Source organism: Streptomyces sp. NPDC028289 (genome assembly GCF_055565975.1).
In genome coordinates this window covers 57,460-113,587 of record NZ_JBVHTI010000013.1, presented here as the reverse complement: position 1 = coordinate 113,587, position 56,128 = coordinate 57,460, and the positions used below count along the sequence as shown (strand labels likewise).

49 protein-coding genes and 4 pseudogenes (1 of these 53 cut by a window edge) are annotated in these 56,128 nt (G+C 72.7%); 27 read left to right on the top strand and 26 right to left on the bottom strand.

What is annotated here, in order from left to right; translation table 11 throughout:
- A protein-coding gene (locus tag ACZ4UV_RS47740) for an AI-2E family transporter (protein ID WP_390035149.1) crosses the window boundary here: on the top strand, window positions 1–877 show its 3' portion. 398 nt of this gene lie to the left of the window's left edge; 877 of the gene's 1,275 nt are visible here — the last part of the coding sequence; its start codon lies beyond the left edge, outside the window; the stop codon is at window positions 875–877.
- A gap of 12 nt (window positions 878–889) precedes the next feature.
- Here ACZ4UV_RS47740 and ACZ4UV_RS47735 read toward each other — a convergent pair whose 3' ends face one another.
- From ACZ4UV_RS47735 to ACZ4UV_RS47720, 4 genes are all read right to left on the bottom strand, one after another.
- Complete coding sequence (locus tag ACZ4UV_RS47735) at window positions 890–1,693, bottom strand: hypothetical protein (RefSeq protein ID WP_451017814.1); 804 nt, start codon at window positions 1,691–1,693, stop codon at window positions 890–892.
- A gap of 80 nt (window positions 1,694–1,773) precedes the next feature.
- Complete coding sequence (locus tag ACZ4UV_RS47730; RefSeq protein WP_451017813.1) at window positions 1,774–2,934, bottom strand: oxygenase MpaB family protein; 1,161 nt, start codon at window positions 2,932–2,934, stop codon at window positions 1,774–1,776.
- 48 nt (window positions 2,935–2,982) lie between these two features.
- Window positions 2,983–4,035 carry a polyprenyl synthetase family protein gene (locus ACZ4UV_RS47725; protein ID WP_451017812.1) on the bottom strand — a complete coding sequence of 351 codons (1,053 nt, stop codon included), beginning with the start codon at window positions 4,033–4,035 and terminating at the stop codon, window positions 2,983–2,985.
- Window positions 4,028–4,303, bottom strand: coding sequence for a polyprenyl synthetase (locus ACZ4UV_RS47720; RefSeq protein WP_351484932.1), 276 nt, complete (start codon window positions 4,301–4,303; stop codon window positions 4,028–4,030). The genes ACZ4UV_RS47725 and ACZ4UV_RS47720 overlap by 8 nt, the downstream gene beginning before the upstream one ends.
- A 478-nt stretch (window positions 4,304–4,781) precedes the next feature.
- Between ACZ4UV_RS47720 and recA the strand changes: the two genes are divergently transcribed.
- The 4 genes from recA to ACZ4UV_RS47700 all read left to right on the top strand — a co-directional run bounded on the left by recA (window position 4,782) and on the right by ACZ4UV_RS47700 (window position 10,532).
- Window positions 4,782–5,915: a recombinase RecA gene (gene recA / locus ACZ4UV_RS47715; RefSeq protein WP_451017810.1), complete on the top strand. Its 1,134-nt coding sequence runs from the start codon at window positions 4,782–4,784 to the stop codon at window positions 5,913–5,915.
- A gap of 4 nt (window positions 5,916–5,919) precedes the next feature.
- The gene (gene recX, locus ACZ4UV_RS47710; protein ID WP_451017809.1) at window positions 5,920–6,762 is read left to right on the top strand and encodes a recombination regulator RecX; all 843 of its coding nucleotides are present in this window, start codon (window positions 5,920–5,922) and stop codon (window positions 6,760–6,762) included.
- 97 nt (window positions 6,763–6,859) lie between these two features.
- On the top strand, window positions 6,860–9,391 hold the full coding sequence (locus ACZ4UV_RS47705; RefSeq protein WP_467847974.1) for an ABC transporter permease: 2,532 nt from the start codon (window positions 6,860–6,862) through the stop codon (window positions 9,389–9,391).
- A 181-nt stretch (window positions 9,392–9,572) separates the two neighbouring features.
- Window positions 9,573–10,532 (top strand): sugar ABC transporter substrate-binding protein, encoded by a 960-nt coding sequence (locus tag ACZ4UV_RS47700; RefSeq protein WP_467847971.1) that lies wholly within the window; start codon window positions 9,573–9,575, stop codon window positions 10,530–10,532.
- Here ACZ4UV_RS47700 and ACZ4UV_RS47695 read toward each other — a convergent pair.
- From ACZ4UV_RS47695 to ACZ4UV_RS47660, 8 genes are all read right to left on the bottom strand, one after another.
- Window positions 10,529–10,981: a rhodanese-like domain-containing protein gene (locus ACZ4UV_RS47695; RefSeq protein WP_451017824.1), complete on the bottom strand. Its 453-nt coding sequence runs from the start codon at window positions 10,979–10,981 to the stop codon at window positions 10,529–10,531. The genes ACZ4UV_RS47700 and ACZ4UV_RS47695 overlap by 4 nt on opposite strands.
- A complete protein-coding gene (locus ACZ4UV_RS47690) occupies window positions 10,972–11,520 on the bottom strand; it encodes a cupin domain-containing protein (protein WP_390035140.1) in 549 nt (182 codons plus the stop codon). The genes ACZ4UV_RS47695 and ACZ4UV_RS47690 overlap by 10 nt, the downstream gene beginning before the upstream one ends.
- A 72-nt stretch (window positions 11,521–11,592) precedes the next feature.
- Complete coding sequence (locus ACZ4UV_RS47685) at window positions 11,593–11,664, bottom strand: putative leader peptide (protein WP_311737274.1); 72 nt, start codon at window positions 11,662–11,664, stop codon at window positions 11,593–11,595.
- Between the two features lie 78 nt (window positions 11,665–11,742).
- Window positions 11,743–13,374: an FAD-dependent monooxygenase gene (locus ACZ4UV_RS47680; protein ID WP_467847967.1), complete on the bottom strand. Its 1,632-nt coding sequence runs from the start codon at window positions 13,372–13,374 to the stop codon at window positions 11,743–11,745.
- A gap of 236 nt (window positions 13,375–13,610) precedes the next feature.
- Window positions 13,611–14,513: an amino acid ABC transporter permease gene (locus ACZ4UV_RS47675; RefSeq protein WP_390035138.1), complete on the bottom strand. Its 903-nt coding sequence runs from the start codon at window positions 14,511–14,513 to the stop codon at window positions 13,611–13,613.
- Entirely contained in the window at window positions 14,510–15,175 is a 666-nt protein-coding gene (locus ACZ4UV_RS47670) for an amino acid ABC transporter permease (protein WP_293999038.1), read from the bottom strand. Before ACZ4UV_RS47670 ends, ACZ4UV_RS47675 begins: the two co-directional genes overlap by 4 nt.
- A gap of 118 nt (window positions 15,176–15,293) precedes the next feature.
- Window positions 15,294–16,130, bottom strand: a complete 837-nt coding sequence (locus ACZ4UV_RS47665) for a glutamate ABC transporter substrate-binding protein (protein ID WP_351484919.1) — start codon at window positions 16,128–16,130, stop codon at window positions 15,294–15,296.
- 60 nt (window positions 16,131–16,190) lie between these two features.
- Window positions 16,191–16,967, bottom strand: a complete 777-nt coding sequence (locus tag ACZ4UV_RS47660) for an amino acid ABC transporter ATP-binding protein (RefSeq protein ID WP_351484917.1) — start codon at window positions 16,965–16,967, stop codon at window positions 16,191–16,193.
- A 319-nt stretch (window positions 16,968–17,286) separates the two neighbouring features.
- Between ACZ4UV_RS47660 and ACZ4UV_RS47655 the strand changes: the two genes are divergently transcribed.
- Together ACZ4UV_RS47655 and ACZ4UV_RS47650 are read left to right on the top strand one after the other, a co-directional pair.
- A complete protein-coding gene (locus tag ACZ4UV_RS47655; RefSeq protein WP_390035136.1) occupies window positions 17,287–17,979 on the top strand; it encodes a response regulator transcription factor in 693 nt (230 codons plus the stop codon).
- A gap of 9 nt (window positions 17,980–17,988) precedes the next feature.
- Complete coding sequence (locus ACZ4UV_RS47650; RefSeq protein ID WP_351484916.1) at window positions 17,989–19,386, top strand: sensor histidine kinase; 1,398 nt, start codon at window positions 17,989–17,991, stop codon at window positions 19,384–19,386.
- A 107-nt stretch (window positions 19,387–19,493) separates the two neighbouring features.
- Here ACZ4UV_RS47650 and ACZ4UV_RS47645 read toward each other — a convergent pair whose 3' ends face one another.
- Window positions 19,494–20,492 carry a TAXI family TRAP transporter solute-binding subunit gene (locus tag ACZ4UV_RS47645; protein ID WP_451018033.1) on the bottom strand — a complete coding sequence of 333 codons (999 nt, stop codon included), beginning with the start codon at window positions 20,490–20,492 and terminating at the stop codon, window positions 19,494–19,496.
- A gap of 111 nt (window positions 20,493–20,603) precedes the next feature.
- On the opposite strand from ACZ4UV_RS47645, the gene ACZ4UV_RS47640 reads away from it, so the two are divergent.
- Entirely contained in the window at window positions 20,604–21,038 is a 435-nt protein-coding gene (locus ACZ4UV_RS47640; RefSeq protein WP_390035133.1) for a pyrophosphohydrolase domain-containing protein, read from the top strand.
- A gap of 7 nt (window positions 21,039–21,045) precedes the next feature.
- Here the strand turns inward: ACZ4UV_RS47640 and ACZ4UV_RS47635 are convergent, their stop codons facing one another.
- The 3 genes from ACZ4UV_RS47635 to ACZ4UV_RS47625 form a co-directional block, all read right to left on the bottom strand.
- Window positions 21,046–22,497: a hypothetical protein gene (locus ACZ4UV_RS47635; RefSeq protein WP_467847945.1), complete on the bottom strand. Its 1,452-nt coding sequence runs from the start codon at window positions 22,495–22,497 to the stop codon at window positions 21,046–21,048.
- A 217-nt stretch (window positions 22,498–22,714) separates the two neighbouring features.
- Window positions 22,715–23,062 (bottom strand): DUF6204 family protein, encoded by a 348-nt coding sequence (locus tag ACZ4UV_RS47630; protein WP_467847938.1) that lies wholly within the window; start codon window positions 23,060–23,062, stop codon window positions 22,715–22,717.
- Window positions 23,063–23,138: 76 nt separating this feature from the next.
- Window positions 23,139–23,690 (bottom strand): histidine phosphatase family protein, encoded by a 552-nt coding sequence (locus tag ACZ4UV_RS47625; RefSeq protein ID WP_451018030.1) that lies wholly within the window; start codon window positions 23,688–23,690, stop codon window positions 23,139–23,141.
- Between the two features lie 137 nt (window positions 23,691–23,827).
- Between ACZ4UV_RS47625 and ACZ4UV_RS47620 the strand changes: the two genes are divergently transcribed.
- Complete coding sequence (locus ACZ4UV_RS47620; RefSeq protein WP_451018029.1) at window positions 23,828–24,661, top strand: isocitrate lyase/PEP mutase family protein; 834 nt, start codon at window positions 23,828–23,830, stop codon at window positions 24,659–24,661.
- Window positions 24,662–24,805: 144 nt separating this feature from the next.
- Here the strand turns inward: ACZ4UV_RS47620 and ACZ4UV_RS47615 are convergent.
- Window positions 24,806–25,057, bottom strand: a pseudogene (locus tag ACZ4UV_RS47615) (FAD-dependent oxidoreductase); the annotation flags it as partial.
- 320 nt (window positions 25,058–25,377) lie between these two features.
- Between ACZ4UV_RS47615 and ACZ4UV_RS47610 the strand changes: the two are divergent.
- Window positions 25,378–26,130: an SDR family NAD(P)-dependent oxidoreductase gene (locus tag ACZ4UV_RS47610; RefSeq protein ID WP_451018028.1), complete on the top strand. Its 753-nt coding sequence runs from the start codon at window positions 25,378–25,380 to the stop codon at window positions 26,128–26,130.
- Window positions 26,131–26,148: 18 nt separating this feature from the next.
- Here the strand turns inward: ACZ4UV_RS47610 and ACZ4UV_RS47605 are convergent, their stop codons facing one another.
- Complete coding sequence (locus ACZ4UV_RS47605) at window positions 26,149–27,057, bottom strand: LysR family transcriptional regulator (protein ID WP_467847927.1); 909 nt, start codon at window positions 27,055–27,057, stop codon at window positions 26,149–26,151.
- A 206-nt stretch (window positions 27,058–27,263) separates the two neighbouring features.
- Here ACZ4UV_RS47605 and ACZ4UV_RS47600 point away from each other — a divergent pair, with 206 nt between their 5' ends.
- Window positions 27,264–28,781: an amidohydrolase gene (locus ACZ4UV_RS47600; RefSeq protein ID WP_451018026.1), complete on the top strand. Its 1,518-nt coding sequence runs from the start codon at window positions 27,264–27,266 to the stop codon at window positions 28,779–28,781.
- Window positions 28,782–28,882: 101 nt separating this feature from the next.
- On the opposite strand, the pseudogene ACZ4UV_RS47595 reads toward ACZ4UV_RS47600, so the two are convergent.
- A pseudogene (locus tag ACZ4UV_RS47595) lies at window positions 28,883–29,102 on the bottom strand (L-lysine 6-monooxygenase); the annotation flags it as partial.
- On the opposite strand from ACZ4UV_RS47595, the pseudogene ACZ4UV_RS47590 reads away from it, so the two are divergent.
- Window positions 29,095–29,811, top strand: a pseudogene (locus tag ACZ4UV_RS47590) (condensation domain-containing protein); the annotation flags it as partial. The pseudogenes ACZ4UV_RS47595 and ACZ4UV_RS47590 sit on opposite strands and share 8 nt — an antisense overlap.
- 47 nt (window positions 29,812–29,858) lie before the next feature.
- On the top strand, window positions 29,859–30,062 hold the full coding sequence (locus tag ACZ4UV_RS47585; RefSeq protein WP_451018025.1) for an MbtH family protein: 204 nt from the start codon (window positions 29,859–29,861) through the stop codon (window positions 30,060–30,062).
- Here ACZ4UV_RS47585 and ACZ4UV_RS47580 read toward each other — a convergent pair.
- From ACZ4UV_RS47580 to ACZ4UV_RS47565, 4 genes and pseudogenes are all read right to left on the bottom strand, one after another.
- Window positions 30,039–30,809, bottom strand: a pseudogene (locus ACZ4UV_RS47580) (ABC transporter transmembrane domain-containing protein); the annotation flags it as partial. The gene ACZ4UV_RS47585 and the pseudogene ACZ4UV_RS47580 overlap by 24 nt on opposite strands.
- Window positions 30,810–31,197: 388 nt before the next feature.
- Complete coding sequence (locus ACZ4UV_RS47575) at window positions 31,198–31,896, bottom strand: histidine phosphatase family protein (protein ID WP_451018024.1); 699 nt, start codon at window positions 31,894–31,896, stop codon at window positions 31,198–31,200.
- Between the two features lie 186 nt (window positions 31,897–32,082).
- A complete protein-coding gene (locus ACZ4UV_RS47570) occupies window positions 32,083–33,195 on the bottom strand; it encodes a sensor histidine kinase (protein ID WP_451018023.1) in 1,113 nt (370 codons plus the stop codon).
- Window positions 33,192–33,860: a response regulator gene (locus ACZ4UV_RS47565; protein WP_451018022.1), complete on the bottom strand. Its 669-nt coding sequence runs from the start codon at window positions 33,858–33,860 to the stop codon at window positions 33,192–33,194. The genes ACZ4UV_RS47570 and ACZ4UV_RS47565 overlap by 4 nt, the downstream gene beginning before the upstream one ends.
- Window positions 33,861–34,127: 267 nt before the next feature.
- On the opposite strand from ACZ4UV_RS47565, the gene ACZ4UV_RS47560 reads away from it, so the two are divergent.
- The 4 genes from ACZ4UV_RS47560 to ACZ4UV_RS47545 all read left to right on the top strand — a co-directional run bounded on the left by ACZ4UV_RS47560 (window position 34,128) and on the right by ACZ4UV_RS47545 (window position 37,838).
- Window positions 34,128–35,177 carry a serine hydrolase domain-containing protein gene (locus ACZ4UV_RS47560; protein ID WP_451018021.1) on the top strand — a complete coding sequence of 350 codons (1,050 nt, stop codon included), beginning with the start codon at window positions 34,128–34,130 and terminating at the stop codon, window positions 35,175–35,177.
- Window positions 35,178–35,238: 61 nt separating this feature from the next.
- Window positions 35,239–36,765 carry a tRNA (N6-isopentenyl adenosine(37)-C2)-methylthiotransferase MiaB gene (gene miaB, locus ACZ4UV_RS47555; RefSeq protein ID WP_351484880.1) on the top strand — a complete coding sequence of 509 codons (1,527 nt, stop codon included), beginning with the start codon at window positions 35,239–35,241 and terminating at the stop codon, window positions 36,763–36,765.
- A 46-nt stretch (window positions 36,766–36,811) separates the two neighbouring features.
- Complete coding sequence (locus ACZ4UV_RS47550) at window positions 36,812–37,102, top strand: hypothetical protein (RefSeq protein ID WP_351484878.1); 291 nt, start codon at window positions 36,812–36,814, stop codon at window positions 37,100–37,102.
- Window positions 37,103–37,112: 10 nt separating this feature from the next.
- Window positions 37,113–37,838, top strand: a complete 726-nt coding sequence (locus tag ACZ4UV_RS47545; protein ID WP_467847896.1) for a class III extradiol dioxygenase subunit B-like domain-containing protein — start codon at window positions 37,113–37,115, stop codon at window positions 37,836–37,838.
- Window positions 37,839–37,956: 118 nt separating this feature from the next.
- Here the strand turns inward: ACZ4UV_RS47545 and ACZ4UV_RS47540 are convergent, their stop codons facing one another.
- Both ACZ4UV_RS47540 and ACZ4UV_RS47535 read right to left on the bottom strand, forming a co-directional pair.
- Window positions 37,957–38,244, bottom strand: coding sequence for an antitoxin (locus tag ACZ4UV_RS47540; RefSeq protein WP_467847891.1), 288 nt, complete (start codon window positions 38,242–38,244; stop codon window positions 37,957–37,959).
- A 33-nt stretch (window positions 38,245–38,277) separates the two neighbouring features.
- Window positions 38,278–38,583, bottom strand: coding sequence for a hypothetical protein (locus ACZ4UV_RS47535; RefSeq protein WP_467847888.1), 306 nt, complete (start codon window positions 38,581–38,583; stop codon window positions 38,278–38,280).
- 183 nt (window positions 38,584–38,766) lie between these two features.
- Between ACZ4UV_RS47535 and miaA the strand changes: the two genes are divergently transcribed.
- The 6 genes from miaA to hflX all read left to right on the top strand — a co-directional run bounded on the left by miaA (window position 38,767) and on the right by hflX (window position 47,077).
- Window positions 38,767–39,705 carry a tRNA (adenosine(37)-N6)-dimethylallyltransferase MiaA gene (gene miaA / locus ACZ4UV_RS47530; RefSeq protein ID WP_351484870.1) on the top strand — a complete coding sequence of 313 codons (939 nt, stop codon included), beginning with the start codon at window positions 38,767–38,769 and terminating at the stop codon, window positions 39,703–39,705.
- A gap of 107 nt (window positions 39,706–39,812) precedes the next feature.
- The gene (locus tag ACZ4UV_RS47525) at window positions 39,813–40,328 is read left to right on the top strand and encodes a hypothetical protein (RefSeq protein WP_451018034.1); all 516 of its coding nucleotides are present in this window, start codon (window positions 39,813–39,815) and stop codon (window positions 40,326–40,328) included.
- A 141-nt stretch (window positions 40,329–40,469) separates the two neighbouring features.
- Window positions 40,470–41,333 (top strand): diaminopimelate epimerase, encoded by an 864-nt coding sequence (dapF, locus tag ACZ4UV_RS47520; protein ID WP_390035110.1) that lies wholly within the window; start codon window positions 40,470–40,472, stop codon window positions 41,331–41,333.
- 295 nt (window positions 41,334–41,628) lie between these two features.
- Window positions 41,629–43,770, top strand: a complete 2,142-nt coding sequence (locus ACZ4UV_RS47515) for a RelA/SpoT family protein (protein WP_451020667.1) — start codon at window positions 41,629–41,631, stop codon at window positions 43,768–43,770.
- 69 nt (window positions 43,771–43,839) lie between these two features.
- Window positions 43,840–45,345 carry a M1 family metallopeptidase gene (locus ACZ4UV_RS47510; RefSeq protein ID WP_451020668.1) on the top strand — a complete coding sequence of 502 codons (1,506 nt, stop codon included), beginning with the start codon at window positions 43,840–43,842 and terminating at the stop codon, window positions 45,343–45,345.
- A 238-nt stretch (window positions 45,346–45,583) separates the two neighbouring features.
- Entirely contained in the window at window positions 45,584–47,077 is a 1,494-nt protein-coding gene (gene hflX, locus ACZ4UV_RS47505) for a GTPase HflX (RefSeq protein ID WP_390035107.1), read from the top strand.
- A 147-nt stretch (window positions 47,078–47,224) separates the two neighbouring features.
- Here the strand turns inward: hflX and ACZ4UV_RS47500 are convergent, their stop codons facing one another.
- Entirely contained in the window at window positions 47,225–48,448 is a 1,224-nt protein-coding gene (locus ACZ4UV_RS47500) for a trypsin-like serine peptidase (protein WP_451020669.1), read from the bottom strand.
- Between the two features lie 338 nt (window positions 48,449–48,786).
- Here ACZ4UV_RS47500 and ACZ4UV_RS47495 point away from each other — a divergent pair, with 338 nt between their 5' ends.
- The 4 genes from ACZ4UV_RS47495 (at window position 48,787) to ACZ4UV_RS47480 (ending at window position 55,990) form a co-directional block, all read left to right on the top strand.
- Complete coding sequence (locus ACZ4UV_RS47495; protein WP_451020670.1) at window positions 48,787–50,319, top strand: diaminobutyrate--2-oxoglutarate transaminase family protein; 1,533 nt, start codon at window positions 48,787–48,789, stop codon at window positions 50,317–50,319.
- A 432-nt stretch (window positions 50,320–50,751) separates the two neighbouring features.
- Window positions 50,752–52,872, top strand: a complete 2,121-nt coding sequence (locus ACZ4UV_RS47490) for an IucA/IucC family protein (RefSeq protein WP_451020671.1) — start codon at window positions 50,752–50,754, stop codon at window positions 52,870–52,872.
- A gap of 132 nt (window positions 52,873–53,004) precedes the next feature.
- Window positions 53,005–53,811 (top strand): GNAT family N-acetyltransferase, encoded by an 807-nt coding sequence (locus ACZ4UV_RS47485; protein WP_467847872.1) that lies wholly within the window; start codon window positions 53,005–53,007, stop codon window positions 53,809–53,811.
- A 202-nt stretch (window positions 53,812–54,013) separates the two neighbouring features.
- Window positions 54,014–55,990 carry an ATP-dependent DNA helicase gene (locus ACZ4UV_RS47480; protein ID WP_451020673.1) on the top strand — a complete coding sequence of 659 codons (1,977 nt, stop codon included), beginning with the start codon at window positions 54,014–54,016 and terminating at the stop codon, window positions 55,988–55,990.
- Window positions 55,991–56,128: the final 138 nt, after the last annotated feature.

Sequence of the window (56,128 nt, the reverse complement as noted above, 5' to 3'; positions counted from 1 at the left end):
CGAGGACTTCCCCGACTACCTGGACTCGGTCATCAACTGGGTCAACCACACCTTCCACACCGAACTGAAGCGGGTGGACGTCCAGGAGGGCCTGCTGCACTCCGACTGGCTGCGCAAGTACGCGCAGAACAGTGCGGCCGGTGCGCTCGACGTGTCCGGGCAGGTGCTCGGCGGCCTCTTCCAGCTGCTGACGATCACGCTGTTCGCCTTCTACTTCGCCGCCGACGGCCCCCGGCTGCGCCGCACCCTGTGCTCCGTGCTGCCGCCCGCCCGCCAGGCCGAGGTGCTGCGGGCCTGGGAGATCGCCGTCGACAAGACCGGCGGCTATCTGTACTCGCGCGGTGTGATGGCGCTGATCTCCGGGATCGCGCACTACATCCTGCTGGAGGCCCTCGGCGTGCCGTACGCGCCCGTGCTGGGCGTGTGGGTGGGGCTGGTCTCGCAGTTCATCCCCACCATCGGCACCTATCTCGCGGGCGCGCTGCCCATGCTGATCGCGTTCACCGTCAACCCGCTGTACGCGGTGTGGGTGCTGGTGTTCGTCGTGATCTACCAGCAGTTCGAGAACTACATGCTCCAGCCCAAGCTGACCTCCAAGTCGGTCGACATCCACCCGGCGGTCGCCTTCGGCTCGGTCATCGCGGGCACCGCGCTCCTCGGCGCGGTCGGCGCACTGATCGCCATCCCGGCGGTCGCCACGCTCCAGGCGTTCCTGAGCGCCTACGTGAAGCGGTACGACGTCACGGACGACCCCCGGGTGCAAGGGCACCGCCGGCGGGGCACGGGCGGCCCCGGGCCGCTCACACGCGCGCGGCGCCTGGTGCGGCGCCTGATATGGCAGCGGCCGGCCGAGGGCTCCGGAGACACTCCGTCCTGACGGCCGCCGCGATCAGTAGGTGAGTACCGCCCACACCCCGGCGGCGGCGACGGCCGCCGCGTAGCAGCCCACCGCCGCGGCCACGACCCGCCACCGGGTCTGCTCGCTCCACGCGGTGCGGGACAGCAGCCGGGCCAGGGCCGGCAGGACCAGCACCGCGTGCAGGCTGACCCCGTGCAGCGGCTTGAGCGGGGCCGTCGAGTCGTACGCCGCCTCCTGGTGCCCGGTCCGGACGAGCACCACCCCGCGCGCGATCATCGCCGCTCCCGAGGCGAGCGCCACCAGCAGGACCGCGAACCCGGAGCGCACCGCGAGCGCCATGCCGACGGGACCGGCCGGTCGGCGCCGGAAGGACACCACCGCGAAGACGGTGAGCAGCACCACCAGGACCCCGCCGCCCACCGCGAGCATCATCGACACCGCGGTGTCGAAGGGCGTCTCCATGTCGAGGTGCGAGGGCACCCGGCGCCACGCCTGCAGGGTGATCCCGCCGACCTCCACCACACAGTCGGCGGCGAACACGAGCAGCAGGACGGTCCGCAGCCGCTCCCCGACCCTCAGGTAGGAGGTGACCCAGGTGACCGCCATCAGCGTCAGCCCGAAGGAGAGCCCGAACGTGACGGGCTTGCGCCAGGAGACCGGCCCGTACCAGGGGCCGCCGTCGACCGCGAACACCACCAGATGCGCCAGACCGGAGAGGACGAGCAGCACCCCGGTCGCGTGACAGAGCCGCTCGGCGGGGCGCACCCGGGTCAGGATCCCGGTCAGCGGGTTCGCCGGTGGCTTGCGGGGCGGACTCTTCAGGGAGGAGGACATGCGCCCAGCCTCCCGGGGCCCGTCCGCGCGGTCGTCGTCCGGCCGAAGGCACCCGCCGTACGCCTCGCGGAGTAGGGGGATCAGGAGACCGTGGCGGCCGGCGGGGTCCACCGGCGGGTGCGGGGGACGGTGCCCGGGACGCCGAAGTCCTTCTTGAGGTGTTCGGGGATGGCGTAGTGCATGACGCGGCCACGGGTGAGCGAGGACAGTTCGAGGACGGTGGTGAGGTGGCCGAGGCGGTCCAGGGCCCAGGCGCCGAGCGGGGAGCGGTCCTCGATGGTCTCCAGGACGCCGAGGAGGTGCGGTACGGCCTTGACGACGGTGTCCCACGGGGTGCGCGGCACCTCCAGCCAGTCGGCGCAGGTGTCGCCGACCAGGTGGCGGATCAGGGCGGAGACGATCGGGTCGAAGAAGGTGCCGGGGACGACCTCCTCGTACAGGTCGATGAGCTGCCGGGTCAGGACCGCGCCCTCCTCGGAGGGGCCCATGTGGCGGACCATGTACAGGTCGAGGAAGGCGCGTGCTTCCTCGAGGGTCTTCGGGACGGCCTCCTGGTCGACGCCGAGCATGGCGCCCACCACCCGCCACGCGTAGTAGTACGCCTCCGCGCCCTCCGTGGACAGGTGGATGCCCAGCCGGTGCAGGCTGTCGAGGACCAGCATGGAGAAGAACATCTGCCCGCCGATCATGTCCTCCTGGCAGATCGGCGTGCCGAGCGCCTCGGTGTCCCAGCGGTTCTCGCGCCTGAGGTGGTGCCGGATGGAGGCGTGCAGCAGGCGCACCTTCTGGGCGGCCGGGACGAAGCGGCTGCCGGCCTCGAAGGCGTCGGGCCGCATGAGGTAGACGGTGAACTGACCGGTCTCCGCCATGCGCTTGGACGGGTACTTCAGCCCGTGCGTGGCCGACAGCAGCTTCGCCACGCGCGGGACGACGTAACAGGCCGGCATGGCGGCGAAGGACAGCGCGGTCGAGATGTGCACGTTGTTGTCGATGAAGAACAGCCGGGCCTTCTCCATCTCGCCCCAGTCCACCCAGGACGGCGGCACCCGGGTGGCCTCCAGGTACTCCCGCGCGACGTCGGGCAGTCCGTCCGGCAGGGGAGCGCCGGCGGTGGAGACGTAGCGCATCAGCGTGTTGAACGTGCCCACCTCCCCGCGCTCGAAGAGTGCGGCGACCGTGACGTCGGCGAGTTCGTCACCGGCGTGCCGCAGGGTGTCCAGCGAGGCCTCGGTGTGGATCACGGCAGGGCTCCTTGTCGTCGCGGGTGCCGTCCGGGCCACCCGTGGGGGTCAGGACAGGCGGACCGCGGCCGAGTGGGCCAGCGAGGTCAGGGCGCCGGTGGCGGGGGCCGGCACGTTCAGTCCGTGGAGGGCGTCGAGCGCTTCCGCCACCCGGGCGCCGATCATGTGCTCGATCCGGTCGGGTGCCCCGAGCCGGCACATCACCTCGCGGACCGCGTCCAGGCCGTCCGCGTCGAGATCACGGCTGCCGAGCAGCGCGCCCAGCCGCTCCCGGTCGTCGGCACGGGCGAGGCGCCAGGTCTCCGCGAGCAGGGCGGTGGGCCGGTGGCCGCGTACGTCGTCGGCGTTGGCCTTGCCGGTGTGCTCCGGTGTCCCGAACAGGCCGAGCAGGTCGTCGCGGAGCTGGAAGGCCTCGCCCAGCGGCAGTCCGTACGCGGAGTACCCCGCGCGCAGCCGCTCGCCGGCCCCGGCCAGGGCGCCGCCGATCAACAGGGGCTGCTCGACGGTGTACTTGGCCGTCTTGTAGCGGATCACCTTCAGCGAGGCCGTGGTGTCCGGCCCGGATCCGGTGCGCAGGATCTCCAGGCACTCGCCCGCGATCAGCTCCCGGGCCAGTACCGACCACAGGGGGCGGGCCCGGGCGAGGTAGGCGGCGGGCAGCCCGCAGGTCGCGAACAGCTGCCCGGCCAGTGACATCAGCAGGTCGCCGACGAGCATCGCCAGCGACCGCGCGGTGTCGTCGGCGCGCGGCCGGTCCCGTACGGCCGCGCGCAGGGCGATGTGCGGGGTGGGGCGCCCGTGCCGCAGCGGGCTGTCGTCGATGAGGTCGTCGTGTACGACAGCGGCGGCGTGCACCAGTTCCATGGAGGCCGCCGCCCGCACCAGTGCGTCGCTGTCCGGCTGGCCCACCGCACGCCAGCCCCAGTAGCAGAACGCCGCCCGCAGCCGTTTGCCGTCCGTGACCGCCGCCTCCAGCTGCTCCGCCACCGGGGCCAGCAGCGGGTCGACCGCCGCGAACAGGTCGGCCTCCTCGGCGACGAACCGGCGCAGCACCTCGTCGACGCGGTTCTTGAAGGCGCCCGGATCCCAGCGGTCAGTCATCGCCTGCGGTCCGCCGGGCGAGGGCGTGCCGGGCGAGGATCTCCAGATGGGCCGGGGGCACGGTCGCGTACCGGTCCAGGACCAGGCGCCCCCGCGCGGTGAGGTCCTGCTCGGCCTCCGCCGCCAGCGCGCCGGCGTCCGAGCGGCGCAGCAGCCCCCGTAACGTCCCGAAGGCGGTGCCCACCGTGCTCACCGCCAGATCGGCCAGCCCCGCCGCCAGCAGCACGGCCTGCTCGTCCAGACCGAGTCGTCCCGTCTCACGTGTCATGCGCTCTCCCACCCACGGCACCAACGGGCGGCGCTCTCCCGGCCGCCTCTTCGAGCATCGCGGCACGACGGGTGCGGGCAGGTGGAAACTCACGATCGGGTGAACGTCCTGCCGGGTGGTGCGGATCGCCGTGCCGCGGTCCCGTCACCGGCTGCCGCCCCCGGCACGCAGCGCACTCCCGCTCGCGTGCCGCGTACGCCCGGAGCCATGGGCGAGCGGCGAGTGAGGGGTGGGTGAGCGCCCTGCGGGGAAGTGGCGGGAGTACCGAGTGGTGCGCTTGACACGAAAATCGAACATCCATTCTCATGGAGGCTCCGGCACGGCTCGCGGCGGGGATCCCAGCGGCAGTTCGACATGGTTTGGGCGGAGACATCCCCGAGTTGTCCACAGGTCGAACCGGCGTCGGGGCGCATTGTCAGTGGCAGGCGTTAGCGTCTTTGACGTGAAGCGATCGACTCAAGCAAACCGGGTGGAACCCATGGCAGGAACCGACCGCGAGAAGGCGCTCGACGCCGCGCTCGCACAGATTGAACGGCAATTCGGCAAGGGCGCGGTCATGCGCATGGGCGAGCGGGCCAAGGAGCCCATCGAGGTCATCTCGACCGGCTCGACCGCGCTCGACGTCGCCCTCGGTGTCGGTGGCCTGCCGCGCGGCCGTGTGGTGGAGATCTACGGACCGGAGTCCTCCGGTAAGACGACCCTGACCCTGCACGCCGTGGCCAACGCGCAGAAGGCCGGCGGCCAGGTCGCGTTCGTGGACGCGGAGCACGCCCTCGACCCCGAGTACGCGCAGAAGCTCGGCGTCGACATCGACAACCTGATCCTCTCCCAGCCCGACAACGGCGAGCAGGCCCTGGAGATCGTGGACATGCTGGTCCGCTCCGGCGCCCTCGACCTCATCGTCATCGACTCCGTCGCCGCGCTCGTCCCGCGCGCGGAGATCGAGGGCGAGATGGGCGACAGCCACGTCGGTCTCCAGGCCCGCCTGATGAGCCAGGCGCTGCGGAAGATCACCAGCGCGCTCAACCAGTCCAAGACCACCGCGATCTTCATCAACCAGCTCCGCGAGAAGATCGGCGTGATGTTCGGCTCCCCGGAGACCACGACCGGTGGCCGCGCGCTGAAGTTCTACGCCTCGGTGCGTATCGACATCCGCCGCATCGAGACCCTGAAGGACGGCACCGAGGCGGTCGGCAACCGCACCCGGGTCAAGGTCGTCAAGAACAAGGTCGCGCCGCCCTTCAAGCAGGCCGAGTTCGACATCCTCTACGGCCAGGGCATCAGCCGTGAGGGCGGTCTGATCGACATGGGCGTGGAGCACGGCTTCGTCCGCAAGGCCGGCGCCTGGTACACGTACGAGGGCGACCAGCTCGGCCAGGGCAAGGAGAACGCGCGCAACTTCCTCAAGGACAACCCCGACCTGGCCAACGAGATCGAGAAGAAGATCAAGGAGAAGCTGGGCGTCGGTGTCCGCCCGGAGACGCCCGCCGCCGAGCCGGGCGCGGACGCGGCGGTCACCACCGCGGCAGCCACGGACGACGCCGCGAAGACGGTGCCCGCCCCGGCCGCCGCCAAGGCCACCAAGCCCAAGGCCGCCACCGCCAAGAGCTGACGCCGTGACACGACGAACCGACTGGGCCGACCACGAGTACGCGTCCCCCGGTGCCCCACGGGGGAGGGGCACCGGGGGCGACCCGGGCTCCACCGGGGACGGCGACGAGGCCTACGGCACGGGCGGCGACAACTACGGGGGCGGCACACACGGGGGCGACGCCGCGTACGCCGACGGCTTGTACGGCGACGGCACGCACGGCGGCCCGGGCGGGCCCCGCGGGCACGGGTCACCCGGCCGTGGCCCGCGGAAGTCCGGGACGCGCCGTCGGCGTGGCTTCGGGGAGCCGTCCGGTGAGGACGGAGGTTCCTCCTCCTCGTCGAGGGCCGAGCAGGGGGAACCTCCTGCGGACCCGGCTGAGCGGGCGCGGGCGATCTGTCTGCGCCTGCTCACCGGGACCCCGCGCACCCGGAAACAGCTCGCGGACGCCCTGCGCCAGCGGGAGATCCCGGACGACGTCGCCGAGGAGGTGCTGTCGCGGTTCGAGGAGGTCGGGCTGATCAACGACAGCGCGTTCGCGGACGCCTGGGTGGAGTCCCGGCACCACGGCCGGGGGCTGGCCCGGCGCGCACTCGCCCAGGAACTGCGTACCAAGGGCGTCGACTCGGCGCTCGTCGACGAGGCCGTCGCCCAGCTCGACTCCGAGCAGGAGGAGGAGACGGCCCGCGAACTCGTCGCCCGCAAGCTCCGCTCCACCCGGGGCCTCGACCGCGACAAGCGGATCCGCCGCCTCGCCGGCATGCTCGCCCGCAAGGGGTACCCCGAGGGCATGGCCCTCCGGGTCGTCCGGCGGGCGCTGGAGGAAGAGGGCGAGGACACGGAGTTCCTGGAGGGCGGGGACTTCTGACGGGGCGACAGCAGCCACGGGAGTGGGGTTAACCCCCCGTCAGGACACCGGACCACCGCAGTGCCCCGGGCCCCGCGTGTCGACGACGGTGTACGTCATGACGCTGCTGCGCTACGCCCTCAAGACCATCCGTGCCCGCAAGGCCGGTTTTCTCGGCGCCTTCCTCGCCCTGCTCTGCGCGGCCGCCCTGATCACGGCCTGCGGCACCCTCCTCGACACCGGCCTGCGCGGCACGATCCGCACCGAGCGCTACGCGGCGACCCCGGTCGTGGTCTCCGCCGACCAGTACGTCCACCGGACCACCGTCAAGCACAAGCACGGCAAGACCAAGGTCAAGCACAAGGCGAAACCCATCGCCGAGCGCGCCTGGCTGCCGGCCGACTTGGAGGCCGGACTCGCCCGTACGCCCGGCGTCGCCCGGGTGGTGCCCGAACTCACCTTCCTCGCCCAGCCGCTGACCCCGGCCGGCACCGGCGGCCGTACCGCCTACGGGCACGCCTGGGAGTCCGCCGCGCTCACCCCGTACCGGCTGGTCACCGGTACCGCGCCGCAGACCGCCACCGACCTGGTGGTCGACCGCGATCTCGCCGCCCGTGCCCGGCTGCGGCCCGGCGACACCCTCGCCGTGCAGTCGACGCAGGCCCTGCGTACGTACCGGATCACCGGAATCGCCGCTCCGGCCACGGACGTACGCCACCAGACGGCTCTCTTCTTCTCCGCCGCCGAGGCCCGCAGGCTGGCCGCGCACCCAGGACAGGTCACCGCGTTCGGTGTGCTGCCCGCGCACGGCACCGACCCGCAGCAGCTGAAGCAGGCCGTGACGCGCACGCTGCGCGGTACCACCGCCCAGGTCTCCACCGGGGACGCCCGTGGCCCCGTCGAGTTCCTGGACGCGGCCGCCGCTCGGGTCCGGCTGGTCAGCATGGGCGGCGCCATGGGCGGGACCTCGCTGCTCGTGGCGGTCCTGGTGGTCGTCGGCACCTTCGCGCTCACCGTCCAGCAGCGCCACCGCGAACTCGCCCTGCTGCGTGCCATCGCCGCCACCCCGGGACAGATCCGTCGCCTGCTCGGCCGTGAGGCCCTGGTCATCGGAGCGGTCGCCGGCACGCTGGGCGCACTCCTCGGCCTGCCGCTGGGGGCCTGGCTGCACACCAGGTTCGTCGCGCTCGGCGCCGTACCCGCCGCGCTTCAGCACACCACCGGTGTCGTCCCGCCCCTCGCCGCGCTCGCCGCGACCCTGGCCGGGGCCTGGACGGCCGCCCGTATCGCCTCCCGGCGCATCGCCCGGATCCGGCCGACCGAGGCGCTGGCCGAGTCCCGCGTCGAGCCCGCCCGGCCCGCCCGGGGCAGGATCGCCACCGGTCTGCTGCTGCTCGCCGGTGGAGCCGTCCTCGTCGTGCTGCTCACCTCCCTGCGCACCGAAGCCGCCTCGACGCCTGTCACCTTCCTCGCCGTCGTGGTCCTCGCCATCTCCGTCGCCCTGCTCGGTCCGCTGCTGGTCAAGGCGGCCGCGCTGCTGCTCGCCGGACCGCTGCGGCTCACCGGCCACGGTGGCCGGCTCGCCACCGCCAACCTGCGCGGCAACGCCGCCCGGATGGCCTCCGTCGTCACCCCCCTCACCCTGCTCATCGGGATGACCTGCACCGTGCTGTTCGTCCAGTCCACACTTGACGCCGCCGCCCGCGCCCAGGCCCGCGCCGGAGTCACCGCGGACTGGATCGTCACCGCGCGGGGGCCGGGCGTCCCGGCCGATGCGGCACGGCGGTTGCGGGCGCACCACGACGCCGTCACCGAGGTGGTCCGCACGACCGTCCGCATCGGGCTCGACAAGTACCCGGCCCAGGGCGTCACTCCCGAGGGCCTCACCCGCACCTGGGACCCCGGCGTCACCGCCGGCTCCCTCGACCGGCTCACCGACCGCACCGTCGCCGTCAGCGAACTGGCCGCCGACCAGCACCACCTGAAGCCCGGCAGCTCCCTGGAACTCACCCTCGGCGACGGCACGCCCGCCACCCTCACCGTCGCCGCCGTCTACACCCGGGGTCTCGGCTTCGGCGACCTCACCTTCGCCCACGACCTCGTCGCGCGCCACGTGGACAACCCGCTCGCCTCCTCCGTCCTCGTCAGCACCGCCCGTACACATGCACAACTGACGGCTACGCTGCGTGAGTTCCCGGGGCTCGACATTCTTTCGCCGACCGCCGTCGACGACCTCCGGGCCGCGCGTCAGCAGGACAACGCCGAGGTCAACTACCTGGCCATGGGGCTGGTCCTGGCCTTCACCGCCATCGCCGTCGTCAACACGCTCGCCATGTCGGTCGCCGACCGGGGGCGGGAGTTCGCGCTGCTCAGGCTCGCCGGTGCCACCCGCCGCCAGGTGCTTCGGATGCTGCGCACCGAGGTGCTGTCCGTGCTGACACTCGCCACGGCGCTCGGCAGCGGCATCGCGCTCGCCGTACTCACCGGGTTCAGTGTCGGCATGACAGGCCACGCCGCAGCGACGGTCACACCGTTGCTGTACGTGACCGTCGTGGCGACCGCCGCGCTGCTCGCGCTGGTGGCCGCGGCTCTTCCCGGACGAGTGGCCCTGCGGGTGCCGGTGGTGACGGCGGCGACGGTGAAGGACTAGGTCCGGGCCGCCTCCCCGGGATCGCTACCGCGCGCGCACTCATAGCGTGCGCGCGCGGGCGGGTTCGTTCTGTTTGGGGTGGCGGTAGCTTCGGCCGGTCCCGCCACCCGCGTGGCTCTCCGTATGTCGTCGACTCCTTCGTGGAACAGGCGAGTTCGTGTACTCGAAAGGCGGCACCGCCATGCCCGGAACTGCTCGTGCCCGAAGCGCCCTGGCCGCCTTCGGACTGGTGGCCGGGCTGGGACTGGGTGGCTGCGCGTTCGACTCGACCCAGCGCAGCGGCGACGACGGCCCGCTGGTGATCGGGTTCGTCAACGGAGGGTCCACCCAGTTCCACACCTGCTTGCAGCGGGCCGTGGTGAGGACGGCCAAGGACAACTTCGCCGAGATCGTCACGGCCGACTCGCATCAGGACGCGGCGCGGGAGCTGTCCAACATCGAGGACATGATCGCGCGCAAGGTGGGCGTGATCATCATCCAGACGGTCAGTACCGATGCCCTGGAGAAGGACGTCGCCAAGGCCCGAAGCGCGCACATCCCCGTCTTCCTGACCTCGGTCGACGCCGATCCCTCCGACATCCTGGGGGCGGTCGTCGTGGACCTGGAGGAGGTGGGCGAGCTGGACGCCCAGTGGGTGGCCGACGACGCCGCCGGCCGCCGGGTGCGGGTCGGAGTGGTCGCCGGGGCGCCCGGCGCGGCCTCCGACCTGCTCGTCGGCGGGTTCACCAAGGCGCTGCCGGCCAACGCGAAGGTGGTCGCCGACCAGCCGGGCATGTTCGACGCGGCCAAGGCGAGGACCGTCGCCGCGAGCATGATCAAGGCGCATCCCGACCTGGACTACGCGTTCGTCGCCAACGAGGAGATGGCCTTCGGTGTGCGCAAGGCGTTCGACGCGGCGGGGGCCACGGGCGTGCGGATCGTCACCGTCAACGGCACGGACGAGGGGCTGGCGGCCCTCAGGGACGGACGGTTCGCCGCCACGCTCTCCAACTCGGCCGCCGACATGGGTCAGTTGGCGGTGGAGAACACGATCGCCCTGCTGCGTGACGAGAAGACGGACAAGATCGCCAAGGCGCGGATCCGGCTGGTCACCAAGGACAACGCGGATCTCGCGCCGCTGTACTGCCCCACGGACGACTAGGACGACGGCGAAGACCGGGACGGCTCGGACGGCTGGGGCGTGACCGGCAGGCCCGCCGTCCTCCATGCCTGGAAGCCGCCGATCAGGTCCGTCGCCCGGTGCAGGCCCAACTGGTGCAGGGAGGCGGCGGCCAGGCTGGACGCGTAACCCTCGTTGCAGATCACGACGACCTGGAGGTCGTGACCGGTGGCCTCCGGGGTCTTGTGGCTGCCCTGGGGATCCAGCCGCCACTCCAGTTCGTTGCGCTCTACGACGAGGGCACCGGGTATCACCCCGTCCCGCTCGCGCAGCGCCGCGTACCGGATGTCGACGAGCAGGGCCTCACCGGTGCGCGCCGCGTCGTACGCGTCCTGCGCCTCGATGCGCCGGTAGCCCGCGCGCACCCGTTCCAGCAGCTCGTCGATGCCCACCGGACGCGGCTCCAGCGGTTCCGTGCCGCTCACTGCCAGTCCTCCGGGCGCTCGACCTGCTCCAGGCGCAGCACCTGTCCGGCGCGGCTGTAGCGGCGGATCCGCGGCAGCGGCGGGTAGTAGGCGTGGACGGAGACCGCGTGGTGCTCGGTGGACTCGTTGAGCACCTCGTGGACGTGGTCGCGGCCGAAGGAGCGGCCCTTCCCGGCCGGCAGCCGGCGCTCGCGGTCGACGCCCTCGGAGAGCTCCAGGGTCCGCCAGCCGTCGGTGGGCAGCCGGGTGGCCAGTGAGTACTCCTTCAGCTCACCCGTGGCGGTGAGGAAGGCGCCGACCGACTCGGCGTGGTCGTGCCAGCCGGTGCCGGTGCCGGGGGGCCAGCCGATCAGCCAGGCCTCGCTGCCGGCGGGGCCGTCGAGCCGTACCCAGGTGCGGCCCTCGGGGTCGAGCGGGAGCGAGGCGATCAGCTCGGCGTCGGCGGCCGTACGCCGGACGAAGTCGAGGAGGTCCGCCTGGGTGGGCGCGGCGCCGGGCGCAGGGGCGGACGGGGAAACGGAGGACGACGAGAGAGAAGCAGACACGTGCACCGATCCTGATGAGGGTTCGCAGAAGCAGGCGCGGACGGCGCCCGGCGAGAGAAGAGGAATGCGAAATCAGCAGGACGGAAGACACACGCAGCCCGCATAGCGGACCAGGTCCACATGGACCTTCCGCCACAGGCGCACAGTGGTGTCGTTCACGATGCGGAGTACACCACGCCGGTGCGGGCCGGTCAACTCGCCGTCAGCATGTGGACCGCCTGGTCACCGCGTGGGGGAACCGGCCTCCGCCCCGGCCTTCTGTTCCGCCTGCTCGCTCTTCTCCTGGTCCTTGCCGCCCAGCGTCGCCTCGGCCGCCGCGTACAGGTCGGCGGGGCGGACCCCGTTGAGGGCGGTGACCAGATGGCCGTCGGGGCGCACGAGCAGCACGGTGTGCGCCGGGGCGCCCGGGTAGGCCTCGGCGACCAGCAGCTCGGCGGGGTGCGGCAGCGCCGTCACGGCCGCCGCGAGCCGGGGCATGATCCCGGCGGAGACCCAGTGCTTGCGGTCCCACACGCCCGTACCCGGCGCGATCAGGACGACGAGCAGCGCGCCGCGGCCGAGGCGGGAGCGCAGCTGCACGAAGGTGCCGTCCTCCGCGGTGACCCGGACATCGGTGACCGGTGTCCCCGGCGGGGTGTCGACCGGGATCTCGTGCTCCAGGTGCCGGGGGGCGAGGGGCGAGTCGGCGTACGCCCCCGGCGCACCGAGCGGGCCCTGCCCCAGGTGGCCTTCCGTGAGGAGCGCGTCGTGCCCCCGGGACGCGCCGGGGACGAACCCGCGCAGCCCGCCACCGCCGCGCAGCACCGGCAGCACCTGGTCGGCCGCGCGCAGCCGGGCCGCGATCACCGCGCGCCGCTCGGTCTGGTAGCTGTCAAGGAGCGCCTCGTGCGGTCCGTGGTGCCAGGCAGGGGCCAGCTTCCAGGCGAGGTTGTCCACGTCCCGCAGCCCCTCGTCGAGGCCGTGCGTCCCGAGCGCGCCGAGCAGGTGCGCGGCGTCCCCGGCGACGAACACCCGGCCCACCCGCCACCTGCGGGCGAGGCGGTGGTGCACGGTGTGGACGCCGGTGTCGAGCAGGTCGTACGGCGGTGTGGTGCCGCCCGTCCAGCCCGCGAGGGTCTCGCGGATCCGGGTCAGGAGCAGCTCGGGCGTGACCAGGTCCTTGCCGGGCGGCAGCAGCCAGTCCAGGCGCCACACGCCGTCCGGGAGGGGGCGGGCGGTCACCTCCCCGGCCGAGGGCCCGGACGTCCGCCACGGCGGTGTCCGATGGAGCAACGCCTGGCCGGGCCACGGAAGTTCCGTGCGCAGCGCGGCGACCGCATGTCGTTCCACCGCCGTACGGCCCGGGAAGCGGATGTCCAGGAGCTTGCGCACGGTCGAGCGGGGACCGTCGCAGCCCACCAGATAACTGCCGCGCCACCAGGTGGCCTTGGGGCCCCGGGTGTGCACGGTGACTCCGGTGCGCTCCTGCTCGACGGCGTCCAGGCGGCTGTCGGTGGCGACCTTGACCAGCGGTTCGTCGGCGATCGCGGCGCGCAGGGCGTCGGTCAGCACGTGCTGCGCGAGGTGCAGCGGGGACGGCTCGCGGGCGTCGTCGAAGACGACCTCGCGCAGCACCTGCCGGCGCCGCATCGACCGCCAGCCGGTCCAGCGGGCGCCCAGATCGTCCAGCGGGGCACCGGACAGGCGCGCCACCAGGGCGGCGGTGTCCTCGCGGAGCACCACCGTGCGCGCCGGGCGCGGCTCGTCCTTGCCCGGGCCCTCGTCCAGCACGACGGACGGCACCTCCTGGCGGGCCAGCGCCAGGGCGAGCGTGAGCCCGACGGGCCCCGCTCCGACGATGATCACCGGGTCCACGGCGCGGCGCCCCCTGCCCGTACGCAAGTCCCGACGGACATCGATGAAGGGGTGGGTGGAGCAGGGTGCACGATCACAGAACGTATGCAACAGACTGGGCGCCACCCGGTCAAGCGGCGCACCCGGGGACACGTCAGCATGGCGGGCGCGCGAACCCCGTCGGGCCGCCGGAACGCGGTGGAGGCGGCGGCCCGACGGCCGCCGCCTCCGTACCCGGTGCGCGGGTTGACTCCGGGTCAGGCGGAGGCTCCCGAGCCGAAGGCTCCGGCCACCTCGGCCGCGTTCAGGTCGTGGACGTCCTCGGGGCCGAGGACCGCACCCGTGCCCCGCTTGCTGCGCCGCAGCCGGCGCTCCAGCCACGAGGCGAAGGTGGTGAGCGCGAGGTTCAGCACGATGAAGACGACCCCCACGACGACGAAGCTGGGGATGACGTTGGCGTAGTTGGCGGCCAGCGTGCCGCGCGCGGTGAGCAGTTCCGTGAACTGCAGCATCACACCGCCCAGCGCGGTGTCCTTCACGATCACCACGAGCTGGCTGACGATGGCAGGCAGCATCACCGTGACCGCCTGCGGCAGCAGGATGCCGGTCATCGTCTGCCCCTTGCGCAGCCCGATCGCGTACGCCGCCTCCGTCTGCCCCTTGGGGAGCGCGAGGACGCCGGCCCGTACGACCTCGGCGAGCACCGAGGCGTTGTAGAGCACCAGGCCGGTGACGACCGCGTACAGCGGCCGTTCGTCGCTGCCGACGTCGGTGGAGCGGACGTAGAACTCGTTGGCGAACAGCATCAGCAGCAGGACCGGGATCGCGCGGAAGAACTCCACGATCCAGGCGGCCGGTATCCGCACCCAGGCGTGGTCGGACATGCGGGCGATGCCGAAGACCGCCCCCAGCGGGAGGGCGATGACCATGGCGAGCGCCGCGGCCTTGAGCGTGTTGCCGAGGCCCGGCAGCAGGTACGTGGTCCACGCCTCGGAGGTGGTGAACGGCTGCCACAGGTCCCACTTGAGCTGGCCCTTGTCGTCCATCTTCTGCCAGACCCACCAGACCGCGAGGGCGAGAAGCAGGACGAAGACGACGGAGAGGACCACGTTGCGCCGCTTGGCGCGGGGCCCGGGGGTGTCGTACAGGACGGAGCTCATCGCTTCACCGCCAGGCGCTTGGCGAGCCAGCCGAGGAACAGGCCGGTCGGGAGGGTCAGGACCACGAAGCCGAAGGCGAAGACCGCGCCGATGGCCAGCGTCTGGGCCTCGTTCTCGATCATGGTCTTCATCAGGGCCGCGGCCTCGGCGACGCCGATCGCGGCCGCCACCGTGGTGTTCTTCGTCAGCGCGATCAGGACGTTGGCCAGCGGGCCGATCACCGCGCGGAAGGCCTGCGGCAGCACGATCAGCCGCAGGGTCTGCGAGAAGTTCAGCCCGATCGCGCGGGCCGCCTCGGCCTGTCCGAGGGGCACGGTGTTGATGCCGGAGCGGATCGCCTCGCAGACGAAGGCCGCGGTGTAGGCGGTCAGGCCGAGCACCGCGAGGCGGAAGCCCTGGACCTTGAAGTCGGAGGCGCCCAGCGTCACACCGAAGATGTCGGCGAGGCCGAGCGAGGTGAAGATGATGATGACCGTCAGGGGGATGTTCCGGACGATGTTGACGTAGGCGGTGCCGAACCCGCGCATCAGCGGTACCGGACTGACCCGCATCGCGGCCAGCAGGGTGCCCCAGACCAGGGAGCCGACGGCGGAGAGGACGGTCAGTTCCACCGTCGTCCAGAACGCCCCTAGGACGTCGTAGCCTTGAAGAAAGTCGAACACGATTTCCCGCGCTTCCGGGTGTGTGGCGTACGTGGAGGGCATGGCGCGCCGCCGCCGGGGAAGCGGTGGCGGCGGCGCGGGCGGGGTTCGGGGGTTCGGTTCCGCCGTGCGCGAAGCCTTACTTGACGATCACGCCGATCTTCGGGGCGGGCTCGTTCTTGTAGTTGGCCGGGCCGAAGTTCTTGGTGACGGCCTTGTCCCAGGAACCGTCGCCGACCATCTTCTCCAGCGCCTTGTTGATCTTGTCGACGGTCGCGGAGTCGCCCTTCTTGACGCCGATGCCGTAGTTCTCGTTGCTCAGCTTCAGGCCGGCGAGCTTGAACTGGTCCTTGTACTTGTCCTGCGCGGCGAAGCCCGCGAGGATCGAGTCGTCCGTGGTCACCGCGTCGACGGCGCCACTCTGCAGGCCGGCGATGCACTCCGAGTAGGTGCCGACCTCCTTGAGGTTGGCCTTCGGGGCGATCGTCTTCTGGATGTTCTGCGCCGAGGTCGAACCCGTCACGGAACACAGCTTCTTGCCGTTGAGGTCCGCGCCCTCGGCGATCGTCGAGTCCTTCTTGAGCAGCAGGTCCTGGTGGGCCAGCAGGTACGGGCCGGCGAAGTCCACCTTCGCCTTGCGCTCGTCGGTGATCGAGTAGGTGGCCGCGATGAACTTCACGTCGCCGCGCGCGAGGGCGTTCTCCCGGTCGGCGCTCTTGGTCTGCACGAACTCGATCTGGTTCGGCTTGTAACCCAGCTGCCCGGCCACGTAGGTGGCCACGTCCACGTCGAAGCCGGAGAAGGATCCGTCGGGCTCCTGGAGGCCGAGACCGGGCTGGTCGTACTTGATGCCGACCTTGATCTTGCCGCCGCCCGAGGAACCGCTGTCGTCCTTGTCGCCGCCGCCGCACGCCGTGGCGGACAGGGCGAGCGCGAGCACGGCGGCCGAGGCGGCGGTGACCTTGCGGAGCTGCATGATGAACATCCCTCGTTCTGGTGAAGACGGCTGTGAAAGGAAGCGGGGGTCTGCCGCTTTTCAGTGGTGCAGGATCTTCGACAGGAAGTCCTTGGCCCGGTCGCTGCTCGGGTTGCTGAAGAACTGGTCCGGGGTGGCCTGTTCGACGATCCGGCCGTCGGCCATGAAGACCACCCGGTTCGCGGCCGAGCGGGCGAAGCCCATCTCGTGGGTGACGACGATCATCGTCATGCCGTCCCTGGCCAGCTGCTGCATGACCTCCAGGACCTCGTTGATCATCTCGGGGTCGAGGGCCGAGGTCGGCTCGTCGAAGAGCATGACCTTCGGGTCCATCGCCAGCGCCCGCGCGATGGCGACGCGCTGCTGCTGGCCGCCGGAGAGCTGCGCGGGGTACTTGTCGGCCTGGGTGCCCACGCCGACCCGGTCGAGCAGGGCGCGGGCCTTCTCCTCGGCCTGTCTCCGGTCCGCCTTGCGGACCTTGACCTGGCCGAGCATCACGTTCTCCAGCACCGTCTTGTGCGCGAAGAGGTTGAAGGACTGGAAGACCATGCCGACGTCGGCGCGCAGCCGGGCGAGTTCCTTGCCCTCCTGGGGCAGCGGCCTGCCGTCGATGGTGATCGTCCCGGAGTCGATGGTCTCCAGGCGGTTGACGGTGCGGCACAGAGTGGACTTGCCGGACCCGGAGGGCCCGATCACCACGACGACCTCGCCGCGGGCGATCGTCAGGTCGATGTCCTGGAGCACGTGCAAGGCGCCGAAGTGCTTGTTCACGCTCTTCAGGACGACCAGTTCGCCGGTCGCGGCCACGTCCTCCTTGGCCACCGATACTTCGGTCATCGCTTTCGGGCTCCGTCCTCATCGGTTTCGGAGGAATGTAGTTTTCGCTGATGACCAGCGTCATTACATCTGAGGGAGATCTGAGCATCACGATCCGGTAGCAGGCGGACACGTGTCGTAGCACCGGCGGCCGCCCGGGTATCGGCCGCGTAACGGAACCCGCGCGCCACCGGAACCCACTTGACGCCGTCGGCGTCCATCAGCGTGACTGCTCCTCGGGCACGCGCGCGTGCGCGCGCTTTCTACAATGCGCGGGTTTTCCACGGGCGAGCCGCCGACGAACCACGACCGTACGACCGCTGAACCGGAGGGGGCCGGGATGAGACTGCTGCTCGTCGAGGACGACAACCACGTCGCCGCCGCACTCTCCGCGGTCCTGGCCCGGCACGGGTTCTCCGTCACCCACGCCCGCAGCGGCGAGGAGGCCCTGCGGGCCCTCGTCCCCGAGAGCGACGGCTACGACGTCGTCCTCCTCGACCTCGGCCTGCCCGACCAGGACGGCTACGAGGTCTGCGGCAAGATCCGCAAGCGCACCAGCACCCCGGTCATCATGGTGACGGCCCGCTCGGACGTCCGCTCCCGCATCCACGGCCTCAACCTCGGTGCCGACGACTACGTGGTGAAGCCGTACGACACCGGCGAACTGCTCGCCCGGATCCACGCCGTCAGCCGGCGCACCCACCACGAGGACGGCCCGGCAGGGGCCGACGGCGACAGCGCGCTGCGGCTCGGCGCCGTCCGCATCGAACTGCCCACCCGCCAGGTCAGCGTGGACGGCAAGGTCGTGCAGCTCACCCGCAAGGAGTTCGACCTGCTGGCGCTGCTCGCCCAGCGGCCCGGCGTGGTCTTCCGCCGGGAGCAGATCATCAGCGAGGTCTGGCGCACCAGCTGGGAGGGCACCGGCCGCACCCTGGAGGTGCACGTCGCCTCGCTGCGCGCCAAGCTGCGCATGCCCGCGCTCATCGAGACCGTACGCGGCGTGGGCTACCGGCTCGTCGCCCCGGCCGCGTAGCGGGGACGGGTGCACACACGTCTCCTTCCGCTGCTCATCGTCCTGATGGCGGCCGTGCTGCTCGCGCTCGGCGTTCCGCTCGCCGTCAGCACGGCCTCCGCGCAGCAGCAGAAGGTCGTCGTCGACCGCATCGACGACACCGCGCGGTTCGCGGCCCTCGCCCAGTTCGTGACCGACACGCCCACCACCGCGCGCCCCATGCGCACGGACGACCGCCTGGAGACCCTCCGCCGCGAACTCGCCAGCTACTACGGCGTCTACGGCATCCGCGCGGGCGTCTTCTACCGGAACGCCTCCTCCATGGCCAACGCCCCCGAGGACTGGGTGCTGCCGGAGACCGGCGAGGTCCGGGAGGCCTTCGGCGAGGCCCTGCTCAGCCGCCGTAGCCACGATCCCGCCCAGGTGTGGCCCTGGCAGCGCACCCGGCTGGTGGTCGCCTCGCCGGTGATCCGGGACGGTGACGTCGTCGCTGTGGTGGTCACCGACTCGCCCACCGGTCCCATGCGCTCCCGCACCCTGCGCGACTGGCTGGTCATCGGCGCCGGCGAGTGCGCGGCGATGCTGCTCGCCGTCGGCGCGGCGCTGCGGCTGACCGGGTGGGTGCTGCGGCCGGTACGGGTCCTCGACGCCACCACGCACGCGATCGCCAGCGGCCGGCTCAAGTCCCGGGTCGCGGCGGCCGGCGGCCCGCCGGAACTCAGACGGCTGGCCCGGGCGTTCAACGAGATGGCGGACAACGTCGAGGACGTGCTGGAGCAGCAGCGGGCCTTCGTCGCCGACGCCTCCCACCAGCTGCGCAACCCCCTCTCCGCGCTGCTGCTGCGCATCGAGCTGCTCGCCCTCGAACTGCCCGAGGACAACGAGGAGATCGCCTCGGTCCGCACCGAGGGCAAGCGGCTCGCGCAGGTCCTCGACGACCTGCTCGACCTGGCGCTGGCCGAGCACGCCGAGGCGGACCTGATGACGACCGACCTCGGAAGGCTGGCCGAGGAGCGGATCGCCGCGTGGGCACCGGCCGCCGCGGCGAAGGGGGTCCGGCTGACCGGCGACTGCCCGCCGACCACTGGGTGGGCCGACCCGGTGACGCTGTCCAGCGCGCTGGACGCGGTGATCGACAACGCGGTGAAGTTCACGCCGGAGGGGGGTGCGGTGGAGGTGACCGTGGCCGCCGACGGTGACGTGTCCACGGTCGTGGTGACCGACTCGGGGCCGGGGCTGACGGATGAGGAGCTCGCGCGCGTGGGGGACCGGTTCTGGCGGAGCGGGCGGCATCAGAACGTGAAGGGGTCGGGGCTGGGGCTGTCGATCACGCGGGCGTTGCTGGCGGCGGGTGGGGGTGCGATCGAGTACGAGCACGGTGAGCCGCGGGGGTTGCGGGTGACCGTGTCGGTGCCGCGGGGTGGGTGAGACGGTGGTGGGCGCGGTGGTGGGTCGGGTGCGGGTCGGTGGGGGTTGCTCGCGCAGTTCCCCGCGCCCCTTTGGGGCGCTTCGATCCGGGGCGCTTCAAGCTGCGCTCAGGGCTTGACCGAGCGGTAGTACCGCCTGGCTCCCTCCTGCAGCGGCAGCGGGTCCGTGTAGATCGCGGTGCGGAGGTCCACCAGCTGGGCCGAGTGGACGTGGTTGCCGATGTCGTCGCGGCTCTTGATGACCGTGCGCGTCACCCACTCGGTGAGGCGCGGGTCGACGTCCTTGCGGGTCATCAGGACGTTGGACACCGCGATCGTGGGCACCGTCGTGCCCTGCTGCACGGACGGGTACGCCGACTCCGGCATGTTGGTCGCCCGGTAGTAGAGCGCGGCCTCCCCCTCGGTGTGCAGCCTGGTGACGAGGTTCCCGCCGATCGGGACGAACGTGAAGCTGAACTTCTTCGCCAGGTCCAGCAGCCCCTTGGTCGGCAGGCCGCCCGACCAGAAGAACGCGTCGATCTCGCCGCGCCGCAACTGGTCCGGGCCGGTGTCTATGCCGTCGGAGACCGGTGTGATGTCCTTCGCCGGGTCCATCCCGGCGGCCCTGAGCACCCGGTCGGCGATCAGCCGGACCCCCGAGTTGGGCAGCCCGATCGCCACCCGCCTGTGCCGCAGCTGCGCCACGTCGGTGATGCCCGAGTCGCGGGGTACGACGAGCTGGACGTAGTCGTCGTAGAGCCGGGCCACCCCGCGCAGCAGTCCGGCGTCCTGGCCGCCGTTCAGTTCGTACGTCTCCACCGCGTCGGCCGCCGCGATGGTGAAGTCGGCGTGGCCGGTCGCCACCCGCCGTACGTTCTCGTACGACCCGTTGCTCTGCACCAGCTTCACCTTCAGGCCCGGCATGTCCTTGCGCAGCTCGGTGCGCAGCCGCTCGCCGTACTCCTGGTAGACGCCGCGCAGCGTCCCGGTGCTGAAGACGATCGTCCCGGTCGGCGGCTTCTCGCCCAGCGGCAGCAGCCACCACAGCAGCAGGCCGAACGCGACGACGCCGGCCGTCGCGCACTGGAGGGCACGGCGTCTGCCGATACGGGGGAGCAGCTTGGACATGCGCGCGATCCTGCCAGCCGGTCACCGTCCTGACCAGGGCCGGGGGCGGGGCGGGGCCGGGAGTACGGCGGCGGACCGTGACTGTCGGTGGCGGCCGCTAGAGTCGTTCGCATGACCAGTTCCGTCCCCGGTGCCCCGTCCGGTACCTCGCCCGCCCGCCTCGTCCGGGAGTTCCACCACGCCTTCGGCCTGGACGCCCGCACCACGCCGACCGAGGTCTCTCCCGAACTGGCCGCGCACCGCGGGGAGCTGCTCGCCGAGGAGGCCGCGGAGGTCGCCGAGGTCGCGGTCGGCGGGCCCCTCGACCGGCTCGCGCACGAGCTGGCGGACGTGGTCTACGTGGCGTACGGCACCGCACTGGTGCACGGGATCGACCTCGACGCGGTGCTCGCCGAGATCCACCGGTCCAACATGAGCAAGCTGGGGCCTGACGGGCAGGTGGCCCGCCGGGCCGACGGCAAGGTCCTCAAGGGGGAGCACTACCGGGCGCCGGACGTCTCGGCGGTGCTGCGCCGCCAGGGCTGGACACCGGGCGGCGCGGCCTGACCCGGGGTCAGAGGGTGCCGCCCGCCAGCTTCCACTCGCGGTGCAGGGCGCCCAGCGGGATGCTCCGTTCCAGCACCGGCGTGCCGAAGACCGACAGCTGGAGGCGGAGGGTGCCGGAGAGGTCGACACCGCCGTAGAGGTTCCAGGCGCCCTCGGCGTCCGCGCCCGGGGTCGCGGAGGTGGCGGTGACCGCGCCGGTGGCCTCGCCCCGCAGGTACGGCGCCAGGTCGGCGGTGACGCCCACGCTGCCGTAGAGACCGACGGAGGCCTCGGCGCCCAGCGCGGTCCGGACGCTTCCCGCGGTGGTCACCGAGGTGCGCACCGGCGTGCTCGTCATGGTCGAGCTGCTGACCGGCGTCCAGCCCTGGGCGGTGCCGAAGGTGCCGCCCGCCTTGAAGTCGCCCTTCAGGTTCTGCTCCACGTCGACGGTGATCTTCCCGTCGCCGCTCACCTGGAGGTAGCAGGTCAGGTCGAGGTTGACGACGACGGGGACCGGGCCGACCTGGAGGACCGGGTCGGCGTGCAGCTTGGCGAACGGGATGCGCAGCGGGGTGGCCGTGGCGCCGGCCCGCCCCTTGACCGCCCAGCCGGAGTCCCAGTCGCCGGAGACGCCGAGGTAGGCGGAGCCGGGCGCGGTGCCGGTGCCCGCGCCGCCGTAGGCGAAGTCGACCTGCGGGGCGACCTGGACGAAGCCGGAGACCGAGGCCGCGGCGGAGGCCGGCGCGCCCTCGGCGGCCGGTATCCCGGTGCTGACGTCCAGCCGGAGGCTGCCGAGCGGCACGGTGGCGCCCTTGGGGCCGACGTGCCCGTCACCGGCCTTGGACCAGGACACCTTGACGTCCGGGAGCAGCGTGTCGACGTCGAAGGCGGCCGGGTCGACGGGCACGGTGCCCTTCGCGGTGTCGTCGCCGAGCAGGGCGTCGAGGGTCGCGGGCTCGGTCTGCACCTGGGTGCCCGCGTCGGTCTCGCCGAGCACCTTGGTCACCTTGGCGAGCAGCCCGTCCGGGGCGCCGGGCGCGGGGGCGCTGGCGATGACGTCACCGACGGCGGCCTGGTGGGCGGCGGCCGGTGCCGAGGCGCTGGGGGAGACGGCCGGGGAGGCCGGGGCGGTCGGATTCCCCTTGCCCGTCGGATCACCCTTCGGGGAACGGGCTATGACGGCCCGTCGGGTCCTGGTGTCGTACGAGCTGACGGTGAGCGTGGTGCGGTGGGCCGGACGGCCCGCGCCGGCCGAGCCCGCGGCCGTGGTCGCGGTGGCGGTGGGTGCGGCGGCGACGGCGAGCGCCGGGCCGTCCGTGCCGGCGGCTGCGCCGGTGTCGTCGGAGACCCGGGCGGCCTCCCGGGCGTGGCCGTCGGCGGCGGCCTGGTGCTGCGGCGAGGAGCAGCCGGCGGCGAGGAGGAGGGCGGTCACGGCGAAGGCGGGCGTGAGGGCATGCCCGAGCCTTGTGCGTCTGCGCAAGGTCAGTCCTGAGGGTGGGGGGTGACGAAGAGACACCGATCATGATTACCGGCGAGTAGAACCGACCGGTAACTCGATGTGGCCAAGAGCATGCCACGCCCGCCGCACAGGCTCCCCGTGATCCGGCCACATCCCGACGTGACCTGAACCACGGCGACTTCAGGCCGCCATGGCCGTATCCACGGGGCCGGAGTCAGGGCCGGAGTCGGCGCCGGAGTCAGTCCTGCCGCTGCGCGGCCGCCCGGCGCTGCCGCTTGCCGAGGGGTGCCTGGGAGAGGTCCTCCGCGCTGGACCTGAGGTTCTTGTAGCCGTAGCCGCGCTCGGTGAGCCACGCCCTGGCAGCCTCCTCGGCGCGCTCGGTCGCCACCAGGATGTCCTCCTCTTCCTCCCCGGTGTCCTGGAAGCGGAAGGTGAAGGCCGGACGGGCGGTGATGTCGTAGCTGAGGTGCCCCTCGGGCGTGAAGGCCGCGCGCAGCACGTCGTGCTCGGCGGCCCGGGAGAGGAGTTCGGCGCGCTGCTCGGCGCTGAGGCCGTCGAAGACGCCGCGGAAGGTGCGGGTGGTCATGGCGCGACCCTAGGCAGGACGGGACGCACCGCTCCACCGCATTTCCGGCGCCCGCGGGACCCCGCCCGCCGGACGTCTACCCGCCGACCTGACCGAGCCGCAGGTTCCAGCGCCCCGGGCCGCCCGTGATCTCCGTCGCCGACAGCGGCGGGACGTCCACGCGCCAGAACGCCGCCTCGGGCGCCCCCAGCGCGTGCAGCACCATGGCGCGCACCACCTCCGGCTCCACCACGGCGATCGTCCTGCCGATCGTCAGGCCCGTCCGGTCCAGCCAGCCGGCGGCCCGCGCGCACAACTCCCGTACCGATTCGCCCCCGTGGGGTGCGGCCCCCGGGTCGGTCAGCCACCTGAGCAGGGCGTCGGGTTCGGCGGTGCCGACCTCCTCGAGCGTCAGCCCCCGCCAGCGCCCCGCGTCCAGGCCCGACAGCTCGGGTTCCGCCGAGGCGTCGAGGCCCAGCGCGGCCGCCGTCTCCCGGCACCGCACGCTGGGGGAGCTGACCTCCTCGCCCGCGGCCGGCAGGGACAGCGCCACCGTCTCGGGCTTCTCGATCGAGTCGCCGTCGTCGAAGCGGGCCCGCCGCAGCGAGGGGGTGATGGCGGGGGCTATGAGGATGACTCGGCAGGTCACGGGCGGAAGTTCCTCCTCGGTCGGACAGCGGGTGCCGACGACGGCGAGTGCCGGACGCGCACGAGAGTACGCCGCCCCGGACCGTGCCGGGCGTCGCCGGCACCTGATGGTCAGTGCCGGCTGGCAGAGTGTCCGGCGTGGACACTCAACGTCGAGAACGGGCCGCACGCTTCGTGGAGTTGCACCGGGAGGGCTGCTTCCTGCTGCCCAACGCCTGGGACGCGGGGAGCGCCCGCGTTCTGGAGTCGGCCGGTTTCCCGGCCTTGGCCACCACCAGTGCGGGCATCGCCTTCTCCCTGGGCCGTGCGGACCACGACTACGGCGGAAGCCGCGTCGACCGTGCCACGATGACGGGCCGGATCCGGGAGATCGCCGCCGAGGTGTGCGTCCCGGTCAGCGCCGACCTGGAGGACGGGTTCGGCGAGGCGCCCGAAACCGTGGCCGGGACGATCTCGGCGACCCTCGCGGCCGGAGCCGCCGGCGGCAACATCGAGGACTTCACGGGCGACCGCTCCCGGCCGCTGTACGACCCGGAGCTCTCGGCCGACCGGATCCGCGCCGCGCGCGAGGTGATCGACGCGGCCGGCGAGCCGTTCGTCCTCGTCGGCCGCACCGACGTGCTGCTCACCGGCGGCCCGCTCGACGAGGCGGTGCGGCGCGCCAACGCGTATCTGGCGGCGGGGGCGGACTGCGCGTTCGTGCCGGGCGCCGCCGACGCCGGGACGATCGGCACGCTGGTGCGGGAGATCGACGGCCCGCTGAACGTCGTGATGGGCCTGACAGGCGGCGCCCTGTCCCTGGCCGACCTCCGCGAACTCGGCGTGCGCCGGGTCACGGTGGGCGGCAGCATCGCCCGGGCGATGTACGCGCACCTGCTCGCCGCGGCACGGGAGCTGGCGGAGCGGGGGACCTTCTCCTACGCCGAGAACCAGATCTCGCAGACGGACCTGAACGAGCTCTTCCGCAGATGACGGGCCGTCAGTGAGGGGTGCGCCGACGGTGTGCGCCGCCTCCGGCAACCAGGAGCGGTAGCGGCGCAGTTGGCGGCCGGCCACCAGTTGCTCGGAGGCGAGGGCGCAGGCCGGGCGGCCGGCGCAGCTGACGGCCTCGCGACCGCGGTGTGGGACCGGCCGCAGCAGCGCCTTGCTGGGGCCGCAGGCCCAGTAGGAGCACTCGCCGCCGACGAGTTCCCGCTCCATGACGGCCACGGAGAGCCCGGCGGCCCGGGACCGGTCGGCGACGTTCTGCCCGACCGGTCCCGCGCCCGGGACGATCACGTCGTACGTGCTGCTTTCCCCGGTCGCGCTCGGTGCCGCGCGCGGTGTGGTGTGCGGTGCTGCGTGCGGTTCTGGGTTCGGTTCGCTCATTGCTGCCTCACATGACGATCGCTGCCGGTGCGAACCGTTCCGGGACGCCGGGACCCCGAGCCGCACGGGTGGTGTAACCGCGGGACGTGTGCGGTTGACGGCGGCACGGCCATGCGTTCGGTGAAGAGCCGCCATGAGCGCCGCTTCTGGCCGCCTCTCCGGACCGGACGCCGGACGGGGCGCTTATGGCGGTCATCGGATCCGCTGATGAGGAGAACGGAATCCCGGGAGCGCGGCTGCTGCTGTGGACACCCGTCGCCTCACGAAGGAAGCGGCGGGACGATGGATTCGCCCCACTTTCTACACTTCAAGGACATCTCATGAGTTCTGCTGACTTGACCGGACGCGTGGCCCTGCTGACCGGTGCGACCAGCGGTATCGGCGCCGCGACCGCGGCGCTGCTCGCCGAGCGCGGCGCGCACGTCCTGGTCGCGGGAAGGGACGCGGACCGTGGTGAGCAGGTGGTCGGCGCGGTCCGGGAGCGCGGCGGCAAGGCGGACTTCCTGGCGGCCGACCTGCGCGAGGCCGACTCGGTACGGCGCCTGGCCCGCGAGGCCATCGCGCTGGGCGGCGGCCGCGTCGACATCCTCGTCAACAACGCCGGCGTCTTCCCGTTCGGGCCGACGGCGCAGACACCCGCCGACCAGGTGGACACCGTCTACGACCTGAACGTGAAGGCGCCGTTCTACCTGGTGGGCGAGCTCGCCCCGGCCATGGCCGAGCGTGGGCAGGGTGCCATTGTGAACGTCAGCACGATGGTCGCCGAGTACGGCGTCGCGGGGATGGCGCTGTACGCGTCGAGCAAGGCGGCGGTCAACCTGCTGACCAAGTCCTGGGCTGCCGAGTTCGGCTCGCAGGGGGTGCGGGTCAACGCCGTGGAACCCGGTCCCACCCGTACCGAGGGCACGGCCGTCATGGGTGACGACCTGGGCGCCCTGGCCGCCCAGGCGCCCGCCGGCCGCCCCGCCGAGGCGCGCGAGATCGCCGAGGCGATCGCCTACCTGGTCAGCGATGCGGCGAGCTTCGTACAGGGCGCGATCCTGCCGGTCGACGGCGGCCGTACGGCTGTCTGACGCCACAGGGGAAGCGCACTACTCCGGCACCGACCGCACCGACCGGTCCAGCGCGGTGACGAACCGGCCGAGGTCCCGGCGGCGGGAGTCGGCCGGCCACACCACCCAGGTTCGCCGTACCAGTGGCTGGCCGGCCAGCGGTGACCAGGTCACGTGGTCGGGGAGCGGTTGCTGCCAGCCCGGCGGGGCCAGCGCGAAGGCCTGCCCGGAGGCGACCGTGGCCAGCTTCACGTCGGCGATCAGCGCCTGCCCCTCGGGGGCCTCGGGGCCGAGATCCAGCCCGTGACCGCGCAGGACCGCGGTCAGCTCGTCGTACCAGGCGGGACTGCCGGCACGCGGAAACCCGACCCACCGCAAGGTCCCGAGCGCGTCGAGCGGGATGCCGTCCGGCCCGGCGAGCTCGGCGGCCTGCTCGGTGGCGACCAGTACACCGAGCTTCTCCCGTACGACGAGCAGCGCGTCGAACTCCGGCCCGGACGGCCGCTCCCGCAGCAGCCCGACGTCGAGCTCACCGGCCCGCAGCGCGGCCAACTGCTCCGCCGTGGACAGGTGCCGGGCCTGCACCCGGGTCTCCGGATGGGCCTCGGCGAGTTCGGCAAGCGCCGGGTCGAGCAGCCCGGACGGCAGCTCCAGGGGGATCCCGATGCGCAGCGCCCCGCCGCCCGGACCGGCGTACCCGGCCATCACCCGCAGCGCCCGGTCGTGCCGGGCGAGCACCGCCCGGGCCTCGCCCAGCAGCGCGGACCCCGCCTCGGTTGCCTTCACCCCGCTGCTCCCGCGCACCAGCAGCCGCACCCCCAGCTGCCGCTCCAGCCCGCTGATCGTCTGGGACAGCGCGGGCTGGCTCACATGCAGCCGCCGGGCGGCGGCCGACAGCCCGCTCTCCTCCACCACCGCCACGAACGCCCGCAACTCCCGGAACTCCATGCCGACATGCCATCACGGCCGCGGACCGGAGTCACGCCGGGTACGGTCGGCGCGCGGCGCTCCACCCATCGTCGTCTCCTCGCCCGGCGGTCACGAAAGATCTCCGTAAGAATTCGGGTGCCCAGGAGCGTCCGGTGCCGATCGAGGCCGAGTAAGGTAAGCCTAAGTTTGTCGTGTTGTCGCTGTTGAGGGCGGACGGAGGCTCGATGACGGAGGTCGCAGGCACACCGTGCAGGCCGGCGCTGACGCTTGGCCGGGTGCGGTTGGGGGCGGGCGGACCGCTGGTCGGGGTACGGGTGGCGGACGGGCGCGTCACGCATGTCGTCCCGGCGCAGGACAGTGCGGGACCCGCCGGACCTGTCGGGGGTGGGCAAGTCGTCGATATGGACGGGCGCGTCCTGCTGCCCGGCCTGTGGGACGCCCATGTCCACCTCGCCGAGTGGGCGAGTGCGCGCCGCCGGCTCGACCTCTCCGGTACCGCCTCCGCGCGGGAGGTGGCCGACCGGGTGCGCGCGCACGGCCGTACGGCACCCGGCGCGGGAACGGTCCTGTTCGGATACGGCTTCCGGGACGGGCTCTGGCCCGACGCCCCCGACCGGCGACTCCTCGACGCGGTCCTGCCGGACCGTCCGGTCGCCCTGGTCAGCGCCGATCTGCACGCCGTGTGGCTGAACTCCGCCTGCCTGGCACTGGTCGGCCGGGGCGACCACCCGACCGGACTGGTCCGGGAGGCGGACGGGCACGAAGTCCTCTCGGCCCTGCCCGAGGTGCCGGCCGGGACGCTGGACGACTGGGTCGCCGACGCCTGCCGGGCCGCCGCCGCACGCGGGGTCACCGGGGTCATCGACTTCCAGTTCGGCGACACCGTGGGCGCCTGGGAGCGGCGCTCGGCACAGGCCCCGCCGGCCGTACGGGTGTCGGCCGCCGTCTACCCGAGCCACCTGGACGCGGCCGTGGCGCGCGGACTGCGCACCGGCTCCGAGATCGGGGCGTCCGGCGGCCTGGTGCGGGTCGGTCCGCTCAAGCTCTTCACGGACGGCTCGCTCAACACCCGTACCGCGCTGTGCCGCGACCCCTACCCGGGGCTGGAGAACACGGACGGCGCGCACGGCATCGAGCAGACGGCACCGGACGAGCTGGTACGGCTCATGCGCCGGGCCGCCGCCCACGGCATCGAACCTGCGGTGCACGCCATCGGCGACCGGGCCAACACCGTCGCCCTGGACGCCTTCGAGGCCGTGCGCTGCCGCGGCCGGATCGAGCACGCGCAGCTGCTGAGCCCCGAGGACCTCCCGCGCTTCGCGGAACTGGACGTCACGGCAGGGGTGCAGCCCCGGCACGCGACGGACGACCGCGACGTGGCGGACCGGTACTGGGCCGGACGCACCTCACGCGCCTTCGCCTACGCCGACCTGCTGGCCGCCGGGGCACGGCTGGAGTTCGGCTCGGACGCCCCCGTCTCCCCGCTCGACCCCTGGCTCGCCGTCGCGTCGGCCGTCACCCGTACCGACGACGACCGTCCCGCCTGGCACCCTGAACAGCGCCTGCCGGTGCGGGACGCGCTGGCCGCGGCGGCCCGCGGGCGCCGCCTCATCAGGGTCGGGGACCCCGCGGACCTGGTGGTCGTGGACGTGGATCCGCTGACGGCGGGCCCGGACGCCCTGCGCGCGATGCCCGTGCACGCCACGATGACGGCCGGGCGCTGGACCCACGGGCCGTACTGACACCGCCCGCCTTCAAGGGACTTGGACAGACCCCGTGGCCCGGACGGGACCGTACCGTCCGGGCCACGGGAGTGCGGCCGGTGGTGGAGCGGCGGGGCGGGTCAGGCCGCCGTCGCCCGGTCGGTCAGCAGGGACCGGTGGATCTCCTGCGCGCGGACCGCCACGGTCGACAGCAGGGTGCTGGTGAGCCCGTGGGTGTGCTCGGTCCCGCCCTGGAGGTAGCTGCCGGCCTCGACCTCCGGCACCGTCTCCACGCGGTGGTCCCGGCCCCCGGATCGCGTCACCGTCGTCCTTGAGGCACAGCTTGGCCGCGTCGCCCACCCTGCCGGCCGCCGTCACCGGCCCCCTGCTGAGCCGGGTCCCGGCCGCCTTCGGGGCGAGCGTCAACGACGTCCTGCTCACCGCGTTCGCCCTCGCCGTCGGCGACTGGCGGGCCCGGACCCTGGGCGCGGAACGCGCAGGCGGCCCGGTCCTGGGCGACCTGGAGGGCCACGGCCGCGAGGATGAACTCGCGGGCGACGCCGACCTGTCCCGCACGGTCGGCTGGTTCACCAGCGTCGTCCCGGTACGGCTCGACCCCGGTGCGTCCGGGCCCGACGCCCTGACCGGCGGTCCGGCGCTGGACGCGGCCGTGGCCCGGATCCGCGACCACCTCAGCGCCCTCCCGACGGCCGGCATCGGCCGCGGCCTGCTGCGCGGGCTCAACCCGGCCACCGGCCCGCTCCTCGCCGAACTCGCCGAACCGCAGGTCGAGTTCAACTACATGGGCCGGTTCGAACGTCCCGCGGCAGCCGACTGGTCCTACGCCGCCGAGGAGGACGCCGCCGACCTCGACGCCGACGTCGGCATGCCGATGTCGCACGCGCTCACCCTCAACGCCCTCACCGAGGACCGCCCCGAGGGGCCGGAACTCAGCGCCCACCGGGCCTACGCGGCCGGACTGCTCACCGAGGAAGCGGTACGGGAGCTGGCCGAGACCTGGTTCCGGGCGCTGGAGGCGGTGGTGCGCCGCGCCGACGAACTGACCTGACCCCACTCACAACGTTCATCAGACCGGAGAGGCAAGGAACCGCTGACATGAGCAACCCGTTCGAGAACCCCGAAGGCGTCTACTCCGTCCTCGTCAACGACGAGGGCCAGTACAGCCTGTGGCCCGACTTCGTGGATGTACCGGCCGGCTGGACGGTCGTCGACGGCCCGGCGGCCCGGCAGGACTGCCTGGACCACATCGAGACGCACTGGACGGACATGCGGCCCAAGAGCCTGGCCGACGGCTCCTGACGGCACACGAAGGGGGGCGGTCCGGTCTGGAACCGGACCGCCCCCTGTTCTTGCGTTCAGGACGCCGGCTGTTCCACGCGCGATGAACCCGCCGGTGAGGGCCGGCACGAGCCCGGTCTGCCAGGCCTCGGCCCGCGCCGCGCGCAGGGTGGCCGCGAGGGAGACCTGGCTGGTCCGGCGGTAGCGCTCGACCGCGGCCCGCTGCGCACCCAGCCCCTTCAACACCCGTAGTCCGGCCACAGATCGGCGGCGATCCCCGCGGCGCCCGCGGCCCGGTCCTGCTCGGCCTCGCTGCGCCGCTCCAGGGGCCTGCTCAGCAGATGCCCGAGCCACAGCAGCAGAGGAGTGCCCAGCAGCACGATCAGACCGAGCGGCACCAACGTCAGCAGCAGCGCCACGGCGCTCACGGTGATGCCGGCGACGGCCGAAATGCCGCTCATCAGAGCCATGTTGACCGCGCCGACGCGCTTGGCGTCCTCGGTGGCGACGTTGGCCAGCTCGCCGGAGAGCCGGTCCGCCTCGGCCCCGCCCCGGGGGTCGAGCACCCGGCGCACGACGGCCAGCCGCAGCTCGTGGGCGGCCTCCTCGGCCCCGCGCTCCCCGGCCCGCCCCCCCAGCCGGAAACTCCACGACAGGCACACGGACCAGGGCCTCCCCGAGCTGGTGCACGCTCCCGAGCGCCGCGCCGAGAGCGACCCGCCGCCCCTGCCCTCCGACCGAGCGTGACAGGACATCCCGCTCCGACAGTTCCCCTGTTCCCACCGGCCACCCTCCGGAGAGGGTCAACTTAGGCAAGGCTACTCTAAGTAAATGCCGTCACGTCGATCCCCGCCCACGATCCGGAGCCGGCCTACCGAGGCCCGACTCCCCTTGCGCGGCGGGCGATTGGCGGGCACCGGGCGGGTCGCTCGGCACCGGGCGGGTCGCTCGGCACCGGGCGGGTCGCTCGGGACCGGATGGGCCGGTCGGGACCGGACGGGTCAGCCGGGACCGGACGGACCGGTCGGCCGGTGTGCAGGGCCGGGCGGGCGTGCCGGGAAACCAGCCCGGTTGCGGAGCGTCCGGAGGGCATGCGCTGCGGCCGCCGGCAGCGGACCGTCCGGCAGCCCCCGGGTCCCGACCGCACCGGCCGGGCCTACACGCAGCCGGTGAGGGCCGATTCCGGCAGGCACCCGGAGACCGTCCCGCCGTCCGGGCGGACCGCCGTCGGCCGGGCGCTGTCGGCGGCTGCGGGCGCCGGGGGCCGCGAGAGCACCCGTCGCCGGGGCTCCTGGGGAAGGACGCGGCCCGACTGGACGTCCCAGCAGTCGCCTCGCCAGGTGAGGAAGACCGTGCACAGGGGCGGCACGGCCAGATGCCAGAAAGCTCTCGCCGGCAGGGCCAGAGCATGGATGAGCGCGGCTCGTACGACGGCCGCCTCGGTGATCGCCACCGCGTGGCCCGTGCCGGGCGCCATGCCGCTCAGCCAGTCCGCCGACCGGCGGCAGAGCTGGCGTACGGACTCCCCTCCGTGGGGCGCGGCATCCGGATCCGTGCGCCAGGCGCTGAACCCGTCGGGTTCGCTCGCGGCGACTTCACCGACGGTGCGACCGCACCATCTGCCCACGTCGAGATCGCGCAGCACGGGCTCGGACACCGCCGCAAGGCCGATGGCGTCGGCAGTCTGCGAGCAACGGGCCGAGGGCGCCCGGACGGCCTGCTCGCAGGGAGAGAGCACTGCTCTCGCGGCGCCTGCCAGTCGCAGGCCGCGCTCGCTCAGTGGTGCGTCGCCGAGGAGCGGGTCCAGGGTGGCGTCACCGCCGGGCGCGCACAGAAGCGTCAGGTGGATCGACATGGGACCGGCCTCCTTCTTGGCCCGGGACGGCTTCGGACGGTGAGGGACCCCTGCCGAGGCCACGTGGTGTCTCACGTGCTCCAGAGTCGGTGCCGGGCCCCCGGCCGGACCATCCGCCAGGTGGCCGGAACCACCCCGCCGACTGGCCGGCCTGCCCCGGTGCCGGTCCGGCCGGACCGGCACCGGTCACCGGTTCCGTTCGACGGGCAGCTCGAGGCGGAGCTCGTAGCCCCCTTGGGCCGTGGGGCCCGATGCGACCGTGCCGCCGAGGAGCTCCGCACGCTGGGCCAGGCCGACCAGGCCGTTGTGGGCGCTCGGCAGGGCGAAGGCCGGCCGGGTGGGGGCGGTGTTGGTGACCGTGGCACGGAGGACACCGTCCCGGTGCCTGACACGGACGGTCGCGGCGGCGCCGGGGGCGTGCTTGCGGACGTTGGTCAGCGCTTCCTGGACGGTGCGGTAGACGGCGCGCTGCACCGTCGGCGGAAGCTCCTCGGGCAGGTCGGTCTCCAGCTTCGCCTCGATGCCGCTGGCCCCGACCAGGTGCTCCAGGTCGGCGAGCGAAGGCTGCGGGGTGAGCTCCGTCGGCCTGCTGCCGGAGGCCCGCAGCACGCCCACCATGTGCCGCAGCTCCTCCAGGGTCTGCACGCTCAGGCGGCGGATCGTGGCCGCGGCCTGTCTCGTCTCGGCGTCCCGGCCGCTCACCTGGAGCGCTCCGGCCTGTACGGCGATGAGACTGACCTGGTGGGAGACCACGTCGTGCATCTCCCGGGCGAGCTGGGCGCGCTCCTTCGCCAGCACGCTCTGGGCGGTCAGCAGCCGCTCCTGCTCCCGGGCCTCGGAGATGTCGGCGAGCCGCAGCGACAGTTCGCGCCGGGCCTGGACGAGCTGGCCGAGGAAGACGGGAGCGGCGGCGGTGGCCAGGGTGTAGCTGAGGTGGAACAGGTTGTTCGTCTGGGACAGCTCGGTGGCGTCCAGGGACGACCACGGCCACGGCAGGAAGTCGATGATCGCGTAGGCCAGTGCGCAGCCGGCCAGCAGGAAACGGTGGCGGTTGAGGGAGGAGAGCGTGTACAGCGCGGCCATGGGGGCGACCACCGCGTCGGTGACCAGGGCGGTGGGGAGCGTGAGGGCGAAGGTCGTCAGGGGCAGCCGGTGCCGCAGCATCAGGGCAACGGCGCCGAGCAGCGCGCACGCGGCGGCCGGCTGGTCCCCGACTCCGACGTGAGACCAGGCGTCCGCCAGCGCGACCCCGACGAAGCCGATGTCGAGGAGCACGGCCGACGGCTGCCGGGAGCTCACCGGACTCCCTCGTCCTGCGAGGAGGCGAGCAGGCCCGCGCGCTCGGCGATCAGAGCCGCCTGGACACGGCTGCTCACCCGCAGCTTGCCGAGGACGTTGGCGACATGGCCCTTGATGGTGCCGGTGCTCAGGTGCAGCCGTTCGCCGATCTCGGTGTTGGCGAGTCCTTCGGCCATGAGGACGAGCACGGCACGTTCCCGCTCGGTGAGCCGGGCGGTGAGACGGACGGCGGCGGGCTCACGGACGCTGTTGTCGAGGTAGCCGCCCACCACCAGGCGGGTGACCTTGGACGACAGTACAGTCCCGCCCTCGGCCAGGGTGCGCACCAGATGGGGAAGCTGCTCGGGGTCGGTGTCCTTGAGCAGGAATCCGGCGGCGCCCGAACGCAGAGCGGTCGCCACGTACTCGTCGGTGTCGAAGGTGGTGAGCATGGCGACCACCGGAGCCTGCGGCATGCGGCGGAGGTCGGCCAGAATCGTGAGCCCGTCCACGTCCGGCATGCGGATGTCGAGCAGGACGACGTCGGGTCGCAGCTCCCGCACCGTGCGCATGGCCTGGCCACCCGCTACCGCCGCGACGACCTCGATGTCGTCCGCCGTTTCGAGAATGTGCGTGAAGCCCGTGCGGATCAGGGCTTCGTCGTCGACCACCAGTACCCGGATCACGTGCGCTCCGCTCGTCGCATGCCCTGTCGAGGCGTACCCCGTGGGAGCCGTCCTCCCGGCGACCGGCACGGAGAACCCGCCGGTTGGCGGCGCGACCTCAGCCGGTCGGCGGCGCCCCGCCCTCCGCGCAACGCCGTGGCGGCAGACGCGCCGGCTCGGCGAACGGCGCGCAAGGCCCGCCCGTGGCGCAGCCACGCCCTCCGCATTCGCCTCACTACGCTGAGCGACGGGAGACCGCACGGCCCAGGACGGACAGATCGGGAGACCATGGCCCTCGACCTAGACATCGACCGCATCCGCCGGCTCGTCGGCGAAGGCGTCCGCGACAAGGTCTACCCCGGCGCCGTCTGGGCCGTCGGCGACCGCTCGAACATGGTCATCGGCACCCCGGGCGTCCTGGATCCGGACCGCCCCGACGAGCCGATGCGGCACGACACCGTCTTCGACGTCGGCGGCCTCACGGAGATCCTCGCGGTGTGGTCGGCCGTCGGATCCCTCGTCGAGGACGGCAAGCTGCACCTCGACGAGCAGCTGGGCGTCTTCTGGCCCGAGGTGCGCGGCCACCCCCTGGGCCGGGTGACCACCCGCCACCTGCTCACCCACACCGCCGGCGGTCCGCCCCTCACCGACCTCGGGGACCTGTACGGCACCCACCCCCGGGACATCCGCGACGGCGTCCTCCACGAAGACCTCCGCTGTCCGCCCGGGGAGGCCGTGGAGTACACCGACCGCGCCGCCCTCGTCCTCGGCTTCCTGGCCGAGGAGCTCTCCGGCCAGAGCCTCGACGTCCTCGCGGCCACCCGCGTGTGGCAGCCGCTCGGCATGACACGCACCTGCTACGGCCCGCTGCCCGACGAAGCGGCCGCCCGCTGCGCGCCGACCGAACTCGACGACAGCACGGGGACCCGCCTGAGGGGCACCGCCCACGGCTCGCAGGCGCGGCTGCTGGGCGGAGTCTGCGGCAGCTCCGGGGTGTTCTCCGTCCTCCCCGACCTCGCGGCCTTCCTCCGCCACGTGCTGCAGCCGGGACAGGACGGCGGACAACCGGGCTTCGGCTCCGCCTGGGTCCGGGAGTCGCTGCGGATCCGGACCGGCGACCTCTCGCCCGTCGGCGGACTGTTCTGGCACCCGGCCCCGGGAACCGTTGCCGGGACCGACGACATCTGGGTGCCCGACGGCTCCACGGGAGCGGGCGCATGGCTCTCTCCGCAGCAGGGCCGCTGGGCCGTCCTGCTGACCAACGAGCTCTACTACGCCAGGGACCCCGAATCTCTCGGCCACGTCCGCGACGCGTTCCGCTCACTCGCCTTCGCCTGACGGTCAGCCCCCGCCGCAAGGGCCGGGGCGGCGGTCTCCGGGGACCGCCTACCCTTGAGCCATGACCAGCAGCAGCGACCGGAGCCCGGTAGTGGACGTTCAGGCACCCAGGACCTACGAAGTGCGCACCTACGGGTGCCAGATGAACGTCCACGACTCCGAGCGATTGTCCGGGCTGCTGGAGGACGCCGGTTACGTGCGCGCCCCCGAGGGGGCGGACGGCGACGCCGACGTGGTGGTGTTCAACACCTGCGCGGTCCGGGAGAACGCCGACAACCGGCTCTACGGCAACCTCGGCCGGCTCGCTCCCAGGAAGGCGTCCCGCCCCGGTATGCAGATCGCGGTCGGCGGCTGCCTGGCGCAGAAGGACCGCGACACCATCGTGCGGAAGGCCCCCTGGGTCGACGTCGTCTTCGGCACGCACAACATCGGCAAGCTGCCGGTCCTGCTGGAGCGCGCCAGGGTCCAGGAAGAAGCCCAGGTGGAGATCGCGGAGTCGCTGGAGGCGTTCCCCTCCACCCTGCCGACCCGGCGCGAGAGCGCCTACGCGGCCTGGGTGTCGATCTCCGTCGGCTGCAACAACACCTGCACCTTCTGCATCGTCCCGGCCCTGCGCGGCAAGGAGAAGGACCGCCGCACCGGCGACATCCTCGCCGAGATCGAGGCACTGGTCGCCGAGGGCGTCTCCGAGATCACGCTGCTCGGCCAGAACGTCAACGCCTACGGCTCCGACATCGGCGACCGCGAGGCCTTCAGCAAGCTGCTGCGGGCCTGCGGGAGCATCGAGGGCCTGGAGCGGGTCCGGTTCACCTCCCCGCACCCCCGTGACTTCACCGACGACGTGATCGCGGCCATGGCCGAGACCCCGAACGTGATGCCGCAGCTGCACATGCCGCTCCAGTCCGGCTCGGACACCGTCCTGAAGGCGATGCGCCGCTCCTACCGGCAGGAGCGCTACCTCGGGATCATCGAGAAGGTGCGGGCCGCGATCCCGCACGCGGCGATCACCACCGACATCATCGTGGGCTTCCCCGGCGAGACCGAGGAGGACTTCGAGCAGACGATGCACGTCGTGCGCGAGGCCCGCTTCACGCAGGCCTTCACCTTCCAGTACTCCAAGCGGCCCGGCACCCCCGCCGCGACCATGGAGGACCAGATCCCCAAGGAGGTCGTCCAGGCGCGCTACGAGCGTCTCGTCGCCCTCCAGGAGGAGATCTCCTGGGACGAGAACAAGAAGCAGGTCGGCCGCACGCTCGACCTGATGGTCGCCGAGGGCGAGGGCCGCAAGGACGGCGCCACCCACCGCCTCTCCGGCCGCGCCCCCGACAACCGCCTGGTCCACTTCACCAAGCCCGACCAGGACGTCCGCCCCGGCGACGTCGTCACGGTCGAGATCACCTACGCCGCCCCGCACCACCTCCTCGCCGAGGGCCCGACGCTCGCCGTCCGCCGTACCCGTGCAGGCGACGCCTGGGAGAAGCGGAACGCGGCCGAGGCGGCCAAGCCCGCGGGCGTGCTGCTGGGGCTGCCGAAGATCGGCGTGCCGGAGCCGTTGCCGGCGGCCACCGGAGGCTGTGCGGCGCACTGAACACGCGCCATACTCCTCACGTCGATCAGAGGCCGGGGGGCGGAGCATGGCGCGCTGGGTGGTTGTCGTGCAGTTCGGGAACGGCGAGTACTACAGGGTCGAGGAGGTCACCCGCTTCGAGAGCACCCCGGAGCAGGCCCGGGCCACCCTGTACGAGGTCGCCTGCACCCACCGTCCGCGCACGGGCCTGCGCCAGCAGCGCCGTGAGGTGTTCCGGGTGGGGGACGGGGACGAGTACTACGTCCACATCGACGGCATGATGTCCACGCACCGCGTGTTCTACCGGCTGGCGGAACTGGCGTGGAGCAGCGGTCCCGCGCCCGTGTACCCGCAGTAGGCTGCCGATCATGCTTGTCGCAGCAGCAGTCTGTCCCTGCCCGCCGGTCCTCGTCCCCGAGGTTGCCGCGGGAGCCGCGCCCGAGCTGGACGCCGCGCGTGCCGCCTGCGCCGACGCGCTCGGGGTGCTCGCCGCCGCCCGGCCCGACCTGCTGGTGGTGGTGGGGCCCGCCGAACAGCCGGGGCGGGGTGTGTTCCCGCAGGGCAGCCCGGGCACCTTCCGGGGCTTCGGGGCCGAGGTCGACGTACGGCTGGGCGGCGTTCCGGCAGGCGGCCCGGGCGCGGCCGGTGGGCGGGAGCTGCCGCCGTCGCTCGCCGTGGGCGCCTGGCTGCTGGAGCGCACCGGCTGGGCCGACGCGCCCGTCGAGGGGCTCGGCGTCGGCGAGCCGCTGGAGGCCGAGCGGTGCGTCCAGGCCGGCCGGGAGATCGCCGGCCGGGCCGCGCGGGTGGCGATGCTGGTCATGGGCGACGCCAGCGCCTGCCGCACCCTCAAGGCACCCGGCTACCTCGACGAGCGGGCGGCCCCCTTCGACGCCGAGGTCGCCCGGGCGCTCGGCGCGGCCGACATCGAGGCGCTCAAGGCCCTCGACGCCGACCTGGCGTACCGGCTCAAGGCCGCAGGCCGCGCCCCCTGGCAGGTCCTGGCCGGCGCGGCCGAGGACGCGGACCTCGCCGGGGCCCTCCTCTACGACGACGCACCGTACGGCGTCTGCTATCTGGTGGTGACCTGGTCCTGACCCGGTCCTGAGCGTCGGCCGCACCGCGCCCCCGTGCCGGACGCGTGCCGAAACGGCGGACGGCCGGGAGTCGGGTGACTCTCGGCCGTCCGCCGTTCTCTTGCGGGACCCGCCCGGCTCAGGAAGCCGGCGGCGGCCCCTCCGGCCGGGTCGGGGCGGTGGGGTCGGGCGTCGTACCGCCCACGGCGTCCGGGTGTACGAACCGGTCCATGGCGCCCTTGGCCCTGCCCGTACCCGTCTGGATCTTGTCGCTGTACTTGCCCTTGGTCTTCTGGTCGACGACCCGCGCAGCCTTGTCGATGCCGTGCTGGAGCTTGTCGACCGTGTCCTCGTGCTGCTGCGCGAAGTGAGAGGCCTTGTCCTTGGCCGGGGCGAGCTTGGCCTTCAAATTGTCCAAAAGACCCATGGTTACCTTCCCTATGGCTTCCCTAGCGGGCCGTTATGTGCGGGCGCCCTCGCCGGCCTCGTTGTCGGCGGCCTCCTTGGCGGACTGCTGCTGGGGAATCTCGGTGTCGGCGGCGGCCGCGGCGCGCTCCGTCTCCGTCCTCGCGTCCGCGCCCAGGCCGTCGTCCTCGCCGGAGCCCTTCGCCCCGGTCCCGGCCTCGGCCGCCTCCTCCGCGGCGTTCTCCGGTCCCGGCCCGTCGGGCTCGGCACCGGACGGCGCCGTGACCTCCGGTTCTTCCGACGTCCTCGGCTCTTCCGACGCCTTCTGCTTCTTCCCAAGGAACCGTGCAAAAACGCCCATATCCACTCCATACGTTACTCGTGCGAGCGAAATCCCGCGTGACCCCGGTGCGTCCGATTGCGCCGGACCGGTCGCGGCCTCTCGGCGGCGGTGGCGGGAACCTCCCAACGGGCAACGAAGCCGGACACGCTCCGTCACGTAACTCGTTCGAGAGCCGCCTCCGAGGTTTGCGAGACTGGTGCGGTGAGCAGCGCACCCCCCGCCCCCCGTGTCATCGCCGTCGTCGGCCCCACCGCGGCCGGAAAGTCCGACCTCGGCGTCTTCCTGGCCCAGCGGCTCGGCGGGGAGGTCGTCAACGCCGACTCCATGCAGCTGTACCGGGGGATGGACATCGGCACCGCCAAGCTGACGCCCGAGGAGCGCGCCGGCGTCCCGCACCACCTGCTCGACATCTGGGACGTGACCGTCACCGCCTCCGTCGCCGAGTACCAGCGGCTCGCCCGCGCCCGCATCGACGCCCTGCTCGCCGAGGGCCGCTGGCCGATCCTGGTCGGCGGCAGCGGGCTGTACGTCCGCGGCGCCGTCGACAACCTGGAGTTCCCCGGCACCGACCCCGAGGTGCGGGCCCGCCTGGAGGACGAGCTCGCCCTGCGCGGCTCCGGCGCCCTGCACGCCCGGCTGTCCGCCGCCGACCCCGAGGCGGGCCGCGCGATCCTGCCCAGCAACGGCCGCCGTATCGTCCGCGCGCTGGAGGTGATCGAGATCACCGGGCGCCCCTTCACCGCCAACCTGCCCGGCCACGACTCGGTCTACGACACCGTCCAGATCGGCGTCGACGTGGCCCGCCCCGAACTCGACGAGCGCATCGCGCTGCGCGTCGACCGGATGTGGGAGGCCGGGCTGGTGGCCGAGGTGCGCGCACTGGAGGCGCAAGGGCTGCGCGAGGGACGCACGGCGTCGCGAGCCCTCGGCTACCAGCAGGTCCTGGCGGCGCTCGCCGGCGAGTGCACGGAAGCGGAAGCACGGGCGGAGACCGTCCGTGCCACCAAGCGCTTCGCGCGCCGCCAGGATTCATGGTTCAGGCGCGACCCCCGGGTGCACTGGTTGAGTGGGGCCTCGGCGGACCGCGAAGAACTTCCGCGGCAGGCCCTGGCGTTGGTCGAACGACCGGTCACAGCCTGATCACGTCATGGCATCGGGATGCGCCACCGGTCATCGAGGGCTCCGGCGCCGTGCCATCATCGAGCTTCGATCGCAAGTGGAGTCCTAGGTTGGGAGGGCGCGTGGCGATGGAGGCCGGCCCTCGCGACACCGCACACGACACCGAGCACGTCGCCGTCGAGGCCCTGGAACCGGGTGACGTCGAGGAGGGTGAGGGGCGACTCTCGCCGGACGGTCCGGACGACACGATGGGCGGCGGCGTCACCGCCGACGGCCCCGAGCCGGAGGAGATGTTCGCGAGCGGCCCCGAGGTCGAGGTGGAGCTCCGCCCGCAGCGCCGCCTGCGCCTGTGGCAGCTGGCGCCCATCGTCGGCCTGGCCGCGGTCGGCTCCCTGATGTTCGCCTTCCCGCTGGCCTTCGACTTCGGCGACAGCGGCGCGGTGATCGCCATGCTGGGCCTGCTGATCTGCTCCTGCGCGGCGGGCTGGGGCATGATGGCGGCGAGGAAGGTCGGCTACACATGGCCCGGCCTCCCACCCCGCGGTGCGGGCCGCAGGCCCGACTGGCGGGTGGTGCTCGGCTACGTGATTCTGGTGGCGATCGTCGCCGTCCTGGCGGTCTGGCGCGTAGCGCGCCTGCGCTGAAGCAGTCGCTGTACTGAAGCGGGGCTGCGCTGGAAGCGCCCCTCACCGGAGCGCCCCGAAAGGGGCGCGGGGAACTGCGCGACCAGCCCCCACCCGGACCACCATCCGCACGGCCCCGCACCCCTCCTTTACCCTCGAAGAATGAGCATCCCCTTCCTCAAGGGCCACGGCACCGAGAACGACTTCGTGATCGTCCCGGATCCCGACAACGCCCTGGACCTCACCCCGGCCGCCGTAGCCGCCCTCTGCGACCGCCGCGCCGGCATCGGCGCCGACGGCGTGCTGCACGTCGTACGGTCCGCCGCGCACCCCGAGGCCAAGGGGATGGCCGCCGACGCCGAGTGGTTCATGGACTACCGCAACGGCGACGGCTCGATCGCCGAGATGTGCGGCAACGGCGTCCGCGTCTTCGCCCGCTACCTCCAGCACGCCGGCCACGCCACACAGGGCGACCTCACGGTCGCCACCCGCGGCGGCACCAAGACCGTGCACATCGCGAAGGACGGGGACATCACCGTCGGCATGGGCAGCGCCCGCCTCCCCGAGGGCGACGTGACCGTCAGCGTCGGCGACCGCACCTGGCCCGCGCGGAACGTGAACATGGGCAACCCGCACGCCGTCGCCTTCGTCGCGGACCTCGCCGACGCCGGCGACCTCTACACCCCGCCCCCCTTCAGCCCCCCGTCGGCCTACCCCGAAGGGGTCAACGTCGAGTTCGTCGTCGACCGCGGCCCCCGCCACGTCGCGATGCGCGTGCATGAGCGCGGCTCCGGCGAGACCCGCTCCTGCGGCACCGGCGCCTGCGCGGTCGCCGTGGCCGCCGCCCGCCGCGACGGCGCCGACCCCTCGGTCACCGGCGCCCCGGCGACGTACACCGTGGACGTGCCCGGCGGACGGCTCGTCATCACCGAGCGGCCCGACGGCGAGATCGAGATGACCGGCCCCGCAGTGATTGTCGCCACGGGCGAGATCGACGCCGAGTGGCTGGAAAACGCTGGCCGTTGAGCTGACTGCGGGTCGTAAACCGTGGTCCGGGAGGTGCTCCAACACCCGGATCCACGGCCCGCTTTGCCGTGAGTGGCGAGAAACGTCGGCCACCCCCCGAACAGGTGGCGCAAAATCGTAAACCTCGAAATCGTCGCTCGATTGGGTGATCCGTTTCACGCTCGGCGGGAGCCGGTCAATCAGGGGTGATGGGCTCGATAGCATCAAGCACCGGCACGGACGGGGGAACGTCGCCAATCCCTGAGCCTCGTATGCCCTGGGGCCCCGTCCGCCGGTCCACGAGCCGGAGGTGCCCATGAGTGCGGAGGCCACGAACCCTGCGACGCCCGGTCCCGCAGCGCCCGCGGCGGCGGTCCGCAGGAAGGCCCGCCCCCGGATCGACCTGCGCCGGCTCGGCCGGGCCGCGCTGCTCGGCAACGCCGCCCGCGGCAGACTCCCCGACGCCATCGGGCATGTCGCCGAGGCGCACCGCGCCCACTACCCCGACGCCGACCTCGAACCCCTGCGCCGCGCGTACGTGCTGGCCGAGTCCTCGCACCGCGGCCAGATGCGCAAGAGCGGGGAGCCGTACATCACCCACCCCCTCGCGGTCACCCTGATCCTCGCCGAACTCGGCGCCGAGACCACGACCCTGACGGCGTCTCTGCTCCACGACACCGTCGAGGACACCGACGTGACGCTCGACCAGGTGCGGGAACAGTTCGGCGAGGAGGTCCGTTATCTGGTCGACGGGGTGACGAAACTCGAGAAGGTCGACTACGGGGCCGCCGCCGAGCCCGAGACGTTCCGGAAGATGCTCGTCGCCACCGGCAGCGACGTCCGGGTGATGTCGATCAAGCTCGCCGACCGTCTGCACAACATGCGCACCCTCGGCGTGATGCGCCGCGAGAAACAGGAACGCATCGCCAAGGTCACCCGTGACGTCCTCATCCCGCTCGCCGAACGGCTCGGCGTGCAGGCGCTCAAGACCGAGCTGGAGGACCTGGTCTTCGCCATCCTGCACCCCGAGGAGTACGAGCACACCCGGGAGCTGATCGCCGAGAACGCGGCCCGCGCCGACGACCCCCTCGCGGGGATCGCCGACGAGGTGCGCGGCGTGCTGCGCGAGGCCGACATCCCGGCCGAAGTCCTCATCCGGCCCCGGCACTTCGTCTCCGTCCACCGCGTCAGCCGCAAACGCGGCGAACTGCGCGGCGCCGACTTCGGCCGGCTCCTGGTGCTGGTCAACGAGGACGCGGACTGTTACGCCGTCCTCGGCGAACTGCACACGTGCATGACCCCGGTGGTCTCGGAGTTCAAGGACTTCATCGCGGTACCGAAGTTCAACCTGTACCAGTCGCTGCACACGGCGGTCGCCCGCGCCGACGGGCAGGTCGCCGAAGTCCTCATCCGCACCCACCAGATGCACAAGGTCGCCGAGGCCGGCGTCGTCGCCCTCGGCAACCCCTACGCCCCGGCCGCCGACGTCGCCGCGGCGGAGACCGCCGACGCCCCGGCCGACGGCGAGCGCGCCGACCCCACCCGCCCAGGCTGGCTCTCCCGCCTCCTCGACTGGCAGAAGGCCGCGCCGGACACCGACACCTTCTGGTCCACCCTGCGCGAGGACCTCGCCCAGGACCGCGAGATCACCGTCTTCCGCCCCGACGGCGGCACCCTGGGCCTCCCCGAGGGAGCCACCTGCGTCGACGCCGCCTACGCCCAGTACGGCGAGGACGCCCACGCCTGCATCGGCGCCCGCGTCAACGGTCGCCTCGCGACCCTCAGCACGGTCCTCACGGACGGCGACACCGTCCAGCTCCTGATGGGCCAGGACCCGGCCTCCGAGCCCTCCCGGGAGTGGCTGGAGCACGCCCACACCCCGGCGGCCCGGATCGCCATCCAGCGCTGGCTGGCCGCCCACCCGGACAGCACCGGGGAGCCGCCGGCCCCGGCCTCCAGCCGTCCCGTACCCGACCCCCTGGTCTCCGGCACCGCCCCCAGCACCGCCCCCAGGACCGCGAATGCGGTGATCCCCGACCGGCCCGGCGCGACCGTACGCCTCGCCGGCTGCTGCACCCCCGTACCGCCCGACGAGGTCACCGGCTTCGCCGTGCGCGGCGGAGTGGTCACCGTGCACCGCGTGGAGTGCGCCTCGGTGGCGCACATGAAGGGCACCGGGCGCCCCGAGGTGGCCGTGACCTGGGGCGACAGCACCGCCTGCCGGGTCACCCTGGTCGCCGAATCGTTCGGGCGGCCCCATCTGCTCGCCGACCTCACCGAGGCGATGGCCCAGGAGGGCGCCGAGATCGTCTCGGCGACCGTGGAACCTCCCAGCCAGCAGCGGGTCCGGCACACGTACACCGTGGAGCTCCCGGACGCGGCCCACCTGCCCGCCCTGATGCGCGCGATGCGCAACGTGCCCGGTGTGTACGACGTCGGCCGAGCGCAACACCAATGACCTACCCGATCGAGTGGTTTGGTCGCGCGTCGGCGCCGTGAGCGCGGAGTGGGCTGGTAGCGGTGGTCCATGCCGCTCACCCTCCGCACCCGCCCGTCACGGCGCGCCAGCCGACCGCTCCGGCACCGGCGGGCCGCCGCCCTCCTCGCCTCCGCCGTCTCCGTCGCCCTCCTCGGCGCGAGCGCCCCGCCGGCCCCGCTCGGCGTCGGCGACCGGCTCTTCCCGTACCTCGGCAACCCGGGGTACGACGTGGCGTCGTACGACCTCTCCTTCACCTATCCGGGCAGCAACGACAGGCCGCTGCAGGCCGTGACCACCATCGACGCCTGGGCCACCGCGGACCTGGACCGCCTCAACCTCGACTTCGCGCACGGCAAGGTCGAGTCCGTCGAGGTCGACGGCCGGCCGGCCGCCTTCGCCGGTGCCGGCGAGGACCTGGTCGTCACGCCGGACCAGCCGCTGCGGCGGGGCGACTGGACGCGGATCACGGTGAAGCACACCAGTGACCCGGTCTCCGCCAAGGGCCAGGACGGCGGGTGGGTGCGCACCACCGACGGGCTCGCCATGGCCAACCAGGCCGACGCCGCCCACCTGGTCTTCCCGTGCAACGACCACCCGTCCGACAAGGCGATGTTCACCTTCCACATCACCGCCCCGAACGGCTACACCGTCGTCGCCAACGGCCTGCCCACCGACTCCGCCCGGGTCGGCGGCCAGACCACCTGGACCTACCGCACCCAGCACCCCATGGCCACCGAGCTGGCCCAGGTCTCCATCGGCCGCTCCGCCGTGCTGCACCGCACCGGCCCGCACGGCCTGCCCGTCCGGGACGTCGTCCCGAGCGCCGACGCCAAGAAGCTCGAACCCTGGCTGGCCAAGACCCCGGACCAGATCGCCTGGCTGGAGAGCAAGGTCGGGACGTACCCGTTCGAGACGTACGGCGTGCTCATGGCACAGGCGTCCACCGGGTTCGAGCTGGAGACCCAGACCCTCTCCCTCTTCGAGAAGAAACTGTTCACCGAGCCCGCGTACCCCAAGTGGTACATCGAGTCGGTCATGGTGCACGAGCTGTCCCACCAGTGGTTCGGCGACAGCGTCAGCCCCCGCGTCTGGTCCGACGTCTGGCTGAACGAGGGCCACGCCACCTGGTACGAGGAGCTGTACGCGCAGGAGAAGGGCCACCAGCCCATGATCGACCGGATGAAGGCCGCGTACGGCGCCTCCGACCGCTGGCGCGCCGAAGGCGGGCCGCCCGCCCTGCCCAAGGCACCCGAGCCCGGCCAGAAGATCAGCATCTTCCGCCCCAACATCTACGACGGTGCCGCCCTCGCCCTCTACGCCCTGCGCCAGGAGATCGGCAAGCCCGCCTTCGAGCGCCTGGAGCGGATCTGGGTCCAGCGGCACAGGGACGCCACCGCCACGACCGCCGACTTCGTCCGCCTCGCCTCCGCGGTCGCGGGCCGCGACCTGAGCGGTTTCTTCGACGCCTGGCTGTACGGCGCGAAGACCCCGCCGATGCCCGGCCACCCCGACTGGAAGCAGGTCGCGGCCCCGAAGAAGCACACCAAGAAGTGACGGCGGGGCGGCCCCCGGAATAACACGGTGCCGGGACGGGGCGTACCGTGCGACCATCGTGAGGCCGGCACAGCCGGCCACAGGTCGGCTCAGGTCGGCTCAGGTCGGCTCAGGTCGGCTCAGGTCGGCTCAGGTCGGCTCAGGTCGGCACGGTACGGGTCGCGGGGAATCTCCCGGGGTACTCGTACGTTGAGAAGTCGAAGGCCGGCTTCGGCACTCCCATCGACGTAAGGACCCAATGACCTCCTCTTCTTCCCCTTCCCAGGACACCAGGCGCCTCGCGCAGGACTACCCCGACGGTCTTCGGGCCGATGCCCTGATGGAAGAGGACGTCGCCTGGAGCCACGAGATCGACGGAGACCGGGACGGCGACCAGTTCGACCGCTCCGAGCGCGCGGCCCTGCGCCGCGTCGTGGGCCTCTCAACGGAGCTCGAGGACGTCACCGAGGTCGAGTACCGACAGCTCCGTCTGGAGCGGGTCGTGCTGGTCGGGGTGTGGACCTCGGGCACCGTGCAGGACGCGGACAACTCCCTCGCGGAGCTGGCCGCCCTCGCCGAGACCGCGGGCGCGCTCGTCCTCGACGGCGTCATCCAGCGCCGGGACAAGCCCGACGCGGCCACCTACATCGGCTCCGGCAAGGCCCTGGAGCTCCGCGACATCGTCGTCGAAACGGGCGCTGACACCGTCATCTGCGACGGTGAGCTCAGCCCGGGACAGCTGATCCAGCTGGAGGACGTCGTCAAGGTCAAGGTCATCGACCGGACCGCCCTGATCCTGGACATCTTCGCCCAGCACGCCAAGTCCCGCGAGGGCAAGGCGCAGGTCTCGCTCGCGCAGATGCAGTACATGCTGCCGAGGCTGCGAGGCTGGGGTCAGTCGCTGTCCCGCCAGATGGGCGGCGGCAAGGGCGGCGGCCTCGCCACCCGTGGTCCCGGTGAGACCAAGATCGAGACGGACCGGCGGCGGATCCGCGAGAAGATGGCGAAGATGCGCCGGGAGATCGCGGAGATGAAGACCGGCCGCGAGATCAAGCGCCAGGAGCGCCGCCGCAACAAGGTGCCGTCCGTCGCCATCGCGGGCTACACCAACGCCGGCAAGTCCTCCCTGCTCAACCGCCTCACGGGCGCCGGCGTCCTGGTCGAGAACGCGCTGTTCGCGACCCTGGACCCGACCGTCCGCCGCGCGGAGACGCCCAGTGGCCGCCTCTACACCCTCGCGGACACCGTCGGCTTCGTCCGCCACCTGCCCCACCACCTGGTCGAGGCGTTCCGCTCCACCATGGAGGAGGTCGGCGACTCCGACCTGATCCTCCACGTGGTCGACGGCGCGCACCCGGCCCCGGAGGAGCAGCTGGCCGCCGTGCGCGAGGTGATCAGGGACGTCGGTGCCACCGACGTACCCGAGATCGTCGTGATCAACAAGGCCGACGCGGCCGACCCGCTGGTCCTCCAGCGGCTGCTGCGCAACGAGAAGCGCTCGCTCGCGGTCTCGGCCCGCACCGGCCAGGGCATCCAGGAACTCCTCGCCCTGATCGACAACGAGCTGCCCCGCCCGTCGGTCGAGATCGAGGCCCTGGTCCCGTACACCCACGGCAAGCTGGTCGCCCGCGCCCACAACGAGGGCGAGGTCCTCTCGGAGGAGCACACCGCCGAGGGCACCCTCCTCAAGGTCCGCGTCCACGAGGAACTGGCGGCAGAACTGACGCCGTACGCCCCGGCTCCGGCCGCGTGACACCGCGCAAGTGAAGGCCCGCCCCCTTTACTGCGGGGGCGGGCCTTCATGTCTTGGGGGGCGCGGGGAACTGCGCGATCAACCACGACGGCGAGTCACCCGCCCACGCACCTGTCGAACCATGGCGCGAAGGCGAATCTCACCCCCTCACTGATCAGTAAACTCCTTGCTGACCCCCTCATAAACTCCCTTGGCCACATCACCGAACCGCGGCCCCGCCAGCCACCCCGAACCGACCGGCCCGATCGACGTGTTGGACACCAGCGCCGGCTTGCCGTCGGCGCCCGTCTCCACCCAGCCGCCGCCCGACGCGCCGCCGGTCATCGTGCAGCCGATCCGGTACATCGTCGGCGCCGACGCATCCACCGACAGCCGCCCCGGCCTGTCCGCGCACTGATACAACAGCGACCCGTCGTACGGCTTCGCCGCTGGATACCCGGTGGCGGTCATGCTCGACACCTTCGGCACCGCAGGCGCGTCGAAGTTCACCGGCAACGCCGAACCCACTGTCTCCTCGAGCGACTTGCCGCCGTTGCCCTGCTCAGGCGTCACATGGATCACGGCGTAGTCGTACGATGCCCCGTCGCCGCCCGTCTCGCCGCCCTGGTCGATCCACTGCTGCGAGGTCTGGGCCCCGTCGCCCCACCAGACGCCGTACGGCGCGACCTCCGAACGGGTCGCCGCCGCCAGCGCCGAACCCGTCAGCCCCTTGTCGTTGTACGACGGCACGAACGCGATGTTGCGGTACCAGCCGCCCTTCTTTCCGGCGTGCACACAGTGCCCCGCCGTCCACACCAGGTTGGACTTGCCCGGGTGCGCCGGGTCCTCGACGACCGTCGCCGAACAGACCATCGTGCCCTCGGGGGAGTCGAAGAAGACCTTCCCGGCCGTGGCCGCGCTCGCGTGGTACGCAGGCCGCACCGCCTTCGCCTGGACCGGCTCCGGCGTGGGGTCGGTCACCCCCTGGTCACCGGAGAGGTCGTTGTCGTCGACGCCCTTGTCCCTGTCGGGGTCGTTGGCATCCCGCATCCGGTTCGGGTCCCACAGGCCCTTGATGATGGGGTTGATGAAGTCGTTGGCCTCGCGCAGCCAGTCGTCCTTGTCCCAGTTCTGCCAGGCGCCGTTCTTCCACTTGTCGATGTCGATCCCGTGCTCTTTGAGCCTCTTCTTGATGTCGTCCGGGATCTTGATCTTGCCGTCACCGGTGTCGGCCGTGGCGGACGCGGGCGCCGGGCCGTCGGCGTTGTCGTCCCCGGAGCCGCTGCAGGCGGTGGCGGTCAGCGCCAGCACCGAGGCGAGGGAGACGGCCGCCAGCGCACGCGGCGCGCCCCCTCCACCTCGAAGGGCGAACGACGGCCGGATGGATCGCATGGTGGTGACTCCCCCTGTTGATAAGGAACTTCAGCGCCACACACTATGCGCTCGCTGTGCGGCGCTCCCGATGGACGGGCAACGGTTTTGCTACGGGCCCCACCAGCGAGGCAACCCCGGTTCGCCGGTGGGATCGGTGCGTCGCAGGTGACCCGGGTGAATCCCCGTCCGACGGGTCGGACGTCGGCCGGGCCGGGAACGGCAAGCTCACGGCAATGATCTTGAAGTGACCCGTAACCCGCCGGGCGGTCCGGGGTTGGTAGCGGTGGGGGTCCGGCTGCCTGTGCCCGGTGCCCGCCGATCAACTCGCCTCTGGACAGCGGGGAGGACAGCGAGCCGTGGCCGTGACGGAACCGGTGACCGGGGATACGTTCGGGGGAGCGCGCGAGGCACAGGAGGGGATCCTGAGGCGCCAGTCGGCGCGTGAGTCGCGGGCACGTACCTACGCGCGCGCCCTGCCCATCGTGCCGGTGCGGGCCCGTGGCCTTACCATCGAGGGCGCCGACGGACGCCGCTACCTGGACTGCCTCTCCGGCGCCGGCACCCTCGCCCTCGGCCACAACCACCCCGTCGTGCTGGAAGCGATCCGCAAGGTCCTCGACTCCGGTGCCCCGCTCTCCGTCCTGGACCTGGCGACCCCCGTCAAGGACGCCTTCATCACCGAACTGTTCCGCACCCTGCCGGCGGGCCTCGCCGACCGCGCCCGCGTCCAGTTCTGCGGGCCCGCCGGCACGGACGCCGTCGAGGCCGCCTTCAAACTCGTCCGGGCCGCGACCGGCCGCACCGGCATCCTCGCCTTCACCGGCGCCTACCACGGGATGACCACCGGTGCCCTGGCCGCCTCCGGCGGAGCCGGCGACGTCCGCGTCGCCCGGCTGCCCTACCCCCAGGACTACCGCTGCCCGTTCGGCGTCGGCGGCCCCCGCGGCGCCGAACTCGCCGCCCGCTGGACCGAGACCGTCCTCGACGACCCCAAGTCCGGCGTCCCCCTCCCCGCCGGCATGATCCTCGAACCCGTGCAGGGCGAGGGCGGGGTGATCCCCGCGCCGGACGACTGGCTCCGCCGGATGCGCCGGCTCACCGCCGACCGCTCCATCCCGCTGATCGCGGACGAGATCCAGACCGGGGTGGGCAGGACCGGCGCCTTCTGGGCCGTCGAACACAGCGGCGTCACCCCCGACGTGATGGTCCTGTCCAAGGCCATCGGCGGCAGCCTTCCCCTCGCCGTCGTCGTCTACCGCGACGACCTCGACGTGTGGGAGCCCGGCGCCCACGCCGGCACCTTCCGCGGCAACCAACTCGCCATGGCCGCCGGTACCGCCACCCTCGCCCACGTCCGCGAGAACGCCCTCGCCGAACGAGCCGGCCGGCTTGGCGCCCGGATGCTCTCCCAACTCCGCCGACTCCAGGACGACTTCGCGTGCGTCGGAGACGTGCGGGGGCGGGGCCTGATGATCGGGGTGGAGCTGGTGGACCCGGAGGGGGAGGAGCCCACGGAGAAGACCGAGGACCGCGCGAGGGAGGCGCGGGCTCAGGAGGGCGGTGATGCGGTCGCGGCGGCGCGGGGCGCTGCGGCTACGGGCGCTGCGGCGAGGGGGCGGGACGGTGAAGCCCGGCCCGGGCCGAGCCCCGCCGCTCCCGAACTGGCCTCGGCCGTGCAGCGCGCCTGCCTGGAACGGGGCCTGATCGTCGAACTCGGCGGCCGGCACGGCGGTGTCGTACGACTGCTGCCGCCCCTGACCATCACCGACGAACAGGCGGCCGCCGTACTGGACCGCCTCGCCGACGCCGTGACGGCCGTGGCCCGCGACCCGGCCGCCCACGGTGCCCGGCCCCGACGCCTCGAGGGCCGCAAGGAACCGGACGGCTGACCGTCGCCCCGGGAAAGCCCCGGTCGGCCGGCACCCCCGACACGAACCCGCCGCCCGAACCGTCCGGAGCGGATCCGTCGCCGCGGCCGTCCAGACCGCCGGGGCCGCTCGGACAGCCAGTGCCGTCCGGACCGGTCGGATCACCCGCACCGCTCGGATGGTCCGGACCGTCCGGACCATCCGGACGGCACCTGTCCGCCGAACCGCCGACGGCAGCCCGGCCGGGCCGGCACACCTCGCCCGGCCGGAGCACCCCGGACGAACCGGCCGGCCGATGGCCCCGGAGCGCACCGACCGCCCGACGAAACGAACCACCCCACATCATCCGCACCCCTCTCATCAGGACACTCAGCACCCGACCCACCAACCGACCAGCCCGCTTCGCCGCCACGACGCCGAACACCGCACCGCCCGAGCCCCGAGGAACCCGCCTTGAACGCCACCCCCGCGCCCGACGACAACGGAGACCAAGGCCCACAGGGACGCCCCCTTCCGCTCGCCGAGTCGGTCCCCCAGCAACGAGGCCGTACCTCCCAGCCCGAGCGGCCACGCGACGACACGGGTGACCTCCTCGAACACCCCGACCCGTACATCGCCGCCCAGGCCGCCGCCGTGGAGAACCTGCTTCGCTGCTGGGTACGCGAGACGGACCTGCCCACGCCCGACACCGGCGCCCTCCGCATCCCGCTCCCCGCCAGCGGTACGGCGCTGGTCACCCCGATCCGCCACTGGTCCCCGACCGGCTGGCACCGCTTCGGCCAGCCCCGCCTGGCCGGCGCCCCCGACACCGCCCCGCCCGTGGACGCGGTCGCCCTCGCCGCCCTGCTCACCCGCGAGACGCCCACGGGACCGGCGGGCACCGCCGACCGGGCCGGGGTCGACACAGGCCATGCCGAGGTCGACCCGGGCCATGCCGAGAACGGCACCGGCCCCGCCGGAGGCAGCACCGGCCGCACCAGGAGCACGGCGGCCCACGGCGAAGGCAGGGCGGCCACCCACACCGGAGGCACGGCAGCGACCCACACCGGAGGCACGGTCGGCCACGCTGCCGACAAGGCTCCCGGCAGCGCCCGGGCCACCCCGGACACCGCCGACCTCGTGGCCCGGGTCGCCGACTCCCTGCGTCGCACCGTCACTTTCATCGCGGACCGGCGCGCCCACCCCGCCGACGGCCCCGACCGCTTCCTCGCCGCCGAGCAGGCACTCCTCCTCGGGCACCCGCTGCACCCGACCCCGAAGAGCCGCGAGGGCCTGACCGAGTCCGAAGCCCGGCTCTACTCACCGGAGTTGCGCGGCTCCTTCCCCCTGCACTGGATCGCGGTCGCTTCCTCCCTGCTCGCCACCGACTCGGCCTGGACCGAGCGAGGCCGTCCCGTCCCCGCACCCGACCTCATGGAGCGCCTGGCCGGCACGGCCCTGCCCCTGCCCGAGGGCTGTGCCGCCGCCCTGCCCCTGCATCCGTGGCAGGCCCGCGAGATCGGTCACCGCGAGGAGACCGCCGCCCTCCTCGACGCCGGGCTCCTGCGCGACCTGGGCCCACTCGGCGCCCCCTGGTGTCCCACCTCCTCCGTACGAACCGTCCACCGCACCGGCGCCCCCGCCATGCTCAAGCTGTCGCTCGGTCTGCGCATCACCAACTCTCGCCGGGAGAACCTCCGCAAGGAACTCCACCGAGGCGTCGAGGTGCACCGCCTGCTCCGTACCGGCCTCGCCAAGCAGTGGCAGGCCGCCCACCCCGGCTTCGACATCGTGCGCGACCCCGCCTGGCTGGCCGTCGACGGCCTGGACGGCCGGCCCGTCACCGGACTCGACGTGGTGATCCGGCACAACCCGTTCGCCCCCACCGACGACGTGTCCTGCGTCGCCGGGCTGGTCACGCCCCGGCCCCTCGACGTCCCGGCGGCGAACGGCAGGCCCCGCCCGTACCGCTCCCGGCTGGCCCGGGTGGTCTCCCGGCTCGCCGAACGCACCGGCCGGCCCGTGGGCGCCGTCAGCGCCGAGTGGTTCCTGCGCTACCTGGAGCAGGTCGTCCGCCCGGTGCTCTGGCTGGACGGCGAGGGCGGCATCGCCCTGGAGGCGCACCAGCAGAACACCCTCCTCCTGCTGGACACCGACGGCTGGCCGGCCGGCGGGCGCTACCGAGACAACCAGGGCTACTACTTCCGCGAGTCCCGACGGGCCGACCTCGACGCCAGGCTGCCCGGTGTCGGCGAGCACAGCGACACCTTCGTCTCCGACGAGGTCACCGACGAACGCTTCGCCTACTACCTCGGCATCAACAACGTGCTCGGCCTGATCGGCGCGTTCGGCTCCCAGCGGCTCGCCGACGAGCGGCTGCTGCTCGCGGCGTTCCGCCGGTTCCTCACCGACGCGGCCACCGGTCCCGCCCGGCTGCGCAGCCCCCTGCCCGGCCGCCTGCTCGACTCACCCGTCCTGCGCTGCAAGGCCAACCTGCTGACCCGGCTGCACGGCCTCGACGAACTCGTGGGCCCGGTCGACACCCAGTCCGTCTACGTCACCATCGCCAACCCCCTCCACTCCGCGCCCTCCTGACCCCATCGACACCGCCTCCGGCCTTCGTGCACCGCCCTTCGCCGACCGACTGCATTCGCCGAGCCGCATTCACCGCCCTTCGTCCACCGACCGAGGAACATGACCCACCTCGTCTCCTGAGAGGAGCGCACCATGCCTCCCACCGACGCGAGCGCCGACACAGGCCCCGTCCCGGTCCGCCCCGGACCCACCGGCCACCCCGGCCGTTCCGGGACCGCCGAGGACATCAGGGACTGCGAGGACACCCTGGACCTCCGCCTGCCCGGCGAACTCCTCGCCCTCATCGCCGGGACGACTCCCGAGACCGACGAACGAGCCCCCGGGCTCGTTCACGAGAGACGTGGCCTCCTGGACCCGCCGGGGCCGCCCGACCTGCTCGACCAAGTCGGCACCTGGGGCCCGACCGAGACGCCGGTCGGCGTCTTCCACCTGCTGCCGGTCCAGGTCGAACGTGACCTGCCGGTCATCAGCGACTGGATGAACGACCCTGCCGTGGCCGCGTTCTGGCAGCTGGCCGGCTCACGGGCGCAGACGGAGGACCATCTGCGCGCCCAGCTCGCGGGAGACGGACGCAGCGTGCCGTGTCTGGGCGTGCTCGACGGCACCCCGATGAGCTACTGGGAGATCTATCGAGCCGACCTGGACCCGCTCGCCCGCCACTATCCGGCCCGCCCGCACGACACCGGTGTCCATCTTCTCGTCGGCGATGCCGCCGACCGAGGACGAGGACTGGGGTCCGCCCTGCTCAGAGCCGTGGCCGACCACGTACTCGATCACCGCCCCGCCTGCGCCCGCGTCGTCGCGGAACCCGATCTCCATAACACCCCCTCCGTGGCCGCCTTCCTCAACGCGGGCTTCCGCTACGCCTCCGAGGTCGACCTGCCTGCCAAACGGGCCGCCCTCATGATCCGGGACCGGTCCCTACGTCATCTGATGTAGCGCTGAGTGATTGCGTGTACACATGTAGTACGAAGCGGCGATTTGTCGAGTTCCCGGTGGTCCGGAAAAAATCCGGGCGGCCCGGTCCCGGATCCGGCCTTCCCCCTCCGCCTGCCCGCCCAGGAGCCCTCGGCGTGATCCCACCCTTCGTCCCCGCATTGATCGCCCGGTTGTCAGTGCCGGGTCGTAGGGTGGTCGCGCTATGACGAAGCCCTCACTCCCTGAACTCCTGCATGCCGCTGTCACAGCTGTCGGCGGTACGGAGCGCCCCGGCCAGGTGACCATGGCCGAATCGGTCGCCGAAGCGATCGACGACGGATCCCATCTGCTGGTCCAGGCCGGCACCGGCACCGGAAAGTCGCTCGGCTACCTGGTGCCCGCGCTCGCCCACGGAGAGCGGGTCGTCGTCGCGACGGCGACCCTCGCCCTGCAGAGACAGCTCGTCGAGCGCGATCTGCCGCGCACCGTCGACGCCCTGCACCCGCTGCTGCGCCGGCGCCCGGAGTTCGCCATGCTCAAGGGCAGGTCGAACTATCTGTGCCTGCATCGGCTGCACGAGGGCATGCCGCAGGACGAGGAGGAGGGCCTCTTCGACCAGTTCGAGGCGGCCGCGCCCACCAGCAAGCTCGGTCAGGACCTGCTGCGCCTGCGCGACTGGGCCGACGAGACCGAGAACGGCGACCGCGACGACCTCACGCCGGGCGTCTCCGACAAGGCCTGGGCCCAGGTCTCGGTCTCCTCCCGGGAGTGCCTCGGCGCGTCCAAGTGCGCCTACGGCGCCGAGTGCTTCGCCGAGATGGCCCGTGAGCGTGCGAAGCTCGCCGAGGTGGTCGTCACCAACCACGCCCTGCTCGCGATCGACGCCATCGAGGGCGCCCCGGTGCTCCCGCAGCACGAGGTGCTGATCGTGGACGAGGCGCACGAACTGGTCTCCCGCGTCACCGGCGTCGCCACCGGCGAACTCACCCCGGGTCAGGTCAACCGCGCGGTCCGGCGCGCCGCCAAACTGGTCGACGAGAAGGCCGCCGACCAGCTCCAGACCGCCGCCGAGGGCTTCGAGCGGCTGATGGAGCTGGCCCTGCCGGGCCGCCTGGAGGAGATCCCGGAGGATCTCGGTTACGCCCTGGCGGCGCTCAGGGACGCCGCCCGCACCGTGATCTCCGCGCTGGGTACCACCCGTGACAAGTCGGTCCAGGACGAGGACGCCGTCCGCAAGCAGGCGCTGGCCTCCGTGGAGACCGTGCACGACGTGGCGGAGCGGATCGTGAACGGCTCCGAGTGGGACGTCGTCTGGTACGAACGCCACGACCGCTTCGGCGCCTCCCTCCGGGTCGCCCCGATGTCGGTGTCCGGCCTGCTCAGGGAGAAGCTCTTCGCGGACCGCTCGGTCGTCCTCACCTCGGCGACCCTGAAGCTCGGCGGTGACTTCAACGGAGTCGGCGCATCCCTGGGCCTGGCCCCGGAGGGCACGGAGGGCGAGGACCTCCCGCAGTGGAAGGGCGTCGACGTCGGCTCGCCCTTCGACTATCCGAAGCAGGGCATCCTCTACGTCGCCAAGCACCTGTCACGCCCCGCACGGGACGGCGACCGCGCCGACATGCTCGACGAACTGACCGAGCTGATCCAGGCCGCCGGCGGCCGTACGCTCGGCCTCTTCTCCTCGATGCGGGCCGCGCAGCAGGCCGCCGAGGAACTGCGCGTCCGGATTCCCGAGTTCCCGGTCCTCCTGCAGGGTGAGGAGACCCTCGGCGAGCTGATCAAGAACTTCGCCGCGGACCCCAGGACCTGTCTCTTCGGCACGCTGTCGCTCTGGCAGGGCGTCGATGTCCCCGGCCCCAGCTGCCAGCTGGTCGTCATGGACAAGATCCCGTTCCCGCGCCCGGACGACCCGCTGATGAGCGCCCGGCAGAAGGCCGTCGAGGACGCCGGCGGCAACGGCTTCATGGCGGTCGCCGCCACCCACGCCGCGCTCCTGATGGCCCAGGGGGCCGGCCGCCTCGTACGCGCGTCGGGCGACCGCGGCGTGGTCGCCGTACTCGACCAGCGGCTGGCCACCGCGCGGTACGGCGGATATCTCAAGTCCTCACTGCCCGACTTCTGGTACACCACGGACCGCAACCAGGTCCGCAGGTCGCTGGCGGCGATCGACGCGGCGGCGCGGCAGGCGGAGGCGGAGTGATCGGGGGGGGGGGGGGGGGGGCGCGGGGCGGGCGGCCCCCCCCCCCCCCCCGGGGGGGGGGGGGGGGGGGGGGGGGGGGCGGCGCCCCCCCCCCGCCGGGGGGGGGGGGGGGGGGCGGCCCCCCCCCCACCACCCAAA

Bases quoted from the DNA above. Each gene is read 5' to 3' on its own strand.
- ACZ4UV_RS47725 (WP_451017812.1), bottom strand. From the start codon at position 4,035: ATGACTGACCGCTGGGATCCGGGCGCCTTCAAGAACCGCGTCGACGAG.
- miaB (WP_351484880.1), top strand. From the start codon at position 35,239: ATGACCAGCAGCAGCGACCGGAGCCCGGTAGTGGACGTTCAGGCACCC.
- ACZ4UV_RS47560 (WP_451018021.1), top strand. From the start codon at position 34,128: ATGGCCCTCGACCTAGACATCGACCGCATCCGCCGGCTCGTCGGCGAA.
- ACZ4UV_RS47500 (WP_451020669.1), bottom strand. From the start codon at position 48,448: ATGCGATCCATCCGGCCGTCGTTCGCCCTTCGAGGTGGAGGGGGCGCG.
- ACZ4UV_RS47540 (WP_467847891.1), bottom strand. From the start codon at position 38,244: ATGGGTCTTTTGGACAATTTGAAGGCCAAGCTCGCCCCGGCCAAGGAC.
- ACZ4UV_RS47610 (WP_451018028.1), top strand. From the start codon at position 25,378: ATGAGTTCTGCTGACTTGACCGGACGCGTGGCCCTGCTGACCGGTGCG.
- ACZ4UV_RS47525 (WP_451018034.1), top strand. From the start codon at position 39,813: ATGGAGGCCGGCCCTCGCGACACCGCACACGACACCGAGCACGTCGCC.
- ACZ4UV_RS47480 (WP_451020673.1), top strand. From the start codon at position 54,014: ATGACGAAGCCCTCACTCCCTGAACTCCTGCATGCCGCTGTCACAGCT.
- ACZ4UV_RS47665 (WP_351484919.1), bottom strand. From the start codon at position 16,130: ATGCAGCTCCGCAAGGTCACCGCCGCCTCGGCCGCCGTGCTCGCGCTC.
- ACZ4UV_RS47545 (WP_467847896.1), top strand. From the start codon at position 37,113: ATGCTTGTCGCAGCAGCAGTCTGTCCCTGCCCGCCGGTCCTCGTCCCC.
- ACZ4UV_RS47645 (WP_451018033.1), bottom strand. From the start codon at position 20,492: ATGTCCAAGCTGCTCCCCCGTATCGGCAGACGCCGTGCCCTCCAGTGC.
- ACZ4UV_RS47535 (WP_467847888.1), bottom strand. From the start codon at position 38,583: ATGGGCGTTTTTGCACGGTTCCTTGGGAAGAAGCAGAAGGCGTCGGAA.
- ACZ4UV_RS47510 (WP_451020668.1), top strand. From the start codon at position 43,840: ATGCCGCTCACCCTCCGCACCCGCCCGTCACGGCGCGCCAGCCGACCG.
- ACZ4UV_RS47640 (WP_390035133.1), top strand. From the start codon at position 20,604: ATGACCAGTTCCGTCCCCGGTGCCCCGTCCGGTACCTCGCCCGCCCGC.
- dapF (WP_390035110.1), top strand. From the start codon at position 40,470: ATGAGCATCCCCTTCCTCAAGGGCCACGGCACCGAGAACGACTTCGTG.
- ACZ4UV_RS47700 (WP_467847971.1), top strand. From the start codon at position 9,573: ATGCCCGGAACTGCTCGTGCCCGAAGCGCCCTGGCCGCCTTCGGACTG.
- ACZ4UV_RS47550 (WP_351484878.1), top strand. From the start codon at position 36,812: ATGGCGCGCTGGGTGGTTGTCGTGCAGTTCGGGAACGGCGAGTACTAC.
- ACZ4UV_RS47735 (WP_451017814.1), bottom strand. From the start codon at position 1,693: ATGTCCTCCTCCCTGAAGAGTCCGCCCCGCAAGCCACCGGCGAACCCG.
- ACZ4UV_RS47515 (WP_451020667.1), top strand. From the start codon at position 41,629: ATGAGTGCGGAGGCCACGAACCCTGCGACGCCCGGTCCCGCAGCGCCC.
- ACZ4UV_RS47485 (WP_467847872.1), top strand. From the start codon at position 53,005: ATGCCTCCCACCGACGCGAGCGCCGACACAGGCCCCGTCCCGGTCCGC.
- ACZ4UV_RS47600 (WP_451018026.1), top strand. From the start codon at position 27,264: ATGACGGAGGTCGCAGGCACACCGTGCAGGCCGGCGCTGACGCTTGGC.
- hflX (WP_390035107.1), top strand. From the start codon at position 45,584: ATGACCTCCTCTTCTTCCCCTTCCCAGGACACCAGGCGCCTCGCGCAG.
- ACZ4UV_RS47660 (WP_351484917.1), bottom strand. From the start codon at position 16,967: ATGACCGAAGTATCGGTGGCCAAGGAGGACGTGGCCGCGACCGGCGAA.
- ACZ4UV_RS47720 (WP_351484932.1), bottom strand. From the start codon at position 4,303: ATGACACGTGAGACGGGACGACTCGGTCTGGACGAGCAGGCCGTGCTG.
- ACZ4UV_RS47585 (WP_451018025.1), top strand. From the start codon at position 29,859: ATGAGCAACCCGTTCGAGAACCCCGAAGGCGTCTACTCCGTCCTCGTC.
- recA (WP_451017810.1), top strand. From the start codon at position 4,782: ATGGCAGGAACCGACCGCGAGAAGGCGCTCGACGCCGCGCTCGCACAG.
- ACZ4UV_RS47575 (WP_451018024.1), bottom strand. From the start codon at position 31,896: ATGTCGATCCACCTGACGCTTCTGTGCGCGCCCGGCGGTGACGCCACC.
- ACZ4UV_RS47705 (WP_467847974.1), top strand. From the start codon at position 6,860: ATGACGCTGCTGCGCTACGCCCTCAAGACCATCCGTGCCCGCAAGGCC.
- ACZ4UV_RS47675 (WP_390035138.1), bottom strand. From the start codon at position 14,513: ATGAGCTCCGTCCTGTACGACACCCCCGGGCCCCGCGCCAAGCGGCGC.
- ACZ4UV_RS47630 (WP_467847938.1), bottom strand. From the start codon at position 23,062: ATGACCACCCGCACCTTCCGCGGCGTCTTCGACGGCCTCAGCGCCGAG.
- ACZ4UV_RS47655 (WP_390035136.1), top strand. From the start codon at position 17,287: ATGAGACTGCTGCTCGTCGAGGACGACAACCACGTCGCCGCCGCACTC.
- ACZ4UV_RS47605 (WP_467847927.1), bottom strand. From the start codon at position 27,057: ATGGAGTTCCGGGAGTTGCGGGCGTTCGTGGCGGTGGTGGAGGAGAGC.